A 55,864-nucleotide genomic window follows, 5' to 3' on the forward strand; every position below is an offset into this window, starting at 1 on the left:
CGTCTCAACAGCAAAGACACCCTCACACCGCTCCTATAGCCACGACTTTGCCGAAGCCCTGGTCACCCGCCTGTCCGGCGCGCACAGGTACGAGACGTCCGCGGCCGTGGCGGCGCAGTACTTCGGCGAGGGCGTGCCGGTCGCCTATGTCGCGGCGGGCGGCAACTTTCCGGACGCACTGTCCGGAGCTCCGGTCGCCGGCGCCCAGGACGCACCCATCCTGCTGACCCGGACGGACAGTGTTCCGGATGCCGTGGGAGAGGTCATGCGCGATCTGAAGCCGCAGCGGATTGTGGTCCTCGGTGGTGAGGGCGCCGTCTCCGACGCGGTCGTGTCCGAACTTCAGGGCATGACCGAAGGCACCGTCACGCGTTTGGCGGGCAGCAATCGGTACGAGACGTCGGTCGCGATCTCGCAGAGCGCGTTCCCGGATGGATCCGACAAGGTCTACCTGGCCAACGGCGGCAACTTCCCCGATGCGCTCTCCGGGGGGCCGGTCGCCACGATGCACGATGCTCCCGTCCTCCTGACGCGTACGGGCAAGTTGCCCCCTGCGGTCCAGGACGAACTGAAGAGGCTCGAACCGTCCCAGATCGTCATCCTCGGTGGGACGGGTGTCATCTCTGCGGGGCTCAAGGCTGAGCTGGAGAACTACGTCGTCGGCGAGTGAGCAGCTTGCCTCGGCATGCCCGTCTACGTGGCCGAGGAACCCGTCCTCAAGGCGATCACCGGGTGCCACCTGCACCGCGGCACCATGCCCACCACCGAGCCCGGCGACGTGGAAGGAGACCTGGTCGCCGCGATGCGGCAGTACCCAAGCATGCTCGCCGTGATGGAGGCCGTGATGGCAGACCCCGAGTACGACTTCCTCGCCGAGTTCGACGCCGGGCTCGACCTGGTCCTCGACGGCATCGACCGCTGGCGTCAGAGGCCGTCGGCGTCGGCCGGCTGAGCACCTCACGCCGGAGCCACCGTCACGGCACGCGCAGCTCCGCGCGCCGGTCACGGCACCAGGGACGACGACGCACGTAGACGAGGGCCTCGACAGGGCGGCGGCGTTCTGGGCGACGCGGATCTGACGGGGTACCTCTGGCGGCAGGGCTGCTCGTCGCCGGGCCACTCGTCGCAGGTCGGTCGAACTCTCAGCACGGACCGCCTGGCTCGGAAGTCGGACCCTGGCGTGCCTGATGTTCGGGCGACGGGCTCAGGTGGTCCAGGCGAACGCCGTCGGTCGTGGGGATCGAGACCACACTGGACGTGTCCCGCGACCAGGTGCGCGGGATGAGCACGTACTGACCGCCCGACGCGACCATGAGAACCAGGCCGTCGTACCGGTAACGGAACCCGGACTCGTCCGTCGAGCACACCGCCGTCGTGACGCCCGGCTCGACGATCTGCAGATCCGTGCTGCTGCGCACCACCACGGATGAGTACGTCGGCAGGTCGTGCACGAACTGGTGGGCTCGCGCCTGGCCCACGGCCGCGGAATAGTCCGCCGCCGCCCAGAACAGCGACACTGCCACCAGCACGAACGCCGCACCCCATTCGGCGAGACGTGCCGTCTCCGACGGCGGAACCCACGACGCGTCGTCGCGTTGCCGCCGCACCTGCCATCGGCGTACGGCGAGGTCGAGCAGCAGGACGCCGCCCGCCAGGCACAGAGGCGCGATCCACGTCGGTACCCAGCCGGCCAGGCCGATGCCCGGCCAGAGAGCCTGGATCAGCCCGAACAGCGTCAGGAGTCCCCCGAGGCTGGCGGCCACCCGCATGACCCAGGTCTCGATGTCCGGGCGGGTCCCGAAGACACGAGCCCCATCGCGGACCCACAGTGTGACGAGGACGCCCATCGCCACAACTGCGAGCGGGATCAGGAGCCCGTCCTGTGCCAGGAGCAGATAGTCGGTAGTGGTCAGGCCAAGTGACGAGATCTCGACGCCGAAGTAGTCGTAGAAGAACGTCATCTGCTTGCGCCCGAAGAAGTACAGCAGCGCGGTGACCAGCGTGACCGGCGCGACGATCTCGGTCGCGATGCGCATGATCCGGCCGACGTCGACCGGGACACTCTCGCCGGCCGGGGTCTTCTCACGTTCGGTCACCCCTCACCTCCCTCTGCTGGTTCCGGGGATGGGCCCTCGGGCGGTGCCGGGGATGGAGCGGTGGGCGGTGAGGGCTGGGTGGGCGACGGGGACGAAGGGGCGGACGGTTCGTCCGTGCCCTCAGTGCCCACCTTGATGTACTGGCCTTCGTTGTCGGGGTCAGGCACCAGGTGGACTCTGCAGTCACCGAACAGGGTCAGCGTGGCGCCGATGTCGATCAGCTCCCCCGCGGCCGGCTCGGCGCGTATATACATGCAGGTGCGGTCATCCGGTTGGATGTCGATCTCGACGCACAGCTCGCCTCCCGGGCACTCGTCGGTCGCCATCTGGTCCGCTGCCTGGTCCGCGACCACGCCCACGGGCACCGGGTTCTCGGGACTAATCTGCTCCGTGGCACGGGCCACGCGAACGGGCGAGGGCTTCGCGCCGCCGTCGGTATCTTCGTCCCCGCCGCCCGTGTCCCCATCCTCGACGTCATGCGTCTGGGCGGCGTCACCGCCCGACGCGTCGTCACCACCCCAGGAACAGGCCGTACCGACTGCGAGCACGAGCGTCACGAGCAGAATCACCGGCACCTGCCGCCGGCGCGCTGAAGACCCCGCGGTACGGACTCGCATCTGGAACCCCCGTCTTCGACTATCAGGATAGATCCCTTGGGACAAGTCGTGATAGGCACACGCGTGGTGGTGGCCCGCTGACCGCGGCGCCGGCCTGACCGTCCTCGGCGCACCCGGACACTGAGCCCCGCCAGGCGGAACGGTCGGAATCAGGCCTCGGCGACCGCGAGCAGCGTGCATTGCCCGTGAGGCCGGCCGTTCTCGGGCGGTTCCACGTGCCGGTGTATTTCGCGTAGTCCGGCGTCGGACATCCATCGTGTGACCTGGTCGGGTGTAAACGGGTAGCGCAGGAGTTCGACGTCGTGTCCGCGGCGGCGGTAGGCGGGGGCGACGTCGTGGACACCCTCGCCGGTCTGGAAGCCGACGAGCACCGGGCCGCCGTCGCGCACGACGCGCCGGACCTCGGCGAAGATCTTGGGCTGGGCGGGGGCGGGGGTGTGGATGATCGAGTACCAGAGCAGGACGCCGGCGAACATGCCGTCGTCGTAGGGCAAGTCGGTGAGCGAGCCGACGTCGAACGAGGCATCCGGTTGTGCCTGGCGCGCCTGAGCGATCATGCCGGGGGAGAGGTCGACGCCGCGGACGGTCACCCCGCGGGCTGCGAGGTAGCGGCTCATCCGTCCGGTGCCGCACCCGGCGTCGAGGACGACGCAGGGGCGTGGGCTTTCGGACACCGCGTCGGCGAACGTGTCGATCAGGGCGAGGTCGTCCGCGGTCTCGTTGCGGGTGTCGTGGAAGAAGGCGGCGTAGTCCTCCGCGACGGTGTCATAGGCGCGACGTACGCTCGCGAACTCCGGTGTCTCACCCACGGGCTGATGGTAGCGGCGACATGCTACGGCGGTCCGGCCGCGTCCTGGGCCGGGTTCGCCCTGTTGAACGCATCTGCGGCTTCCCAGAGTCGTCCTCGTCGTTGGTGCCCGTGACGCGGACCCATGCGTTGCTCACGCAGTAGCTGGTCGACTCGACAATCCCTCGAACCCGATGCGTAGCCCGGAAACGTATCGTGACCGGGCGCTGGCGCCAGACACGTCGCCGGATGAACTGCGTGAGCTGGCCCGCTGCCCGTATCCCTTCGTATGGCATGTCCTCGCCGAAGGCTCTGACGTCACATCAGATGTGCTGGCCCTGATCGTGCACCGGAGCGACTCCGCCTGGAACGACAACGCCCTGTTGGCCCGGATCGCAGTCAGTCCGCGGGCTGACCGTGAGGTGCTACTCGCCGTCCTGGAGCGCGTCATGCATCTCTTGGCCAGCGGCGAGCGGCCGTTCGCCGCTGGCCTGGCCCTGGCGAGCCGTGTCGAGCTGACCGACGATGAAGCAGCCGGCTGCGCCGAGCCCGCCGATGAAGAGGGTCAGAAGCGGTACCAGCCACGCCGTGACCGGTACGCCGTTGCGAGGAGGTCGCTGCTGCGAGAGGTCCGAGCCGGGGCCGGGCCCTGCGGGCCGCGTGTCGATCGGTGCAGGCCGGGCCGACGCTGGCTGAGCCTCCGGTACGGCGGGAGGGGTGCGGGGTTCGGGAGTCATGCCTCAGCCCTGAGAGTGCGGAGGTTCCGCGCATGTCTACCAGAACGAAGCCGCCGGAGCGCATCTGAGATTAGCGGACGACGGGGTGTCCTGACTGGCACTGCGTTCGGTGGCAGGATCTGCCTGTGTCCTCGAACCTGTCGCGGTCGTTTCGGTGCTCCGCTGTCGCTCTCGCTGTCGTGATCGCCTTGGCCGGATGCGGCCTTGTCGGGAAGGTCGGCAGGGGCGATCTGTCTGATGAGTTGTCGTTCAGATTTGACCGTACGACCGGGCCCGGGTACATGGATCAGACCCTGGCGATCGTGAGCGAGACACGGCAGAGACTGGTGATCAAGGCGGCCGTCGTGGCGTTCGATGAGTCGGGCGAGGTGCTCCCTGACGTGCGGGTCCAGTCCGTCTACGGCTCGATGGTGGCGAACATGGTCATCGGCCCTGGCGAGAACATCGATGTGCTCATTTTCGACGGTCCTGGAGCTGCCGCGGTCGATGATGTCCGTGTCTTGGAGGTTGAGGCCATCCCGGTCGAGGCGTCCGCGTGGCAGGCACCTCTGGAGGCAGTACCGCTCGATGACGACGGGGTGCCGTTGGACTACCCGGCCGGCTTCAGCAAGGTCGCGTTGGAGAACCCGAATGGCGCGAGCGCTGACGTTCGTGTCGTGGCCATCATCTGGGACAACCCCGAGACAGGTCAGACGCAGCAAGCGCAGGAGGTGATCGAACTGTCGCAGTTGATCACCGTTCCGCACGGGGACAAGATCGTGATCGACATCGAGCGGTCCACACAGGAAGATATCAGTGAGTATGCCTACACCAATGCCGTGAGCCTCAAGGCGTACTACTCCCTGTGACTGGTGCCGATGCTCTCTGACCACGTACGAAGTAGTTCGTCGTGCCGTCGGTATCGGGAAGGACGCACATGTCGGCGTTGAGCTCGTCGGCGGACCGCCTGGCACCGCGGCTCGAAGTCGCCGGCTTTGCTGCGACGGCCGGTGTGGCGGGAGGATCGTGCGGTGCCTGAGACTCTGCTGCCCAACGTGCTGACCGCGCTGATCGTGTTCGTCGGGGGTGCGGGGCCCGCCTGGTTGATCGCACTGTTCTTCGGCAAGGTCGTCAAGTGGCCGAGCGAGAAGACCATCCGGCGCTGGGACCGGCGCCTCGAAGGTAACCAGGGATACGCCGACCCCACGTTCTGGAGCTGGATGGTGGGGCTGTTCGTACCGTTCTTCATCGGCATCGGACTCACCCTCTACCTGGACCCTCCCACAACGTCGTCTCCCAACTACGAGGGCAGGGTCGTCGCGGTCCAGGGGTGCGCTCGCGGGCCGGCGACCTTGTGGTGGCTGGAGCGCTGCGAGGTGGCGGTGCGGTTCGACCCCGAGCCGGTGAAGCGGGAGCGGGACCTGCCGCCGGCGCCGACGCAGCCGGTCATGCTGGGCCTGGATGCTCAGCGGCCGCTCGAGGTCGGCGACCCGGTGGTGTGGAAGATCTCGACGTCGACTCGCGATGGCACGACCACTCATACCTATGCGCTGCCCTTCGAGCGGGACCGTCCGAGCCCGTGGCAAGGAGCCCTGGCGGGTTGGATCCTGGCCGTCGTCGGCTCGTCGTGGGCCGGGCGCTGGTGGAGTCGTTCGCGCCCGCAGCACCCCATCGACCAGAAGTCCATCTTCACGATGTGGCGCGAGGTCCGTGCCCTGGAACGTGAGGTCCGTGCCCAGGAAGATGAGGAACGCGAACTGGAGCGCCAACGGGCACGCAAGCTCCGTGAACTGGAACGTGAACTGGAACGCGAACTGGAACGCGACCGGGACGACCGACCCTGAGGCGTAGCCCGGTAGGGAGCCCTGGCCCCGCCTCAGCGCCCGAGCTGGGCCGCCAGCGGGCAGGAGAAGGGGTCGCGGGCCCGGTGTTCCACGTCGTTCAGGTAGCGGACGACGATCCGGTAGGAGGTGAAGAACCCGACCTCGGTGTAGGTCACGCCGAGGGTGGAGCAGTACTCGCGCACCAACGGCTGGACGTGCTTGAGGTTGGGCCGCGGCATGCTCGGGAACAGGTGGTGCTCGATCTGCCGGTTGAGCCCGCCCATGAAGAAGTCGACGACGGCGTTCCCGCGGATGTTGCGAGACATGAGCACCTGCCGGCGCAGGAAGTCGACGTCGGCATCGGCCGGCACGATCGGCATCCCCTTGTGGTTCGGGGCGAATGCGCCACCGAGGAGCACGCCGAACACCCCGAGCTGCACGGCGAGGAACGCGCCGGCCATCGCGGGTGGCAGCAGGATCATGAGCACGGCGATGTTCAGGGCGAGGCGCACCAGGAGGACCGGGATCTCCAGCCAGCGGTGCACCACGGCCCTTCTCCCGAACACGGTGCGCACGCTCGCCACGTGCAGATTCAGGCCCTCGAGCGTGAGCAGCGGGAAGAAGAACCAGCCCTGCCGCCGGGCGAACCATCGGCGCCATCCGTGGCGGCTCGCCACGACCGCGGGCGTGAAGGCGATCACGCCGGGGGAGATGTCCGGGTCGCGCGTCTCCTGGTTCGGCGCGGTGTGGTGGGCGTTGTGCTTCGTCGTCCACCACATGTGGCTCAGTCCGACGAACACGTTCGCCAGGATGCGGGCGGTCCAGTCGTTCCACGCCCGTGAGCGGAAGATCTGGCGGTGCGCGCTGTCGTGCCCGAGGAATGCCAGCTGGGTCAGCACCACCGCCAGGGCCGCGGCCAGCAGCAGCTGCCACCACGAGTCGCCGAGGAGCACGATCCCGGCCCAGACCGCCCCGAACGCGGCGACCGCGATGAGGAGCCGCGTCCAGTAGTACGCATAGCGCCGCCGGTGCAGGCCAGACTCACGCACGGTCTTGGCGAGGACCGAGTAGTCGCGCGTCACCCGGCGAGCGGGCGCCCGGCGCGCCGTCGTCCTCGCGGGCTGTCGGTCACTCGAAACGGACACGGTCTGCCTCGGCCTTCACGCGGGCGGCTCGCGCCGCTTCCGCCTCGCTCCACCGGAGAACCTCCTCGGCGCGCCGCTCACGCGCGGCGACGACCTGCTGTTCGACGTCGCGCAGCACCGCCGCGATCTCGGTGGCGAGACCGCCGGCAAGCATCTCCAGGTTCGTCTGCGTGATCTCGAGCCGGCGGTCCGCCACCCTCAGGGTCACTCCTGGGTAGCCTCGCCCGGCGAGCGCCGCCAGGGTGCTCGGCCCCTCGATGAGAACTCGTTCCTCGGCGGACACCCGGCGGGAGAAGACCGCGGCGACGGTGTACCGCTCAGGCTCGTCGTCCGTGCCGAGCTCGTGGGGGAGCGCCGAGTCCAGCACTCCCCGCAGGAAGAGCCCGCCCTTCGCGCCATGGGCGGGTGCGACGGCGTCCGCGGGAGCGAGGGCGTCGTCCGTGGCGTCCGGCTCGAACCCGCCGTCGTCGTTCCATCGTGCGTTCGACGCGTCGTCGCCGGGAGCGGAGGATGTTCCCCCGGCCGGAGAATCAGCTCGATCGACCTCCTGGGGGTCGATCCGTCGATCACCCATATTTCGAGGCTACACCTGACGAGTGTCGCCGGGCAGGTGGGCAGGGGTCTCCTGGTGCGGCGAGTCAGACGTACGGAGGTTCCGTGCCGGGCAGTGATCATCGCATCCTCGCCCTCTGACGGGTCGGCAGAGGCTCGCCGGTCAGCGGCCGGGTGCTGAGGACGAGGGAGTCGAAGAAGGCCGCGGCGCCGTGCTGGTCCAGGAGGGCGACGTCGTTCAGTCCGTCGCCGATCGCGGCGGTGTCCTGGTGAGGGATGCCCCATGCCATGCGCAGCGCCTCGGCCGCGGGGGCCTTTGTGACCTGGGGGCCGACGATGTTTTCACGCTCCGGTCGGTCGAGTTCGAGAACCTGGCGACGGCGGGGAATTTCTGCCGTCACGATCTACCGTGACGAGAATCAATCCATCAGGAGGCCACACTCTTGTGGCGCCACACTCTGTGGCGGTTGTCGTACCCAGAGAGGTCGACTGCCACACTTTGTGGCAGTTGCGCCGCCCGCAGGTATCGGTGGTCGACGTACCGTGGACAGCAGTCGGGCTGCCGGAGGCGGTTCCTGTCGGACGGCCCGGGCCGTAGTGTGAGACCGCCCTGCCCATCGCCTGCACAGTGAGGTTTGGCATGAACGACGACTCGATCGGCCAGCGCATCGCAAGGCAACGCAAGGCCCGAGGCCACACGCAGACCGCCTTGGCACAGCGCGCGAACATCAGCTACTCGCTGCTTCGGAAGATTGAGTCAGGGGAACGAGAGGTGTCCCAGCCGGTCGCCGCCGGCCTGGCCCGTGCACTTCATGTCGATGTCGGAGCGCTCACCGGCCAGCCCTACCATCGCGAAGGGCCGCGACCCGATGAGATCCACGACCTGATTCCGAACCTCCGCCGAGCGTTGGCGTACTGGGACCTGGACACGGAGTTGGAAACGACGCCCCGTGGTCCTGCCGTCCTTGCGCAGGACGCGGGGAAGATCGCGCAGCTCTACCAGCTCGACCAGAGCATCCAGGTCACGAGGGAGTTGCCGGCCGTGCTCATGGAAGCGTTCGCGACGCTCCGAACAACCAGCGATGAACGACATCGCGAGGTCGTCTTCGACGCCCTGCTGAACATGTTCTACATTGCGCACGCTGTCGCGTATAGGACTGGCTACGAGGACCTGTCCATCATCGCGGAAGATCGGATTCAATGGATCTCCGGTCAGACGAAAGCCCCGACGGCCAAGGCCTTCGCGGACTGGAATCGCTGCACGTCGCTGATGCGCATGGGGGAGTACGGCGCAGGCCTGGCCCTGCTCGACCAGGCGATGACGGCGATCGATCCGGGGTCACAGGAAGACGAGTCCCGGCTGCGAATGCTTGGGTCGCTTCACCTCCGTTCGTCGATCCTCGCTGCTCGCGCGGGCAAGGGCGCCGATGCGACAGGACATGTTGCTGAGGCGCGTCGGATATCGGACCGCCTCGACCGGGACACCGACAACGACTGGCGCAACCTCTGCTTCGGCCCGTCGAACGTTGCCATCCATGCGGTCGCGGCGTCGGTCGAGGCGGAGAATGCCTCGACCGCGCTCGCTCACGCCGACGAGACTCACCTTCCGGACGACCTGCGAAACCGGCTGCCGATCCGGCTCGGGCAGTACCACATGGATCTCGCCAAGGCGTATTTCTGGCAAGGCTCCCACGGTCAGTCGCTCGCGAGTCTGGAGCGGGCAAGGGCCGTAGCGCCGCAACAGACGCGGCACCACCCGACGACTCGCCAGGTGACCGGACTTCTGGTGCGCGCCCACCGGCGCGCAAACGAACCACTCGCCCGATTCGCCGCGTGGCTCGGCCCCGGCGAGGAGTGGTGAGCGGTCCGCGCCTTCGCCCAGATCACCGACGGTGCGGCCGGACGCCTCACCCGCGAGCAGAAGGGCCGGTTCGTCGCCTTGTGCTGGATCGGGCAGATCTACAAGCGCTTCCCCGACCCCAAGCCCTCCTACGTCGCCGACTGGGACGACATGCCCGCCTGGCAACAGGAGACCGACGCCGAGATCTTCGAGACGATCGAACGTCTCCGATAGGAAGCGAAGCCGTCACAGTTCGGTCGTGGGTTCGGCGTCCGGCACGTCGAACGTTCGCAGCAGGCCCAGGTAGGGGGTGAACGCCTCGGTGATCCGTTCCGGGGTCAGCCCGTAGTCGGTCAGGTCGTAGCGGTGCGGGCGGCTGCCCGCGGGCCGCGCGAGCACGTCGTCGAGCCGCGCCTGGTCGCTCGCCGTCCACGACGCCCCGATGCCCGCGTAGACCCGCGGCACCTCCGCGTGCGGATCGGCGTTCAGCCGGTGGTAGGGCACGTCCACGATCGAGGACGGTGGCAGGCTGAGCCGCGACTCCAGGCCGTTGGTCACCAGGGTGAGCAGCATGTCCAGCACGAACCGTCCGATCTCCTGCCGGTCGGGATCGTTCTGGTAGAGCGACCAGGCGGTCTCTATGAGGCTGCACGTCGAGCCGACGACGGCGGCCGGGTCGCGATGCGTCCACACGAACGTCGCGTCCGGGAACACCTTCTTGATCGTGGACATGTCGTTCAGGTGCTGCGGGAACTTCAGGATCCAGCGCCGGCGCTCACGACCGTGCTGGAGTACCTGCAGCCCCTGCTTCAGGTGCTCGAAGTCGCCGGCCGACCCGGCCGCACTGCGCCCCGCGAGCCAGGCGGCGTAGGACGGCATCACGCCGAACTGCGCCTGCCAGAAGCCGTGCGGGAGCAGCCACATCGACTCCTCCGGCTGCTCGGCGGCGGTCGGGTGCTGATCCTTCAGCCCGGGCGCGAACAGCGCGGTCGTCACGCGGCTGCCCAGGTTGTGCCGCTTGATCTGCCGGGCGGCGACGGAGGGATCCTCGAGGCCGGTGTACCCCATCTCCCACAGGAGCGGGCCTCGGTGGGCGGGTGAGGCGGCCAGCAACCGGTGCGTCAGGGTGGTCGCCGTGCGTGGCAGCCCCAGCACGAACACCGGGCGCTCGATCGGCTCGTCGGTGATCTCGGGGCGGTCGGCCAGGAGGGTGTTGATCCGCAGCCGGTTGGCGTATCTGTCCTGGAGCGTGGCCAGGGCGAGGGTCCAGCCCAGGGGCGACAGCCGGGGGATCTCGGCGACGCCGGCGACAATCGCATCGAGACCGGCGGCGAACTCCGGGTCCGCGGTACCGGCAGCCTGTTCGGCACGGGCGACGGCCTTGGCCCACGCCGCCGGTGGATCCTCCCGGCTCCGCAGCGCAGGACCGAAAACGGTGTTGACGAACTTGGCGGCACGCGTGGTACGGCTCACGATGTCCCTTCGCTCCCGGCAGGCGGGCCGCTCGTCACCAGCGAGAACGGCTCCGACGTGGATGAACCTTGCCGCAAACGGGCACATCTGTCGAACACCTGCCGCCTCCACCGGGCGCCTGGCGCCGAAGGAGCGCCGAACTGCCCATCCGCAACAACATCCCGATCACGACCGCGCCGACCTCGACCGTTCCCGCTGCCGCTCCGCCCAGGCGTCGAACTCCGCCTGGACCTCCATCTCCGAGGCGCTCGGCCACGCGGCCGCCATGATCAGCAGTGCCGCCGTGCTGGCCACGATCCCGATCATCAGGGGGACCAGGAACTGCGTCGCCGGCAGGCCGATGGCGGGGGTCTCGATCGGCGAGCCCAGGAGGCGGTAGGAGGTGATGCGCATCGCGGCCATGCCCGTGTAGTGCATGCCGGACACGGCGAGCCCCATCACCACGGTCGCCACCGCGCCGGCGCCGATGCCGCGCACGCGGGCGGAGAGCCAGAGCGCCCCGGTGGCGGCCGCCATCGCGATGACGACGGACGTCACGACGAGCAGCGGGTCGTAGGCGATCTCGACGCCGACGTGCATCGCCGCCATGCCCATGTAGTGCATGACGGCGACGCCGAGGCCCGCGACGATCCCGCCCGTGAGGAGGGCGACCGTGCCGCCCTCCTCACGGTGCACGAGGAAGAGGCCGACGGCGACGACGGCCACCGCGAGGAGCATGGAGGCGACGGTGGTGAACACGTCGTAGTGGATCTGCGCGCCCGTGACGGAGAACCCGAGCATCGCGACGAAGTGCATGACCCAGATGCCGGTGCCGCCGATCGCGATCGCCCCGAGCAGCAGCCAGACCGTGCGCGCGGCGCCGGTGGCGACACGGGCGCGGGCGGTGCAGGACAGCCCCACCCCGCACCCGGCGCAGGACAGGGCGAAGGACAGCAACGGCGTCAGGGCGCCGTAGGTGAAGTGGTCCATCAAAGGTGTCGGTAAACCTCCTGCCCGCTCCGGCTCTCGGCCTCTGGGGAGCCGAGCTGGGGCGTCCGGAACGGACACTCGCGCAGAGACTAGGGGTGATGTGCCTCGCATGCCCGGCGAAACGCGGTCGGTGGGGCAAACCGGTTGCGAGCGGACATCGAAGTGAGGTTAGGCTTACCATCGTGACGACCCAGAGTGCTTCGACTGCCCCGTACCGGATGTTCGACGTCGAGGTGGCCCGCGTCACGCGGCTGTGTCCCTCGTTCGTCCGGGTGACGTTCACCGGCGCGGACCTCGGCCGGTTCGCGGACAACGGGCACGACCAGCGCATCAAGCTGCTGCTCCCGGACCCGTCCGGCGGCTGGGACCACCTGCTGCGGGACGACCCGGACTGGTTCACCGCCTGGCGCGAGCTCCCGTCCGAGCGGCGCAACCCGCTGCGCACCTACACGGTGCGGGCGGTGCGCCAGGACCGTGGTGAGGTCGACGTGGACATGGTGCTGCACGGCGACTCCGGGCCGGCCTCGCGCTGGGCGACGGCCGTCCGCGCGGGCGAGCCCCTGGTGATCCTGGGGCCGGACGCGCACTACGCGGGCCGGCACGGCGGGCGCGAGTTCGCGCCGCCGGCGCGGAGCCACGCCCTGCTGCTCGCCGGTGACGAGACCGCCGTCCCGGCCATCGCCGCGATCTGCGAGGCGCTGCCTGCGGACGCCGTCGGCGAGGTCTTCCTCGAGGTGCCGCACCCCGAGGACGGCTGGGTCGTCGCCGCGCCGGAGGGTGTGCGCGTGACCTGGCTCGCCCGCGACGGCGCCGACCACGGGGACCTCCTGATCCCCGCGGTGCGCGCCGCCGCGGACCGGATGCTCGCGATGGGCGTGCGCCCCTCGTCGGAGCCCGGCACCGGTCCCGCGGCCGTCGACGAGCCGGCCGACATCGACGTGGACTCCGAGATCCTGTGGGAGGTCCCGGTCGACGACGCCGGTGCGCCCCTGGTGCAGGACACCGTGCTGTACGCGTGGCTCGCTGGTGAGGCGGGCGTCATCAAGACGCTGCGGCGCTACCTCGTGGGTGAGCGCGGGGTGGACCGCAAGGCCGTCGCGTTCATGGGCTACTGGCGCAAAGGGCGCGCGGAGATCTAACCCCGCCTGAGGCCTCCCCGCCCTCCGGCGGCGCGGGCCCGGCGCGCCGCCGTGCCCCTGGCCAGCGCGGTTGACAGGGCGTCGACACCACTGTGTACTGACGGAAGAATCGAACGCATGTTCGATCAAGTTCCGTCATGCTCGACCGGCCCGTTCCGGCAGCACCACCGCTGGAGGGCAGATGACCGCTATCCCTCAGGCCGCCCGGGAGCAGCACGCGGCACGGCGTGACCGGGCGCTCGGCGCCCTGCGGGCCGTCGAGACGCGCACCGGCGTCCGCGCGCACGTCCCGGCCGCCCGGGAGGAGTCCGGTCCGGGCGGGAAGGTCCGGCCGGTGGGCCCCGAGGTGGCGCACCTGCTGCCCGACGGCGGCCTCGTGGCCGGGACCACGGTGGTGGTGTCGGGGTCGACGACGCTGCTGCTCGCCCTGCTGGCCGCCCCGTCACGCGCGGGCGCGTGGACCGTGTTCGTGGGCCACCCGGAGGTGGGGCTCGCCGCCGCGGCCGGCGCCGGGTGCGACCTGGATCGCATCGTCTGCGTCCCCGACCCGGGCGCGGACGCCCCCGCCGTGGTGGCGGCCCTCCTGGACGGGATGGACCTGGTGGTCGTCGGCCCCCGCACGGCGCTCCTGGACGCCGACCGCCGCCGCCTCACGGCACGCGCCCGGGAACGGGACGTGGTGCTGCTCGTCGCGCAGACCGCCCCGGCCGGCGCCGCCGCGTGGCCCGGCGCGCACGTCGTCCTGTCCGCGGGCCCCGGCACCTGGGAGGGCGTCGACCACGGCGCGGGCCGGCTGCGCCGCCGCACCCTGACGGTGCGCCGCACGGGTCGCGGCAGCGCCGCCCGCCCGGTCGCCCTGCCCTGCACCCCGGTGGCGGAGGTGAGGGCGGGATGAGGATCCGGACCGCCGCGGTGTGGGTGCCGGACTGGCCCGTCGTGGCCGCGATGGCGGCGTCCGGCACAGGCGCGCACCTGCCCGCGGCGGTGCTCGGCGGGGCGTCGGCGAGCGGGGCCGGACGCTCCACCGGGCAGCGGGTCGTCGCGGCGAGCGTGCCCGCGCGGGCGGCCGGGGTGCGCCGCGGCATGCGGCGTCGTACCGCGCAGCAGCACTGCGCCGGACTGGTCGTCCTCCCCGCCGACGACGCCCGCGACGCCGCCGCGTTCGAACCCGTCGCGGCCTCGGCCGAGACCGTGGTGGCCGGGATCGAGGTGGTCCGGCCGGGACTGCTGCTCCTGGACCCGGGCGGCGCCGCCCGCTACCACGGCTCCGAGCACGACCTGGCGCGCGAGCTCACCGAGGCGGTCGCCCGGGACACGGGCCACGAGTGCCAGGTCGGCGTCGCCGACGGCTTCCTCGCCGCCGTGCTCGCCGCCCGCGACGAGACCGTCGTGCCACCCGGGGCGTCCGCCGCCCACCTCGCCCCGCGCCCGGTCACCGACCTGGCCCGCGCCCGCCCGGACGACTCCGCCCTGGCCGACCTCCTCGACCTGTGGCGGCGCCTCGGCCTGTACACCCTCGGCGACGTGGCCGCCCTGCCGGCCGGGAGCGTGCACGGCCGCTTCGGGCCGCTGGGAACCTGGGCCCGCCGCCTGGCCGCCGCCGAGGACGTGCGCCCGCCGTCCCGCCGCCGTCCCGAGGCCGCCGTCACCGCGACCGCCGAGCTCGACCCGCCCGCGGACCGCGCCGACATCGCCGCGTTCGCCGCCCGCCGCGTCGCCGAGGACCTGCACGCGCAGCTGGCCGCCCGGGGCATGGCGTGCGGCCGCGTGATCGTGACGGCCGACGCCGCCGACCCCGTCACCGGCGAACCGCGCACCTGCGAACGGGTCTGGCGCACCGACGACGCCACGGGGATGTCGGCCGCACGCCTCACCGACCGCGTGCGCTGGCAGCTCACCGGCTGGCTGACCCACGGCACGCCGGAACCCGCGCCGATCACCCGGATCACCCTCACCGCCGACGAGGTCGCCCCCGCCGGCGCCACCCAGCCCGCCCTCTGGGGGCCGTCCGCCGGGGAAGGACTGCGCGCGGTCCGCGCCGTCGAACGCGTCCAGGCCCTGCGCGGCGCCTCCAGCGTGCTCGTCCCGCGCCGGCAGGGCGGCCGCGACCCGCGCTCCCGGATCCTGTTCGTGCCGTTCGGCGAGGACACCACGCCCGAACGCGACCCGGACCGGCCGTGGCCGGGAGCCCTCCCCGACCCGGCCCCCGCCGTCGTGCTCACCGAGCCCTCGCCCGCCCGGGTGCTGGACGCGACCGGGGCCGACGTCGTCGTCGACGCCCGCCTCGCCATGAGCGGCGAACCCGCGCTCGTGCGCAGCGAACGCGGCACCGCACGCGTCACCGGCTGGGCCGGCCCATGGCCCGTCGTCGAACGGTGGTGGCGGCCCGACGGCGGCGCCCGCCGCGTCTACCTGCAGGTCGTGGCCGACGACGGCCGCGGACTCCTGCTTGCCCGGACCGCGGGCGCCTGGCGACTGGAGGCGCTGTATGACTGACTACGCCGAACTGCACGCACACTCCGCCTACAGCTTCCTCGACGGCGCCTCCCCGCCCGAGGCGCTCGCCGCCGAGGGCGCGCGGCTCGGACTGAAGGCGCTCGCCATCACCGACCACGACGGCCTCTACGGAGTGGTGCGGTTCTCCGAGGCCGCCAAGAAGGTGGAGCTCGCGACCGCGTTCGGCGCGGAACTGCACCTGCCCGCCCCCGGGGCCGCCGGCCCGGTGCTCGACCGGCCCACCGGCGTCCCCGACCCGCGGGCCACGCACCTGGTCGCCCTGGCCCGGGGCGCCGACGGGTACCGGCGCCTGTCGTCCGCCATCGGCACCGCACACCTGGACGCAGGCACCAAGGGCGCCGCCCGCTACACCCTCGAAGGCCTCGGGGAAAAGGCACGCGGCGAATGGCTCGTGCTCACCGGATGCCGCAAGGGCGCGGTCCGCCGCGCCCTGGCCGGGCCCGGCGCCCGCACCGCCCGCCTCGAAGCCGCCCGCCGCGAGCTCGACGCACTGACCGGCGTGTTCGGCCGTGAGAACGTCGTCGTCGAGATCACCGCCACCGGCGACCCCCGCGACACCGACCTGCACGACTCGCTCGCCCTGCTCGCCGCCGACGCCCGGCTACCCCTGGTCGCGACCACCGCCGCGCACTACGCCCGCCCGTCGGACGCCGACCTCGCCGGGGCGCTCGCGGCCGTGCGGGCCCGCTCGTCGCTCGACGACCTGGACGGCTACCTGCCCGGCGGGGCGAGCGCCCACCTGCGCTCCGGCGCCGAGATGGCGCGGCTGCACGCCCGCCATCCCGAGGCCGTGGCGAACGCCGCCCGGCTGGGCGTCGAGTGCGCCTTCGACCTGGACCTCATCGCCCCGGACCTGCCGCCCCACCCAGTCCCCGACGGCCACGACGAGGCGAGCTGGCTGCGCGAGCTCACCTACCGCGGGGCCGAGGAACGCTACGGAAGGCGGCCGGGGACGACGTCGGACGGCCTGGTGGCGCGCGCCTGGGAGAAGATCGACCACGAACTGCGGATCATCACCGAGATGCACTTCCCCGGGTACTTCCTGGTGGTCCACGACCTGGTGGACTTCTGCCGCCGCCGCGGCATCCTGTGTCAGGGACGGGGCAGCGCCGCGAACTCCGCGGTCTGCTACGCGCTGGGCATCACCGCCGTCGACGCCGTCCGGCACGGCCTGCTGTTCGAACGCTTCCTCGCGCCGGAACGGGACGGCCCCCCGGACATCGACCTGGACATCGAGTCCGTGCGCCGCGAGGAGGTCATCCAGTACGTCTACGACCGCTTCGGCCGCACGCACGCCGCGCAGGTCGCGAACGTCATCACCTACCGGCCCCGGTCCGCCGTCCGGGACGCGTCCCGCGCACTCGGGTACGACGTCGGACAGGCGGACGCCTGGTCCCGGAGCATCGAACGGTGGGGCAGCCTGAAACCGAAGGACGGCCCCCCGCCGCCCCCGGGCCGGTTCGTCGACGTCCTCGCCGCCGAACCGCGCGAGCCGGGCCGGCCCCGCTCCGACGACACCCACGACGTCGTACCACGGCACTCCCCGCCCACGGCGGCCGAGGAGGGCCAGATCCCCGCCGACGTGATCGACCTCGCCGACCGCATGCTCCGCCTGCCCCGCCACCTCGGCATCCACTCCGGCGGCATGGTCATGTGCGACCGGCCCGTCATCGACGTGTGCCCCGTCGAGTGGGCGCGGATGGAAGGGCGCACCGTGCTGCAGTGGGACAAGGAGGACTGCGCCGACGCCGGGCTCGTGAAGTTCGACCTGCTCGGGCTCGGGATGCTCACCGCGATCCGGTACGCGTTCGAGTCCGTCGCCGAGCACACCGGACGGCAGCTCACCCTGCACGGCCTGCCACCCGAGGACGAACGCGTCTACGACCTGCTGTGCGAGGCCGACACCGTCGGCGTGTTCCAGGTCGAGTCCCGCGCCCAGATGGCCACCCTGCCCCGGCTGCGGCCCCGCACGTTCTACGACATCGTCGTCGAGGTCGCGCTCATCCGCCCCGGACCCATCCAGGGCGGATCCGTGCACCCGTACATCGAGCGCGCGCAGGCCCGCGCCCGAGGAGAACTGACGATCAAGTACCCGCACCCCCTGCTGGAGAACTCGCTGCGCCGCACCCTCGGCGTACCCCTCTTCCAGGAACAGCTCATGCAGATGGCGATCGACGTCGCCGGCTTCACCCCCGCCGAGTCGGACCAGCTGCGCCGCGCCATGGGCTCCAAGCGCAGCGCCGAACGCATGGAGGCGCTCCGGGCACGGCTGCACACCGGGATGGCCGACCGGGGCATCCCCGAACCCGTACGGGACGAGATCTACGAGAAGCTCAAGGCGTTCGCCGACTTCGGGTTCCCCGAGTCCCACGCCTACTCCTTCGCCCACCTCGTGTACGCCAGCGCCTGGCTCAAGGTGCACCACCCCGCCGCCTTCTACGCCGCGCTGCTGGCCGCGCAGCCGATGGGGTTCTACTCGCCGCAGTCCCTGGTCGCCGACGCCCGCCGGCACGACGTGCGGGTGCTGCGCCCCGACGTGAACGCGTCGAGGGCGCTCGCGTGCGTGGAACGACGGAAGCCGGCGCTCGCGGTGCGGATGGGGCTGGCCGGGGTGAAGGGGATCAGCGACGAGCTCGCCGAGGAGATCGTCGCCGCGAGGGACGACGGGGGAGCGTCGCCGGGCGGCTTCGCCGACCTGCGGGACCTGGTCCGGCGCGTGAACCTCACGACCGCCCAGCTGGAGGCGCTGGCGACGGCGGGAGCGCTGGAGTCGCTGGGTCTCACGCGCCGCGCGGCGCTGTGGGCGGCGGGCGCCCTGGGGCAGGAGGGGCCGGGAACGCTGCCGGGGGTGAGCGCGGGGACGGAGGCGCCCGCGCTGCCGGGGATGGCCGAGACGGAGGTGGTCCGGGCCGACGCGTGGGCGACGGGCGTGACGCCCGACTCCTACCCGACGCAGTACGTGCGCGAGGGCCTCGTCGCGGCGGGCGTGCGCACGGTGGCGGAGGTGACGGCGACGGAGCCGGGCCGGCGGGTCGCCGTCGGCGGCGTGGTGACGCACCGGCAGCGGCCCGGCACCGCGGGCGGCGTGACGTTCCTGTCGCTCGAGGACGAGACCGGGCTGCTCAACGTGATCTGCACGCCCGGGCTGTGGCGACGGTTCCGCCAGGTGGCGCGGTCGGCGCCGGCGATGGTGGTGCGGGGGCGGGTGGAGTCGGCCGACGGCGCGGTGAACCTCCTGGCCGAGCACCTGGCGCCGCTGAGCCTGACCGCGGTGGGGACGTCGCGCGACTTCCGGTGACCGTCGGCGTCGCCGGCCCGGGCTCGTGCGAGTTTCCTTGACCGTTCCGTGGGGCCCCCATACCTTGGGTATTAATTTGCCCCGGTCTGCGTGACGGAGCAGGTCCGGGCCGGTTTTCTTGACGGCTGGCGCAGGGTGAGAGATGGTATTGTGCCATATGTACCGATCGCCTGATTCTGTGTATGCGTGCTGATATCGGGTGATTGTGTTCGGTGAAGACTCTCCTGACGTGCTCGCCACGAGCCGTCACCGGCAGGAAGGACTATCACCATGGAACTTCCCCTTCTCTTCGACCGGCACGCCGGCAGGCGCCGCACCACCGAGACGCACCTCGACCGCCCGTCCGGCATCGCCCCCGGCAAGAAGCAGCTCGCCCGATCGGATCCGTACACCCTCGCCCTCCACGAGATCCTGCTGGGCATGCCGTACAACAGCGCGGCCGAGTTCCTCACCCGGTACGCGCCCGAACCTCCCGACCCCCGGTTCGGGGCGGCCTGCATCCACCAGACCATCCAGGTCGCCGAGCGCGCCACCGCGCTCGGGGCGCCTCCCGGACGCCTGCTCCAGGACGACCGCCACGTCGGCGCCGTCTTCGAGGACGAACAGGGCGGGATCGTCGTACTCGACCCCTACCTGCTGCATCGTGAGCCGGTCCGCTTCCCGGCCCACGAGGTCGCCCGCGGCCGGTCCGCCGTCGACGTCCCGGCCCTCCCCACGCGTCGCGGCGCCGACGGCGAGGAGAGAGCCGGACGCCTCAGCGCCCGGTACAAGGCCGTCGACGACGGATACCTCGTCCGGCTCTCCTACTCCAGGTACAGCCCCGCCCGGGACCAGTACGTCCTGTCGAGGCACTTCACGCTCAGGTCCAAGAGCACCTTCGACCTGACCGACTTCACCCGCGACCTGCCGGCCCTGCTCACCGACCCCGAGCAGACCAGCCTGTCCGTCCGGGCCGTCCGGCCGGACCTGAGCGGCACCATCGAGGCGATCCTCCCTCTCGAGGAATTCGCCGGCAGGCAGTTCACCGCGGCCGACCTGTGGCTCCGGGCCAGTGACGGCCGCCTCGCGCGGAGCCGTACCGGCGACGCCGAGCCCCTCTGGGACGCGCTCGAGTCCGCGGTGTCCGCGACGCGGGCCGAGATCACCGACCACATCCTCGCCGCCGCGCGCGTCTACCAGGCCCTCGCCGACCCGGGCACCCGGCTCGAGCCCTACCGGCTGGAGGACAATTGATCCGCCCCCGCCGGATCTTCCTCGCGGGGACGATCCAGGGGGCCAACCGTGGCGTCGACGTCGAGGACCAGCAGTACCGGACGGACCTCACGACGATCCTCACCGAGGCGTTTCCCGGCGTCGAGTGCTTCGACCCGAGCGCACCCGTCCGCGACCGCATGGCCGATCCGGCGCTCGCCGAACTCGTCGTCCGGATCGCCTCCGACGCGCCGCCCGTCCTCGCGACCGCCGACCTCCCGGGCAGGGCGGCGGAGCTGCGGACGATCTTCCGCGAGATGGCGCGCGAGGCCGGGCGGTGCGACCTGTGCGTCGCCTACCTCCCGCACCGCATCCCCAGCATGGGTACCGCGATGGAGATGTACGCGGCGCACCTCGCGGGCGTTCCCGTCGTCGCGGTCACCGAGATGGTCGAGAACCTCGCCGTCGTGTCGACCGCCGACTGGATCGTCCGGGACCTCGACCAGCTCCGCGCCTGGCTGGACGACCGGACCGACGAGACGAGCCCGCGATGAGCACGATCGAGGACACCGTCACCGGTGTGCCGCCCCTGGACTCCGACGACGGGTGCCGGACCTTCTCGGAGCGGATGTTCCGCGTCCTGGCCTCCGCGGACGAGCACGTCGAGTTCTGGGCGTCGGCCGACGAGCGTACCCGGCTCCCGTACGCCGAGCTCTCCCGCGACGCGCGCCGCACCGCGGTGGAGCTGCGGGCCGCCGGCTTCACTCCCGGCGACGTGGCGGTGCTCGCGTTCGAGCCGGGGATCGACTTCCTCCGGGGGCTGCTCGGTGCCCTGCACGCCGGGCTGGTGGTCGCGCCCGTCCCGCTGCCGACGAGGGGACAGCCCCACGCGATGCACCGGCTGGAGGCGATCGCGGCCGACGCGGGTTCGCGTCTCGTGCTGTGCGACAGCGCGGGCGCGGCGGTCGCCGCGGCGTCGGCCGGCGAGGAGGTCGACGTCGTCGTGCTTCCCGCCCTCGACGCCGGCCGGCGCGGCGGGGACGGCCCGTCCGCGGCCGCCGCGTGGGAACCGCCGGAGGTGACCCCCGAGGACCTGGTGATCCTCCAGTACACGTCCGGCTCCACGGGCTCGCCCAAGGGCGTGGAGATCAGCCAGGCCAACCTGCTCGCGAACCAGCGGTCGATCGCCGCGGCGCTCGACTCGCGCCCCGGCATGGTGATAGCGGGCTGGCTCCCGCACTACCACGACATGGGGCTGGTGGGGCAGATCCTGCACCCGTTCGCGGTGGCGGGCTCGCTGGCGTTCACCACGCCCAGCCAGTTCCTGCGCCGCCCCGTGACGTGGCCGCGGCTGCTGTCGGAGTCGCGGGCCACCTGCGCGGTGGCGCCGGACTTCGCCTACGCGCTGTGCGCGAAGCTGCTGCGTCCCGGCCAGGTGGCCGGCCTCGACCTGTCGTCCCTGCGCACGGCCGTCACCGGCGCGGAGCCGGTGCGTGAGGACACGCTGGTCGCGTTCACCGAGCTGATGGCCGGCACGGGGTTCGTCCGGCAGATGTTCCGTCCCGCGTACGGCCTGGCCGAGACCACGCTCCTGGTGAGCGGCCGGGAGCCCGAGGGGCGGTACCGGGTGCTGCACGCCGACCCCGACGCGCTGGCCGGGAACCGCCTGGTGACCGTGCCCGAACCGGCCGGCGTCGACGTCGTCTCCTGCGGGACCGTGGCCGAGGGGACCGACGTGCGGATCGTCGCGCCCGAGGAGACGCCCCGGGAGGTGACGGACGGCGTCGTCGGAGAGATCTGGGTGCGCGGCGCGACCGTGGCGCGCGGGTACCGTGGGCGGCCCGCCACTGCCGAGGACTTCGCGGCGTGGCTCGGTGACGAGGGGCCGTTCTACCGGACGGGTGACCTGGGCGCGCTCGTGGACGGGCGGCTGTACGTCACGGGCCGCATCAAGGAACTGATCATCGTCCGGGGCCGGAACGTGTACCCGGCCGACGTCGAGCACGTGGCGGCGACGGCCGCCGGGGAGGCCGGCACCGGGGTCGCGGCGGCCTTCGAGGCCGCGGACGGCCGCGTCACCGTCGTCGTCGAGCTGATGCCGTGGGCCGCCGCGCGGACGCCGGACGGGCTGCGTGCCGGGATCCACCGCGCCGTGACCGACGCGCTCGGCACGGGCTCCGTCACGGTCCGTCTCACGCGGCGCGGCGCCGTGCCGCGCACCACCAGCGGCAAGGTGCAGCGACGGAGGGTCCGCGCGATGGTCGAGGACGGCGGGATGCCGCTCGTGGTCCCGCCGGAGGAGCGGGGGGACGCGTCGTGACCGCCGGAGCGCGTGCGGCCGCGCTGGACGCCGCCCTCGGGGACCCGTGCACGGCCGACGCGGCGATCTCGTTCGGCCGGAGCGTGGCCCTGGACGAGGCGGCGGCGTTCCCGCAGGAGGAGTTCGACGCCGTCGTCGCGGCGGGCCTCCAGGCGGACTACGTGCCTGCCGAGCACGGCGGGCAGCTCGTGGACCTGCTCTCCCCGTTGCTGGCGGTGCGGGCGGTGGCCCGCCGGGACCTGACGGCGGCTGTCGCGCACGGAAAGACGTTCCTCGGCGCGGTCTGCCCGTGGACGGCGCCCGGGGATCTGGCGCACGAAGTGGTCGCGCCGATGGTGCTGGCCGGCGAGTCCGTCTCCTGGGGCCTCACCGAACAGGGCCGGGGCAGCGACCTGCTCGCCACTCGCACCACCGCGCGGCCCGACGGGCGCTCGTGGGTGCTCGAGGGGGAGAAGTGGCTGATCAACAACGCGACGCGGGGCCGGGCGATGACGGTGCTGGCACGCACCTCGGACGACCCCGGGCCGCGGTCGCTGTCGTTGTTCTTCGTCGACAAGGCCGAGGTCGGCCGTGACCGGCTGCGTGCCCGGGAGAAGGTGGCCACGCACGGCATCCGCGGTGCGGACATCAGCGGGCTCGGCTTCTCCCGTGCCCTCGTCCCACCGGGCCGGATGGTGGGGGAACCGGGCGAGGGCCTGGAGATCGTGCTGAAGGGCCTCCAGGTGACCCGCACGCTGTGCACGGCGCTGTCCCTGGGGGCGGCGGACACGGTGGTGCAGGCGTCGGTGCGGCTGGCCGACGAGCGCCGGCTGTACGGGCGGACCCTCGCCGACCTGCCCGCCGCGCGCGAGACGCTCGCCGACGCGGTGTGCGACCTGGCCGTGGCCGAGACCGTGGCGCTGGCCGGCGCCCGGCACCTCCAGCTCCTTCCCGAGGAGTCCGCGCTGGTCAGCCCGGTGGTCAAGTATCTGGTGACGCACCTGACCGACCGGATGCTGCGTACCCTCACCCGGTTCGCCGGTGCCCGCGGAGTGCTCGTGGACGGACCGTACGGGCACGTGCAGAAGGCGGTGCGGGACAACCGCGTGGTCGGGATCTTCGACGGGAACTCGCTGGTGAACCTGCACGCGGTGATCAACGAGTTCACGGCGATAGGCCGGCACCGTGACGAGCCGGACCCGCTGCCCGGCGGCCTGTTCTCCCAGGCCAGGTGCGCCACGCCGTGGACGCCCGGCCGCCTGCGCCTGCGGACGAGATCCGGGGCGCGGCTGGTGCGGCACCTGCCGGTGCTGGCCCAGCGGGGCGAGCACCTGCTCGGCCCGGCAGGCCGCGCGGTCGCCGCCACGCTGGTGCGCCGGTCCGCCGACCTCACGGCCGGCGCCGGACGGCTGTCCCCGCAGCGGCACCCGGACCCGGACCGCTACCGCACCGCGCACGAGTACGCCGTCGTGCTGGCCGCCGCCACGCTGCTCGGCGTCGCGGCCGACGACGACGCGCCCGGCGCGTTCTGGTCGGGGGAGGGCCGGCTCGACCGGGGCCTGGTGCGCCTGGCCCGGATGCTGGACCCGACCCGGCTGGACGGTGGCCGGCCCGCCTACGGTCGCGAGGCGGCCCACGCGGTGGACGGCCTGGTCGATGTCGCGCGCACGGCCGCCGCCGGTGGCGCGGTCGGGATGCTCGCCGGGGGAGGAGCACGATGACCGCGCCGCTGGAGCAGGTGCTCGGCGATCCGTTCGCGGAGGGTCCCTTCTCGTACTCGTCGCTCCTGGCCGCCGACGACGCCCGGGAGCTGAGCGCCGGGAGCGAGGACCTGCTGCACGAGTGGGGGGCGAACGCCGAGCTCGTGCCCGCGCGCCTCGGCGGGCGCTGGGTCTCCACGCGCGAGATGGTGGACCGTCTCATGCCCGTGTTCCGCCGCGACCCGGCGCTCGGCCTGGGATTCGGCGTCACCTCGCTCATGGCCTGCGTGAACGTGTGGCTCGCCGGCAGCCCGGCCCAGCAGCGGGACGTGGCCGGCGTACTGCTGGACGGGGGCCGTGTGGCGGTCGCGTTCCACGAGCTCGACCACGGCAACGACCTCACGCGCAACGCGTGCCGCCTCGACGACGGCCCCCACGGCCGGGTGCTGCGCGGCACCAAGGCGGTCATCAACAACATCGACCGCGCCGACCGCGTGGTCCTCATGGCGCGCACGTCCCCGCAGGACGGCCCGCGGTCGCACAGCCTCGTGCTGTGGGATCCCGCGAGCGGTGAGGGCGTGCGCCGGCACTCGCGCTACCGCACCGCCGGCATGCGCGGCGTCCGGCTCGGCGGGACCGACCTCGACGGTGCCCCGGTGCCCGGCGGCTCGCTGATCGGTCCCGAGGGGACGGCCACCGAGACCGCGCTGCGGGCCTTCCAGGTCACCCGGTCCGTGCTGCCCGCCATGGCGATCGGCTCCCTGGACGCGGCCCTGCACGTCGCCGTCGACTACGCCGCCGGCCGGCGGCTGTACGGCACGACGGTGCTGGACCTGCCGTACAGCCGCAGGATCCTGGCCGTGGCGTGGACCGACCTGCTCCTGGCCGACGCGCTGGCGAGCGCGGCCGTGCGCGCGCTGCACGTGGCGCCGGAGATGAGCTTCCTCCTGTCCGCGGCGTGCAAGTACCTGGTGCCCGAGCTGGTCCAGGACGGCCTGGACGAGCTGGCGACCCTGCTCGGCTCGACGTTCTACGGCCGCGTCGCCCCGTACGGGATCCTCGAGAAACTGGTGCGCGACCTGACGGTGCTGCCCATCGGGCACGCCGGCGGCACGAGCTGCCTGATGTCGATGGTGCCGCACCTGCCGCGCTGGGCGCGCGGTGCCCCCGTCCCGTACGAGCCGCGCCTGCTCGACGACGACGCGCTGGCCGGGGAACCGGACCTGGCCCGGCTCACGCTCGGTGTGGCCGGCCGCGACGGACTCACCGGCGCGCTGCACGACGAGGCCGCGCGCGGGGCACTGGAGGCGGCCTCTCCCGGGGCCGCCGCCCTCGTCGGACGGCATGCCGACCGGCTGGACGCGTTGGCAGCGACCGTCGCGGCGAGTCCGAGGGTCCGCTTCACCGGGCTGTGCGACCAGGAGACCTTCGACCTCGCGCGGGACCTGAGCGTGCTGCTCGCCGCGTCCGCCGTCGTCGGCACCTGGTACGCGCACCGGGCCGAGGGGACGCACCGGTCCGACCCGCGCTGGCTCGCCGCCACGCTGCGCCGCAGCGCGGCCCTGCTCGGGCTGGCCGGGCCGGACCTGGACGGCGACGCGCACGACCTGGCCGCCACCACCCTCGTCGCACGCCGGTCCGGGCTCCGGTCCACGCGGCTGACCGCGGAACCCGTCTTCACACCGTCCCCCTGACGGCGCAGCATCCCCAGAGACAGCGAGGAGCACGTCATGACCGGAAGCGACCCCACACCCGCCCCCACGACCCAGGATCTCGAGGCATGGCTCACCGAGCAGGTCGTCGGGTTCGGCACCGCTGCCGTGGACCAGGTGACCCCGACCACGCCCCTGGCCGAGCTCGGCCTCGACTCGGTCTATGCGCTCGCGCTGTGCGGCGAGATCGAGGACGCCTACGGCATCGAGGTGGACGCCACCATCGCCTGGGACCACCCGACGATCCAGGCGCTGGCCGTCGCTCTCGCCGAGAAGATGGCGGAGTGAGACCGCACGGCGCCCCGCATCCCGTCGTCGCCCTCGAACGGCCGGGCACCGCCGTCGTCGCCCTGTCCGAGGACGCGCACGTGACCGCGGCGACCCGGGTGCGCGTCCTGCGGGACGACCCCGATCGCTACGCGTCGTTCCACACCACCGCGGCACGGCTCCGCTTCGAACGGTCGCGCGCCGCCGCGTACCACGCCCTGGCCCGTGCGGGCCGCCCGGAGGCCCGTCTCGCGCCGTCCTGCCCCGGCCGGCCCCCCGCCGTCCGCCGCCCGGCGGGGACCTGGCTCAGCATCGCCCATACCGCCGGCCTCGTGGTGGCGCTGGCGGGGGTACGGGGCCCTGCCGGGGTCGACGTCGAACGCCGGGACCGGGACCTCGGCGCCCACGGGCTGCCGGCCCGGTTCTGCTCCCCGTCGGAGCGCGCCGCGCTCGGCCGGCTGCCGCCGTCGGCGCGCGCCGCCTGCCTGCTCGACCTCTGGCTCGCCAAGGAGGCTCTCACCAAGGCGGCCGGTACCGGGCTCGCGCACGGGTTCGACCGGATCAGCCTCGACGTGTGCCAGGACGGGTCGGTGCGGCACCCCGCGCTCGGCTGGGCCGACGTCGGTCTCCACCGGGTGTGCGCGACGCGGCCCCCCGCGCCCCTGCCATGAGCGAGAGCCCGCAGCGGCGCGTGAGGTGAGGGTGATTCAGCGCTCTATATCACGACCCACCGGGCGCGGAGTCTCCGGGCGTGCTTATCGTGCCAGACATGGAGGAGCAAGGGGAACAAAGGGAAATCTGGACCTCCGCACCACAGGGGGACAAGGACGCGCACTGGCGGCGGCCGGTGATCGCGACCAGCGTGAGCGCGCTCGTGGCGGCCGTCGTCTGCGGCGGTGGTCTGGCGCTGGCGAACCGGGGCGACGACTCCGGACCGACGGCGGCCGCGGCCGCCGTCAGCCCGCTGCCCATCCCGATGATCATGTCGGTGGACGACCTGGAGGGAGTGGACCCGCAGGACCTGCCCGGCAGCCTGAAGCGGGCGACCGCCCGGCTCGCCGAGGCGGTCCGGGCCGGTGAGGACGTGTACGCGGCGGCCCGGCCGACGGCGTCGTCGGGCGCCCTCGAGCAGTTGCGCGCGGCGCTCGACGAGGCGTCCGAGGCGCTGGACGACCCGCTCGACCGCGACGCGACCGAGAAGCAGCAGACGCGCCGGCTGGCGACGCTGGACGGTCTGCGCACGAAGATCCTCGACGCCGCGGCGCGGATCACCGCCGTCCGGACCGTCCCCGGCTCCGAGCTCCCGCCGGGAACCACGACGGCGGCCGTCGCGCCCGACGACACGGTCGGTCCGGCCGACGACGACACCACCGGGCCGGCGGGGGAGTCGCCCGGCGGGGACACCGTGGCGGACGGGCCGGACAGCCCGGACCCGGGCGGCTCCGGGTCTGGCGGCTCGGGCGGTTCGGGCTCGGGCGGCTCTGGCGGCTCGGGAGGAACGGGGGACGGCGGGACCGGGGGCGGCGACCCGGACGACGGGGACGGGGACGGCAGCGACGGGGACGACGACCCGGGCACCACGCCGGCTCCCACGCCGTCGCCCGCTCCCGAGCCGTCGCCCGAGCCGTCGAGCCCGACGCCGTCGCCGACGCCTACGGCCACGGCCTGATCGGACACCTCCGCGGCTCACGGCAGATCAGGCCGGCGTGACCGGCCCGCCCGGCCACGAGGCGAAGACCAGGTCCGTCTGGACCCGGCCGACCTCGTGGCGGGCGGTCAGGCCGAGCACGAGGTGCTGGAGGTCGTCGGTGTCGGTGCAGGCGACGTGGACCAGGAAGTCGTCGGGCCCGGTGACGTGGTGCACGGCCCGGGTCTGCGGGAGCTGCCGCGCCCACTCGACGAACGGTCCCAGGAGCGGCCGGGAGTGCGACGCGAGCCGGATGGCGAGCACGGCCTGCAGCCCGCGTCCGACGGCGGCCGGATCGATCTCGGCCCGGTAGCCGCGGATCACGCCGGTGTCCTGCAGCCGCTGGGTCCTGGCGAGGCAGGTCGACGGCGCGACGCCGACCCGCTGCGCGAGCGTCTTGTTCGCCAGGCGCCCGTCGTTCTGCAGTTCTCGCAGGATCGCCAGGTCGACCGAATCGAGGTGCACTTCTCGGGTCATGGGTCGAATTATTACCAGAGTCCGGCCGGAAATCCCGCATTGTGTGCGAACAGTACGCCATGGATTCGCACACCCGATCTCTCGCCACCCGTGCCGTGCACGCCGGCAAGGAGGATCTGACCGACCTCGGCCTGCACGCCCCGCCCCTCGACCTGTCCACCACGTACCCCTCCCGGGACGCGGCCGGGGAGGCGGCGCGGCTGGACGCCTTCACGGAGGGGAAGGACGACGGCGGCCCGCCCGTCTACGCCCGCGCGGCGAACACCACGGTGCGCCGGTTCGAGCAGGCGCTGGCCGAGCTGGAGGGCGCCGAGGCGTCCGTCGCGTTCGCCAGCGGGATGGCGGCACTGTCGGCGGTCCTGCTGGCGCGGGTGTCGGCGGGCCTGCCGCACGTCGTCGCGGTGCGTCCGCTGTACGGGACGAGCGATCATCTGCTGGACTCCGGGCTGCTGGGCAACACCACCACGTTCGCGTCGGCCAAGGAGGCGCCGTCGGCCATCACGGACGGCACGGGGCTGGTGGTCGTGGAGACGCCGGCCAATCCCACGCTGTCGGAGGCGGGCATCCAGGAGCTGGCCGACGCCTGCGCCCCCGTGCCGGTGTGCGTGGACAACACGTTCGCGACGCCCGTGCTGCAGCGGCCCCTCGCGCACGGAGCGGCGATGACGCTGCACAGCGCCACGAAGTACCTGGGCGGCCACGGCGACGTGATGGGCGGCGTGGTCGCCTGCTCCGAGGAGTTCGCCCGCGTGCTGCGCCAGGTCCGGTTCGTCACGGGCGGCGTGCTGCACCCGCTCGCCGGGTACCAGCTGCACCGGGGGCTGTCGACGCTGCCGGTGCGCATGCGGGCCCAGTCCGCGGGCGCGGCCGAGCTCGCCCGGCGCCTGCAGGGGCACCCCGCCGTGTCGCGCGTCCGCTATCCCGGCCTCGGCGGTGCGCCCCGCCCGGCGGACCAGATGAGCGGCGGCGGCGCGATGGTCGCGTTCGAGGTGGCGGGCGATGCCCAGGCCCTGATCGGCGAGGTGCGGCTGATCACCCCGGCCGTCAGCCTCGGCAGCGTCGACAGCCTGATCCAGCACCCCGCCTCGATCAGCCACCACATCATGGACCCGGAGTCCCGCGCCGACGCGGGGATCCCGGAGAACCTGATCCGCCTCTCGGTGGGCCTGGAGGACGTCGAGGATCTGTGGGCCGACCTGGACCAGGCGCTGGACGCGGTGTCCTGAGGCGGACAGAAAAAGTGTGCCAAGCGCGGAGCGCCCGTCAGCCCGGCGGCGCTCGCGCTTTCCGCGGGCGAGCCACTCCCGGGCGACGGCGGTGCCGTCGTCGTCCACCGCGTAGAGACGGCGCGTGCCCTCGGCGCGGACCCGGACCAGGCCAGGACGCGACGTCGGCCGCGGGGACTGCATTGTCGCTAGAGTGGCGCCCGATGGGCAAGGCACAGAAGGCCGGCGAGTGGTTCTACGGGCGGCGGTCCGCTTTCATGGTGGGGACCGGTGCACTCGTGGTGACGATGCTGTGCGTCGGCGGGGCGGTGGCCCTGATGATCGAGGACCAGCCGCGGTACGGGGCCGGGTCCACGAGCGAGACCGTGCTGATCCCGGCGATCGTGACCGCGGACGTCGTCGTCGGCGGGGGCGATGTCCCGCCGGGTGCCGTCGACCGGCTGGTCGACGAGTCCCGCGACCGGTCCGTCCAGACGATCGCGGCGGGCGAGGTCGTCTACACGGCCGCCGCGCGGGCGGCCGTGTCGGCCCCCGTCACGCTGCAGCGGCTGCGCGGCGCGCTCGACGAGGCGTCGCGCGTCGTGCAGCAGGAACTGCCCGACGACGCCGGCCAGGAGCGGCGCGAGCGGCACCTCGAGGAACTGGAGGCGGGGCGCACCTCCGTCCTCGACGCCGCGTCGGTGATCACGCAGGTGCGCCACGTCCCGGCCGGGGAACTTCCCGAGGGGACGACTACGGTCACCGATCCGGTGGTCGAGTCGCCTGAGCCGCCCGAGCCCTCCGAACCGCCCGAGCCGTCCGAACCGGAGGGCGGGCTCTCCCGCGAGCCGTCGGAGGAACCGAGCGACGCACCGCTCGACGTGCCGACCGACGCGCCCTCCGGCGCGCCCTCCGGCGAACCCGGCGACGAACCGTCCGGCGATCCGACGACCGGCCCGCCGCCGGAAACGGCGGACGAAGGGCTGACCGAAGGCCTCCAGGGCCTGTTCGACAAGGAAACGGTGGCCGACGACGACCCGACGCCGTCGCCGAGCGGTTCGCCGGCCGGCTGACGCCCCGGGCTCAGCGGTTCACCAGGCCTGCGCCAGCAGGTCCGCGAAGAGGGCCTCCGGATCCCGGTCGAGGCCGCGCGTGGCGAACCAGGCGCACATGTGGCGGCAGTCGCGCAGCAGGATCTCCGACGCGAACGGGTTCGACGCGAGGTCGACCACCTGCGGCAGGTCGATGATCACGAGCCGCTCGCCGTGCGCCAGCACGTTGTACGGGGAGAGGTCGCCGTGCGCGTACCCCAGTCGCGCCAGTACCGACATGCCACCGACGAGCTGCTCCCAGTAGGACTCCAGCAGCTCCGCGCCGGGACGCTCCCGGGCGAGCCGGGGCGCGGCCACGATCTCGCCGGATTCCGGGTCCGTGTCGCCGACGAACTCCATGAGGAGCTCGGTCCCGTCGATCTGTACCGGGTAGGGGACCGGCGCGCCGGCCTCCCAGGCGGCCGCCATGGCGACGAACTCGGCGTCGGCCCACTGGGTGGCGGCCACAGCCCGGCCCCAGCGGGACTTGCGGTCGTCGACGGCGCGCTGGTCGCGGGTGCGCCGGGAGCGGCGGCCCTCGGTGTAGTCGCCGTCGCGGTGGAACGTGGTGTGCTCGCGACCGCGGTAACGCTTGGCGACGAGCAGGCAGGCGCCCGGTGGCCGGGCGTCGTCGTGCGAGGGGATGGCGCGCTCGATCAGGAACGCGTCCGCCTCCTTGCCGGTCTTGAGGACGCCGAGCTCGGTGTCGAGCGCCGCGTCGGAGGTGACGAGCCAGTCGGGGCGCGGCGCCGGGCCGCGCTGGCCCTTCGCGACCGATCGCCACGTGGACCAGCGCTGGCCGGGTCCCGGCTCGACGACGGCGGGCGCGGGCTCCTCCGCCCGCACGGCACGTCTGCGGCGCTCGGTCAGGTACGGGGAATCAGGTACTGCGGGGAAACGGGACAACGGGGTGCTCCTCGGAAGCTGGAGCACTGCGGGCGACCGTGCGGATCAGCCGGCCGGCGCGTGCTCCGGAAGTGGGGTGGCGTCTGCCGCAGCCGTGCCCGCGGGATGCGAGGGGTGTGCGGCGGGCGTCAGGTCCTCGTCCATGACGCCACCTCCTTTCCGGGAAGCCGCCGGCCGTGCCGACGGAACGCTGGCCGGTCCCCGTCCAGGGACCGTGGGGCTCACCCTGGCACCGGACCCTGGACGTGCGCCAGGGATTTTCCCCGGCCTTCCTGTGCGTCCCGGTCCGCCGCGATCGGGACGGCTCACGTGGCGAGGAAGATCGCGCCGCCCGTCACGAGCAGCGCCCCGAGGACGTAGAACCACACGTGCATCCGGTGCCCGGCCGATCGCAGCATGATGGCGACGAACAGCGCGACCACCGCGATCAACGGCCCCTCCGCGGGCCGGACGACGCCGACCGGCAGGCTCGTGACGTAGGCGAGCCACGGCACCAGCGCCGTCGACCCGACCGCGCCGAGGGTCAGGGCCACCGCTGCGAGCAGCAGCAGGCGAGGGACCCAGCGGAGCAGGGCACCCAGGAAGCCGGCGGCCTTCCGCGGGCGTGGTGCGGCACCGGCTGCCGGGGCCGGGGAGCCCGACCGCTTCGCGACGGGCGCGGGAGCGGGGCGCCGGGCGGGAGCGGGACGCTGGACGGGCGCGGGCTGCGGCGCCGGGGCCTGCGCCGGTGGTTGCCGCACGGCGGGCATCGGACGCGTGGCGCCGACGTTCGGCCGGGCGGAACCGGCGGAGCCCCCAGCGGTCGAGCGTGGCTGGACCGACGGCGGCCTCGACCGCGGCAGCGCGGAGGTGGCTTGCGTGGGCGGGGCCTGCGTGGGCGGGGCCGGCGTGCGCGGAGCCTGGGCCGGCGGGGCCGGCGCGGGCCCGAGGTGCTTCACCGAGCTCGTGTGCGGCGCGGGCCCGAGGTGCTTCACGGGGCTCTTGCGAGGCGCGTACGACGGCGGGGCGGGCTCCTGCGGACGCACGGGTTCCTGCACCTGGGTGGCCGCCGGCTCCGGCTTCCGGAACCTGCGCCAGCCGCGCAGCGTGTCCGCGTGGCCGTCCGGGGGTGCCGCCGCACGCCACCGCATCGCCTGCCAGATCCAGTCCTTGATCTCCGCCGGGGTGTGCCCTTCGGCCGCGTCGGCCCCGAGCTGCGCGACATGGTCGGCGATGACCTGGGACGCCGCGCCGTCGAACCCGTCGGCGTGCACCTCGGACAGGACGTTCATGAGCTCGCGGTCGTACACCAGGGCGTGCCACGGCTCCCCGGCACGGCCCGGTGGGACGGCGTCGGCGCTGTCGCCGGCGGCGGGGCCGCGCTCGAACACCTTCGTCGGCCGCTCGGGGGACATGGGCAGCACGGCCGTCGCCGGGAGGATCGCGCGTTCGGCGGCGGTGACCCCGTCGGCGACGAGCTGCTCGGCGATCAGGAGGGTCGGGTCGGCGTCCGCACCCCGGAGCCGGGCGCGCACGACGCCCGCGATGTTCGCCAGCGGCGGCCGGTGGGCGGGCTGGTACCGCGTCATGGCCAGGATCAGCGGGAGCAGGTGCCGGTCGATCTCGGGCGGTGCGGTGCCGGGGCCGGCGCCCGGCGCGACCTCCACCAGATCCTCGGCGGCCAGGTCCCGCCCGAGGAAGTTCAGGTCCGGGGGAAGCGCGCCCGTGGTCGCGAACACGAGCAGCAGACCCAGGCTGTAGACGTCGGAGCGGGGGTGCACGCGCCGCCCGAACAGCTCCGGTGCCATGTACGACACCGTCCCGGCCGGCTGCGTCGACGTGGCGGCGTCGAACACCTTGGCGATGCCGAGGTCGATGAGGACGGCGCGGTCGCCTTCGACCATGATGTTCGCGGGCTTGAGGTCGCGGTGCAGGCAGCGTGCGTCCTGCAGCACGAGCAGCGCGTCGACCACCTGCTCGGCGAGGCGCAGCGCGTCGCGGCCGGACAGCGGTCCCTCCGCCCGCACCCGTTCCAGCAGCGTGCTGCCGGGGACGAGCTCCATCGCGAACCACGGCTGCGAAGCGTCCATGTCCGACTCGACGAAGCGCGGGAAGCCGCGCCCGCCGATCTGCTCGAGGAGCTCGGCCTCCTGCTCGAAGCGGTCCCGGGCGTCGTCGGGCAGGCCGGTCAGGATCTTGACGGCGACCTCGCCGCCGTCACGGGCCTCGGCCCGGTACACGTGGGCGAACCCGCCGTGACCGAGCGACTCGCCGAGCGTGTAGTCGCCCACCCGCTCCCCGCTCGCGGGTATGCGCCGCACGGGGCGCACGGGGAGGGGAGGGGGCGGAGCCTTGACCTCGGGTCGAGGCTCGGGTTCGGGCTCCGGTTCGTGCTGCGGCTCTGGTCCGGGCTCCGGCTCCGCGGAAGTCTCAACCTTGACTCGAGGGTTGGTCTCGTCCTCGGGCTCTACCTGAGCTTCAGGGTTCACCGGAGGGGCGGCCAAACCCTCAATCTCAGGTTCAACCTTGGCGGCGGGTACGGCCTCGCCGTCGACGTCGAGGGCTTCTGTCGCCCCGGGTCCGTGTTCGGGCTCCGACGCGGGCTCGGGCGCGGCCGCGTCCGCCTCTCGCTCTCCGGGTTCCGGAGGCGGGGGAGGCGGGGGAACCGGAGCGGAGTCGACGGACACGGGCGCGGCGTCGTCGAGGTCCGGTGCTGGGGGAATCTGCTCGGCCCGGGGCATGTGCGCAAGGTACCAAGCCGGCGTACAGGTTCCGGGACAAACCGCTGCTCCGGGGGTGATATGTGACCGTCAGAACGGCCAGATCGAATCGAAGAAGTCCTCGCCCGTCTCCGTCGCCTGCTCCTCGATCTGGTCCTGCTGCTCCTGCACCGTTTCGTCGAACTGCTCCTGGAGGTCTTCCTGCTGCTCCTCGATCCCCTGCTCGATGCTGTTGCCGATGTCCTCCCGGGCGTTCTCCACGCCCTCGGTCACGGCGGCCACGATGCCCTGCACCGCGAGCACGACGATCCAGACGCCGATCGTCAGGAAGTACGGCCACAGGCGCCGCCGCCGGGCCTCGGACCTGCCCGCTACCCGCGTCACCATGTTCAGGACGCCCGCCAGCACGAGGCCGAGCAGCGGGATCGTGAGGTTCGCCATGGTGTCGGACCACTCCAGCGGCAGGTTCAGCGTCAGCAGCAGCCAGTCGCCCAGCGCGCGGAACAGCGGCGCCTGCGACATGTCGGGCATCGAGTCGAAGCCCGGGACGAGCCGGAGGACCTGATAGACGGCGATACCCAGCAGGACCGCCGGGATCAGCCCCAGCAGCATGCTGACGAACCGCCACCCGGCGTCGTTGTCCCGCTCGGGATCCCGTCCGCGCTCCCGCTCGTCGCGTCGCGACGGCAGCGGTTCCGGGTACGACGACGGCTGCGGGCGCCCGGCGTCCGACGGCGGACCACCCGTGCCGGGACCACCGGGCTGCGGCTGCGCGGGATAACCCTGCCCGCCGGGCCGGGCCGGCGGCTGGGGATACGTCGGATATCCGTACCCCTGCTGGACCGGCTGCTGCTGGACCGGCTGCTGCGGAACCGGCTGCTGGATCACCGGCTGCTGCTGGGTCGCCGGCTGCTGCGGCATGGGCTGCTGCGGCCGGATCGACGCGGGCGGCGGACCCGCGGCCGCGGAGGCCTGCCGCGCCGGGCTGAACACCTCGGTCCGCGTGCCCGCCGGTCCCATCGCCTGCGTGGGCGGTCCGGCCGGCTGGGCGGCAACCGCGGCGGCCGCGGCCCCGGCGGCGAGACTGCCGGCGGTCACCACGTCGGTGACCACGCCGCGCTCGGTGTGCGTGGTCTCGGTGGCGTGCAGCAGGCCGGGCTCCGGGGCCTGCTGCGAGGCGAGCGACATCACCGCGCGGGCGATGTTGTGCAGGGGCGGCCGTCCGGCCGGGTCCTGCCGGGTCATGGCCAGCACCAGCGGCAGGATCGCCGGGTCCACCGGTCCGACGTCCTCGGGCGTCAGGTCCCGGCCGGCGAAGTTCAGGTCCGCCGGGAGCGAGCCGGTGGCGCAGAAGATGAGCAGCAGCCCGAGGCTGTACACGTCCGAGCGGGGGTGGGGTTTGCGCACGAAGAGTTCGGGTGCCATGTAGGCGAGGGTGCCGGCCGCGTGCGTGGAGGTCTGCGAGCCGTGCCCCTTGGCGATGCCGAGGTCGATGAGGACGCAGCGGCCGTCGGACACGATGATGTTGGCCGGCTTCACGTCCCGGTGCAGGTAGTGCTCCTCCTGCAGGACGGCCAGCGCGCCGGCGACGTCGTCGGCCACGCGGAGCAGGTCCTGGCGGGGGAGCGGGCCGTGCTCGTGCACGAGCTGTGCGAGCGTGCTGCCCGGCACGAGGTCCATGGCGAACCACGGGGTCGGGGCCTCGAGGTCGGCGCGCACGAACGCCGGGAAGCCGCGCCCGCCGAGCTGCTCCAGGAGCGTGGCCTCGGTGACGAAACGCTCGCGGGACCCCGCCTGGGAGTTGGTCAGGACCTTGAGGGCGACCACGCCCTCGGCCGGGGACTCGGCCCGGTAGACGTGGGCGAACCCGCCGTGCCCGAGCGACTCGCGCAGCACGAAACCGCCCAGCACCTCGCCCGTCGCGGGGACGTGGCCGGGCGCCTGCGCGGTCGGCGGTTGCACCCGGGTGGCGAACGGGTCCTCGGTCGGAGCGGCCGGCCGCTGCACGTGCGTCGCGTAGGGATCGTCGGCGGGCCGCGCCGAGCGTTGCACTCGCGTCGCGTTCGGGTCCGGCGGGACCGCTCCGTGCGTGGGGCGATACGTCTCGTCGGACATGAAAACTCCTCAGTACAGGACAAAAACGCAGGTCAGCCCGCAGGGCAACCTACCAGTGCCGAAAGGCTCCCAGAATCACGATCGGCAGACAACTTGATGGTTCCGGCCGGGGGCTCATCCGTCGTCGCCCTGGACCTGTTCCTCCAGGGCGTCCCTCGCGGCGGCGCTCGCGTCGTCGGTCAGCTGTTCCACCTGATCGTCGACGGCGTCCTCGACCTGGTCCTGAATACCCTGCTGGACGTCCTCGGACGCGTCGGAGGCGAACGACCACACGCCGGACACCGCGAAGACCGCGATCCACGCCCCGATCACCAGCACGTACGGCCAGGTGTGCAGCTTCCGGCCGCGGCGCAGCGGCGTGACGTAGTTCAGCAGCGCGGCCAGCACGACGCCGAGCACCGGGATCGTCAGGTCAGCGGCCTGATCGCTCCATTCCGGGTTCAGGTTGAGCGCCTCCAGGACGCCGTCGCCGATCGTGCGGAACGGCTCCCACCGCGAGACGTCGGGCATGCGGTCGAACTCGGGGACCAGGCGGATCAGCTGGTAGACCGACACGAGGAGCAGCGCCCGCGGGACCCACCCCAGGATCTCGCCGACCACCCGCGCGCCCGCGCCGCCCTCCGGCGCCTGATCGCCCGGGTCCTCGGGGGCGCCGGAGCCGGAGGGCTGCGCCGACGGCATCGCTCCAGGCTGCTGGAACGGTCCGGGCTGCGGGAACTGTCCCGTCGGCTGCTGGAACTGCCCTGGTGACTGCGGCTGCCCCTGCCCCGGCGGCTGCGGCCGGATGCTTCCCGGCGGGTCGATGATCTCGGTGTTCGCCCGCACCGAGCGGCGCAGCGAGTGCAGGTCGCCGTCGGGCGCGGCGGGTACTCCGGCGTCGCCCCACTGCATCTGCTGCCAGATGTATTCCTTGATCTCGTGCGGCGTGCGCCCGCCCGCGCGGTGCTGCCCGACCTTCGCGAGGTGTTCCGTGATGACCTGCTCGGCGCGGATGCTGAAGCCGCCCCGCTGCAGCGCCTGGAGTCTGCCGACCAGTTCCTGGTCGAAGACCAGCGTCGTCATCGGCTCGCCGGATCGAATCGGCCGGGGGTTCATGCCCGGGGTGAACCGGACGGTCGGGTCGGACACTCTGACTCCTCACGCCTGGCGCCCGGCTGGTCACGGGGCGACTTCAGCAAGTTACCAGCCGCCCGCACCGGTCGAAAGCGGTGTTTCCTGTCGCTTTCGGGGGCGAGATGGCGGAGGCTTGGCCTCGGCGAGACGAACAGCAGAGTCGAGGAGCACGCCGATGAGCACGGAGACGGTGCGCAGCTGGCCTCAGATCGAGGCCGTGGTCAGGACGGACGGTTCGGGCGAGGTCCGGATCGACGGGAGCGTCTACCCGGTGATGACGGGCAGCCTCGAGGAGGCGCGGATCGAGGTGTTGCGCCGCGTCACCGAGAACGCGGTCCAGGTCGGTCGCCCCGTGCGCGCGAGCGCGGAGGGCCCGGAGGGCGTGTGGAGGCTCGTCGTGCACCCCGACGGCACGGTGGTGCCGGAGGAGGACGGCCCGACGCCGTCGGGTGCGACGCCGGTCGTCGAGACCATGCCCGATCCCGCGCTCGATTCCCTGCCCGACACGGACATGACGGTGCCGCGCATCCCCGCCTCCCCGCCCGCGATCCCGGTGCCCGGGCACGCAGGCGGCACGACGCCGATGAGCCCGCCATCGCCGGACGCCGCGCCGATCGACGGGACACCGAACAGGGCCGTGCCGGACGGGGCCGCCTCGAACGCCCCCGCCCCGATCGACGCGCTCCCTGCTCCGGCCGGGCGGAGCGCGCCCGTGCCGCCGCCCTCCCACGACGACGGCTTCCCGCATCACGGCACCCCGCCCGACGTCGGACGTCACAGCGCTCCGCACGCTACCGGCCCCACGCCGTCGGCCCCGGACGGGGTCGCGGACTGGGTTCGCGAGGAGGAAGCGGCGCGGGGTCGTCCGGCGTCGCCGGTCGCGTTCGAGCCGGACGGCGACGCCGCGGCCGGGCCCTCCGCTCCCGCGCGCCGGGACGAGCGCACGTCGTTCCTCACCCAGGTATCGGTGGAGGAACCCGCCGAACAGGGCTTCCGCGGCTGGCTGACCCGCATGGGCCTGCCGGTGGGGCCGAGCGAGGCGGAGCGGGGCGAGCGGGCGGACGAGCGGGACGTGAGCCAGCACTGGCCGGGCCCGCGGACCATCTCGATCGTGAACGGCAAGGGCGGGGCGGGCAAGACGCCGTCGTCGGTGCTGCTGTCGGCCGTGTTCGCGCAGTACGGCGGGGCGGGCGTGGTGGCCTGGGACAACAACCAGACGCGCGGCACGCTCGGCTGGCGCACGGAGAAGGGGCCGCACGACGCGACGCTGCTGGACCTGCTGCCCAAGGCCGACCATCTGCTGGGGCCGTCGGCGCAGGCCGCCGACCTGGCCCGCTACGTGCACCACCAGACGCGTGACCGTTACGACGTGCTGCGCTCCAAGCCGATGGCGATGGCGAACGAGCAGCGCATCGGTCAGGCGGACGTGGACGCGATCCATGCCGTGCTCAGCAAGTACTACCGGCTGATCATCATCGACTCGGGCAACGACGAGTCCGACCCGATGTGGCAGCGGATGATCGACCACACCGACCAGCTCGTGATCGCCACGACCACCCGCGACGACCACGCCGAGGCCGGCGCGCTGCTCCTGGAGGGGCTGGCCGAGCGCGACGGACGCTCCGCCTATCTGGCGCAGCAGGCGGTCGCCGTGGTGAGCCAGGCGGATCAGAAGGCTCCCGCCGAGGAGGTGCGGAAGGTGGCCACCGGGTACGAGAGCATCGCGCGCGAGGTCGTGACGGTGCCGTTCGACCCGGGCATGGTCGACGGCCACCTGCGCTACGGGGCGCTGCGTCCCGCGACGCGGCGCGCCTGGCTCGCCGCGGGCGCGGCGGTGGCGCGCGGTCTGTGAGCCGCGCTCACACCCAGGACGTGAGCTGCTCCCACAGCGGCATCGTGTCGTAGCCCATCTGGTTCAGCAGCGCCCACACGATGCCGGTCACCGCGTACAGCGAGATCGGGACCAGGAGGATCCACTCGCGCACGGACCCGGCGTTTCCGAGGATCGGCAGGGCGATGTTGCCGCTGCGCCGCCAGAAGCTGTCGAGCTCGATGCCCCGGCCGTCACGCATCCAGTAGGGGGACTTGAACTTCAGCGGCCAGAACACCGGGACCCCGTTCGTGGTGATGAGGTCCCCGAGGATGTGCACGACGCACCCGAGGGCCACGCAGAACGGCATCCAGAACCATTCCTCGGGCGCGAAGACCGCGATGAGCGCGGCCAGGGTCACCGACGTCGTCCACGGCAGGATCTTGGTGTCGCGCGTGATCTTGAGTGCCTTCAGCGCGAACGCGACCAGCAGGACGCACATGATGCCCGGGCCGATGAGCACGGTTCCGATGCCGTCGATCCCGGTGTCCACCGACAGCAGGCTGAGGAACCAGGCGATAGCGGTGAAGGCGACCACTCCCAGGATCGAGTGCGTGCCCTTGCGGTGTCCGCCGGAGAGCTTCTCGACGACCTTGACCACCGCGTCCGAGACGGGCGACAGCGAGTTGGCGATGGTGCCGTTGTGATGGTCGGCGTCGGGCAGGAGCGCCGCGCCCGCGCAGACCAGAGCGCCGGCGACGACGCCGGTATGGGAGACCCCCTCGTACCAGCCGAAGGCGAACGGTGCGGTCGAGGTCACGGCGACCCAGGCGGCGGCGCCTGTGGCAGCGTGATGTCCTCCCATCATGGGATGTGGGCTCCTTCCAGCCAGCTGTCCGTTCCGACCGGAAACGCCCGGCCGAGGAGCAACGGTAGCGCGAGTCGCCGACATCGGAGGTGACCAGGCCCGACGTGGCGCCCCCGGCGTGTCGCGGGGGCGGATCTCCGGGATTTGATGAATTCTTGGAGACAGATTCAGAAAAGGCATGGACGCGCCAAGGCTACGTGTGTACCTTTCTTCACGACGAGGTCGCCCGGTCTCGTCACACCGCTGTATCCACTCGCACCATCCACGCTGTATCGACACGAGAGGACGGGAAGCACATGATCCGCTGCGCACGCACCTCGTCCTACCCGACCACCGCGCAGCACCTCCTGGACGGCCGCGAGGCCCTCCGAGGCGCGATACGACGCTGACCCGGCGCTTGCCGGACCAGCACTCGTGTGCCGCCTGGAGGACTTGCGTCCTGGGCGGCTTTTTCTTTGCACTTCCAGCACCGACGAAACGAACTTCTCACCCGAAAGGAGCGGACCGTGGCCGATGTCCTCGTACTCAACGCCGGCTACGAGCCGCTGCATCGCGTGTCGGTCAGGCATGCCATCGGGATGCTCGTGCGGGAGGTAGCGGTCGTGGAGGAGGCGGTCGACGGCCGCACCTTCGGACCGTTCCCCTTACCGCGCGTCCTGCGCCTGGTCCGGTACGTCGCGATGCGGTGGCTCTACAAGCGCAACGGCGCACCCGCCTGCACCAAGCAGGGCGTGAAGCGCCGCGACGGTTCCTGCGCATACTGCGGAGGGCCCGCCGAGACGGTGGACCACGTCGTGCCGCGGTCCCGCGGAGGCCCCTCGACCTGGCTCAACCTCGTGGCCGCCTGCTACGAGTGCAACTCGTTCAAGGCGGACCGCACGCCCGCCGAGGCCGGCATGCTGCTGTACCTCACGCCGTACGTGCCGCGCGCCGAGCACGCGCGGTCACGGCTTCAGCGTGCCGCCCGGATCGCATAGCCGCGCCGCTCGACCCCCGACGTCCGGGCTGTACCCTGTGCCACGATTGTGGGTGAAATAATCACCCGCAGCCGGGTCCAGGCTGCGGCCCGGCGTCCGGATCGCACGATGTCGAGGGGGCAGGCGCATGAGTGTCGGTGCGGCGCCGGGCTGGGACCGCGCACACGCGGTGGTGCGTGAGGACGGCACCGGAGAGGTGCGCATCGGCGGCGTTCCGTATCCCGTGTACATGACCACGCTCGGCCAGGCGCGCAGCGAGGTCATGCGGCGCGTCGTCGAGCACGCGGCCGCCGTCGGGCTGCCCGTGGCGGTGTCGGCCTCGGGGCCCGAGGGCACGTCCGAGCTCGTGGTCTACCCCAACGGCGATGTGCAGCATGGCGGGGTGCCGGCGCCCGCGCAGGGCTCGCCCTTCCCGCCCCAGCCCGCCGGCTACGGACACGCGCCGTCGGCCCCGGAACCGGACCGGCGCTCCTTCCTGGTCGAGGAACGCGGCGAGGACCCTGCCCGGCGGGGCATGCGCGGAGTGCTCTCCCGGATCGGCGTGAACATCCCGCCCAGCCCCGAGGAACGCGCCGAGCGCGCCGACGAGGCCGCCGTCGCGCAGCACTGGCCCGGGCCGCGCACGGTCGCCGTCGTGAACGGCAAGGGCGGCGCCGGCAAGACCCCCGGCACCGTGCTGCTCAGCGCCGTCTTCGCGGCGCACGGCGGATCCGGCGTCGTGGCCTGGGACAACAACCAGACGCGCGGCACGCTCGGCTGGCGCACCGAGCAGGGCATGCACGACGCGACCCTGCACGACCTGCTGCCGCAGATCGACCACTTCCTCGGCCCCACAGCGCAGCTCGCCGACCTGGCCTGGTACATCCACCACCAGTCCCAGATGCGGTTCGACGTCCTGCGCTCCAAGCCGATGGTGCTCGCCGACGAGCAGCGGATCTCGTCGTCCGACGTCGACGCGATCCACGCCGTGCTCAGCAAGTACTACCGGCTGATCTTCATCGACTCGGGCAACGACGAGTCCGACCCCATGTGGCTGCGCATGATCGACCACACCGACCAGCTCGTCGTCGCGACCACCACCCGCGACGACCACGCGGAGGCCGGCGCGCTGCTGCTCGAGGCGCTCGCGGCCCGCGACCCGCGCAGTGCCGAACTGGCCCGCGGCGCGGTGGTGCTCGTGAGCCAGGCGGACCCCAAGGCCACACCGGCGGAGCTACGACAGGTCGTGCGGGGGTACCGGAACCTCGCCCGGGAGGTCGTGACCGTGCCGTTCGACCCGGGCATGGTGGACGGCAGACTCAGCCTGCGGTCACTGCGCCCGGCCACGCAACGCGCCTGGCTGGCGGCCGGCGCGGCGGTCGCGCGAGGGTTCTGAACGCCATGGGAAACGCCATGGGAATGGCCTTCACGGGTGTGGACCTGTCATGATCACCCGCGTGCCCATCGAAGTACGTGACGTGACCGATGCCGATCTCGACGCCGTCGCCGGACTGTTCCTGCAGTATCTGGCCTTCTACGAGCACGCCGCCGACGAGCGGCGCGTGCGGGAGTTCCTGAGCGCGCGGTTCGCGTCCGACGACACGGCGCTGCTGATCGCGGAGGAGACGGGAGACGGCCGGCCTGCCGTCGGGATCGCGCAGGCGTACCGGTCCTGGTCGTCGGTGAGCCTCGGCCCCGTCTGGGTCCTCAACGACCTCTTCGTGGAACCCGCCGCCCGCGGGACCGGCGCGGGCCGCGCCCTCGTCCGCGCCATCTGCGAGCGCGCGAAGGAAGCCGGCGCGATCCGCGTCTCGCTCGCCACGGCCTGGGACAACGTCGCCGCCCAGGGACTGTACGAGTCCGAGGGCTTCGCGCGGGACGTCTCCTTCCTCCACTACGCGAAGGTCCTCGGCGGCTGAGGCTCCATCCTCGGCGGCTGACGCCCTACGCGAGACCGAGGTCGACGGTGACCGGCTCGAACCGCGTGCCGGCCGGATAGTTCCCGCCCCAGAGGCTCGCGCCCGCCGCACTCACCTCGACCCGGGGCCACGTGAGCCGGCGCCCGTCGTCGGCCACCTCCGGAGCGCCCACGAGCCGGAACGCGCCCGTCCGCACCCCGGACTCACGGTCCAGGACCGACATCGTCCAGTCGTCCCCGTCCCCGTCACCGTCGGCGCGCACCTCCGGGTCGCCGATCTCACCGACGAACGACCCGAAGTGCCCGAAGAACGCGACCGAGCCGCGGAACGCGAACGCACGCGCGTCCGCCGTCGTCCCACCACCGTCCAGGCCCGCGGAGCGCTCCGCGTCCAGCCCGAACCAGAACGACGCACCCTCACCCCCGACCTCGGGATCCACGACGAGGCGGCCACCCGGCGCCCCGGCGACGTACATGAGCAGGCTCGGCTTGATCTCCCAGTCCAGATGCACGCGACGACCCTACCGCTGCACGGTTCGCCGACGCCGACGTACCGTTGGCGGTTATGACGACCGCTTCTGAGACCCAGAACCCCGGCCCGCGTCCCTCCGCCGCCTACGGCGTGCACTCCGAGGTGGGAAGGCTCCGCAAGGTGCTCGTCTGCGCACCAGGGCAGGCCCACCGCCGGCTCACGCCGTCGAACTCCGACAGCCTGCTGTTCGACGACGTCCTCTGGGTCGAGCGCGCACAGGCCGACCACGCCGCCTTCGTCGGGGAACTGGAGGCGCGCGGCGTCGAGGTCGTCGAGCTGCACGCCGTCCTGGCGCAGACCCTGCGCGTGCCGGGCGCCCGCGACTGGCTCCTGGACCGCAAGATCGTGCCGCAGACCGTGGGCGACGGCCTCGTCGACGCCACCCGCGAATACCTCGAGTCGCTGCCTCCGCACACCCTCGCCGAGTACCTGATCGGCGGGCTCGCCGTGTCGGACGTGCCGGAGCTGCCGCCGGGACACCGGGCGCTCGCGGCGTTCTCGCCGGACGAGCGGGAGTTCCTCATGCCGCCGCTGCCGAACACCCTGTTCACGCGGGACACGACGTGCTGGCTGTACGGCGGCGTCACGCTGAACCCGCTCTACTACCCGGCGCGACGCGACGAGACGCTGCTGATGAAGGCGGTGTACGAGTTCCACCCGGACTTCGTCGGGTCGCGGGTGTGGTGGGGCGACCCGGAGGAGGACCACGGTCAGGCCACGTTCGAGGGCGGGGACATCATGCCCGTGGGCAACGGGACCGTCCTGATGGGTATGGGGGAGCGCACCTCGCGGCAGGCGATCACGCAGGTGGCGGCGCGGTTGTTCGCGGGGGGCGCGGCGGAGCGGGTGGTGGTGGCGGGGATGCCGCGCCTGCGCGCGGCGATGCACCTGGACACGGTGATGACGTTCGTGGACGTGGACACGGTGACGGTGTACCCGCGGATCGTGGACGGCGTGCACCCGTTCGTGCTGCGGCCGGGGGACGACGGGGAGGTGGTGGTGTCGGGCTCCGCCGGCGTGTCCTTCCTCGACGTGGTCGCCGGCGCCATGGGGCTGGACGAGCTCCGCGTGATCGAGACCGGCGGGGACAGCTACGAGTCCGAGCGGCAGCAGTGGGACAGCGGGAACAATGCCGTCGCCGTCGAACCCGGCGTCGTGTTCACCTACGACCGCAACACCACCACGAACGACCTGCTGCGCAAGGCGGGCATCGAGGTGCTGGAGATCGCGGGCGGTGAGCTGGGCCGCGGGCGGGGTGGCGGACACTGCATGACCTGCCCGATCATCCGCGACGCGGTGTGAGGCGGTTCGCCCGGGCTTCGCTAGGGTGGCGCCCGTGATCCTCGAGATTTTTCCCCCGAGCACCAACCTGGTCTTCCGCGCGATGCAGGCCCTGCGCCCGCACCTGACCGACGCGGACTCCTTCGAGAAGCACGTCGACGACGTGCAGCGGCCCGAGGGCTACCGCCTGCTCGGGGCCTTCGACGACGACGCGGGCAACGGGGTCGACGCCGTGGCCGCGCTGGGCTTCCGGTTCGGCACCAACCTGGCCTGGGGCCGGTACTGCTACGTCGACGACCTGTCGACCCTGCCCGAGGAACGCGGCAAGGGGCACGCCTCCGCGCTCCTGGAGCGGGTGCACGAGATCGCCGAGGAGGAAGGCGCGCGCGAGGTGCACCTCGACTCGGGCGTGCAGCCCGAGCGCGCCGCCGCGCACGGGCTGTACTTCGCGCAGCGGTACCGGATCGCGTCGTACCACTTCGCGCGGGGGGTGTAGCGGGGGGCTGCGGCGGTGGCCGGCCCTGCCCGGCGGGGCGATCAGAAGTCGAACAGCTCGCCGAGGAAGGACTCCTTGCGCTTGCGCTTGCTGTAGCGGGGGTCGTAGTGGTCGCGGCGCCGGTCGTCGTAGCGGTCGCCGTCGTAGCCGCGATCGTCGCGGTACTGCGGCTGCGGGACGGCGGGCCGGGCCTGCGGGACGGCGGCCGGGACCGGGGGTTGCGGGAGGCCCGGCACTGCCTGGGGGCGCGCGTTCTCCGCGGCGATCTCGGCGTCGATGGAGCGGTCGATGATCTTGTCGAGCTCGCCCCGGTCGAGCCAGACGCCGCGGCACTGCGGGCAGTAGTCGATCTCGACCCCCTTGCGTTCCGACATCACGAGGTTCGCCTGATCGATAGGACACTGCATGGTCGGGCTCCTTCTGTTGCGTGGTTCCTGATCCGGCTCAACGAACTCGTTACGGTGGCGGTTCCGGTGGCTGTGGCCGGCAGCGCCGGAGGTGAGGCGGCCGGGAGGCAGCGTGCCCTGCGAAGCTGACGTCTGGCTGGGCGTCACCTGACACGCCACCGTGAGAGCGGCGGAAGCGGTGGTGCGCCGTCGATGTCGGTGCCGCGGCCTACTGTATGGACGTGGACAGCATGGGCGCGGACAGCATGGGCGCGGACAGCATGGGCGCGGACAGCGAAGCGGGACCCGAGGTGGAGCAGCCCCTTGCGTTCGTCGTGTTCCCGACAGGGGTCGGGGACTGCGCGATCGTCTGGCGGGTCGGCGGCGCCGTCGTCGGCTCCACCCTGCCCCAGGGAGGGGCGGACCAGGTGCGCTGCGCCGTGCGGCGCTGGTACCCGGGCGCCGTCGAGTCGGAGCCGACGGCGGACGTGGCGGAGGCCGTCGAGCGCGTCACGAGGCTGCTGGACCACGGCGGCGAGGGCGACGCGACGCCGACGGCGGACATCGAGCTGGACATGGGAGCCGTCCCGGAGTTCGACCGCCGCGTCTACGAGGTCGTGCGGAGGATCCCACCCGGGGAGACACTCACCTACGGCGAGGTCGCCGCCCTGCTGGGCGCGCCCGGCTCCGCGCAGGCCGTGGGGCAGGCGCTCGGGCGCAACCCTTTCCCGCCGATCGTGCCGTGCCATCGCGTCCTGGCCGCGGGCGGCAAGATCGGGGGGTTCTCGGCACGGGGTGGCGCCCGGACCAAGCTCCGCATGCTGGTGCGGGAGGGCGCCCTCATGGAACAGCCGACGCTGTTCGAGCTGTGACGCCACCTCCCGCCGGAGGTCACCGCCAGCCGAGGGCAGGGGCCACGTGCTTGACGACGTTCTCGATCACGTGTGCGTTGTAGTCGACACCGAGCTGGTTGGGCACGGTGAGCAGGAGGGTGTCGGCGGCGGCGATCGCGGTGTCGGTGGCGAGGTCCTCGACGATCTCGTCGATCTCGCCGGCGTACGTCTTGCCGAACCGGGCCCGGACCGCCCCGTGCAGGTTCCCGACCTGGTCGGTGCTGAACCGCTCCATGCCGAAGTAGGCCCGGTCGCGCTCGTCGGTGATGGGGAAGACCGACCGCGACACGGACACGCGCGGCTCCCGGGTGTGGCCCGCCGCGTCCCAGGCCTCACGGAACCGCTGGATCTGCTCGGCCTGCAGCTCGTGGAACGGAACGCCGGTGTCCTCCGCCAGGAGGGTCGAGGACATCAGGTTCATGCCCTGCTGAGCCGTCCACTCGGCGGTGGCGCGGGTGCCGGCGCCCCACCAGATGCGCTCACGTAGCCCCTCGGACCAGGGCTCGATGCGCAGCAGCCCGGGCGGGTTGGGGAACATCGGCCGAGGGTTCGGCTCGGCGAATCCCTCACCCTTCAGCAGCTCCAGGAAGCGGGCGGCGTGCCGGCGGGCCATGTCGGCGTCGGACTCGCCGTCGCGAGGCTCGTGGCCGAAGTACCGCCAGCCGTCGATCACCTGTTCCGGTGACCCGCGCGAGATCCCGAGCTGCAGGCGGCCGCCGGCGATGACGTCCGCGGCGCCGGCGTCCTCGGCCATGTAGGCGGGATTCTCGTAGCGCATGTCGATGATGCCCGTGCCGATCTCGATCCTCGAGGTCCGTGCACCGACTGCCGCCAGCAGCGGGAACGGCGACGCGAGCTGCCGGGCGAAGTGGTGCACGCGGAAGTAGGCGCCGTCGGCCCCGAGCTCCTCGGCGGCAACGGCCAGGTCGATGGACTGCAGGAGCGCGTCCGCGGCGGACCGGGTCTGCGACGAGGCGTGCGGCGTCCAGTGCCCGAAGGAGAGAAATCCGATGTGCTTCACGAGGTCAGCCTGCCTTTCTTCGGGGGCGGTGTCACGTGGGCGCGGGAGCGTGGCGGTGGCCGGGCGTCAGAAGGGCGGCGGGGTGTCGGCTTCGGGTCGGTGGGGCTCCTGGGTGTGGCCTGGTGGTGGGGTGCTGGTCGGTGGGGTGCGTGGTGGGCGTGGTGGGCGTGCGAGGGTGAGCCCGCTGGGTGGGGTCCATGGCGCGTCGTCGGTGTTGATATCGGCTGTGCGGGCGTAGCGGGCTGATGGGTCGATGGGCTCGGGTCGGTAGACCTCGGTGTGGCCGGTGGGGCTGGTCCAGGTCTCGGTGCCGGTGGCGGGGTCGCGTTCAAGGGTCCATCCGGCCAAGGACTTCAGGTTGTGGTGGCGCCGGCACAGGGCGTGCAGGTTGGTGGCTCGGGTCTGGCCGGGTTCACCCGGTGTGTATCGGTGGTCGGGGTCGAAGGGTTGGATGTGGTCCAGGTCGCAGCGCGCGGCGGGCTTTCCGCAGCCGCTGCTCATGCAGGTGCGGTCGCGGGCCTGGACTGCTCGGCGCAGGCGTTCGGGGGGTTGGTAGGTGGTGGTGGAGTAGTCGGTGAGGATGCCGGTGATCGGGTCGGTCACCAGGCGGTGCCAGATGCCCTCGGCGGCGATGTCGCGGGCGGTCTCGGCGGGGATGGGGCCGAGCAGGTCCAGGACGCCGGGTGTGTCCTGGGTAGGGTCGGCCAGCACGCTCACCGGGACGGTGACGTTGATGGTGGCGGGTACCTCGATGGCGCGCACCACCACGCCCGCCTCGGCAGGGGCAGCGGGTGCGGGTGCGGTGGACAGTACGTCGTCGTCCTCGTCGGGGACGGCGACCAGGTCGGTGTCGCGTACGGGTGGCACGAGCGTGCCCGGCGCGATGGTGGGGACCGTCAGGCGTGTCGGGCCGGCGGGCACGCCACCGGTGGTGGCCGTGGGTGGGTTGTCCCCGGCTTCTGGCGTCTCGGGGTCCTGGGTCTCGTCGATGGGGTGGGGGACCATCCGCCCGGTGACCAGGGAGGTGAGTGCGGCGGCGCGGGCCTGCCCGCGCCGGCGGGTCTGGCCCGGCTGTCGCATGAGCTGGTCGGCTCCGGCTTGTACGGCGTTGAACACGCGGGCGGCGTCCTTGGCGGGCATGAGTGCGGTCAGCAGTCCCATCCCGGGCGCGGACGTCTCCAGCCACACGTTCGATCCTGCCGCGGCTTCCTGTAGTTCCTCGCCGCTGCCGTACAGCCGGTTGGCCAGCGCGTTGAGCTGATCCGACAGCCACTTCCAGGTGCGGGTGGGTGCTTCGGGCAGGAGGGCCTGGATCGCGGCGTCGCGTTCGTCGTCGGACAGCTCGGCGCCCGCACCCAGCAGGGTGTCGGCCTTGCGTACGTCGATGCGGCCCGCGTCCAGGGCGTCCAGGACGTCCGGGAAGCGGGCGCACCGGTCGGCGCGGTTGACGATGATCGAGCCTTCGCCGGCGGTGACGTGCAGGCGGTCCTTGACCACGGTCGCAGCCTGGTCCATCCCCAGGATCCCGCCCTGGACGGTGACCAGTGCCGCGGCCGCTCGTGCCTGGAGCGCCTGCGCCCACCCGGCCAGGCGCTGCGCCGCGGCAACGACTCCAGCCAGCTCGACCGCATCCAACCGGCCCAGCACACCCGGCTCGCCGCCCGGCTCGGTGCAGGGCGCGGCCAGGGCCTCCAGCACGCCCGCGAGCCACGGCCCCGGTTCACTCGAGCGCGCCTGCGTCACCAGCACATCCACCGCGCCGTCATCCACCGCCCCGCGTCCGCCCGACCCCGGACCGTCGAGTACTCCCGGACCGGCCCACGGCGCCTGGGGCAGCACGACGTCCAGACGCACCGCACCGCCGTCGTGCAACGTCAACGCCTCCATCGCGCTCACCCCTTTCACATGTCCGGATTCGAGTCCTTCCGCTTCGTGTTCGATCCTATAATCGCCACTGGCTGCCAGCTACCCGAAGATAGAATCTGTGGATAACCGGTGCCGGATGCTGCACCCAGGTGGTGCCGAACAGCGTGGCAGGCAGCCCACCGTGGCAGCGCCGCCCTGCCGCCCCGTCACGCCGAACCCCAACGCCCTTCCGGCGAGATCGGAACCGTGCCTCCGTCTGCCTGAGGTTCCTGACCATCGATCGAGGCGTGGCCGTTGCGCGAGCGGGCCGGCCTCCTCAGCGCCTCCGCGGCCGCTGCACCCACCAGGTGCCGAGCGCCACGGCACCGATCCCTGCCCATTGCGGCGGGCTCGGCGTCTCACCGAGGAACAACCAGGCCAGCAGGGCGATCTGGATGAGCATCGTGTTGTTGACGGCGCTCGACTCGGTCGCGCTGAGATGCCGGAGCGTGTGGTTCCAGAGGGTGAACGCGAACGCGGTGTTGATCGCGGCGAGCCAGCCGAGGATCACCCATGAGCCGGCGTCGAGGCGTGGTGCGGGCTCCGTCAGGAGCCCGGTGACGACGAGCAGGAGACCGCCGATCGCCATCGACGGCGCCGTCACCACCAGCGCGGGCAGGTCATGGCCACGATTGGCGGCCCGGCCCAGCATCGAGGCCCCGGCGTTCGCGGCCAGGCCGACCACTCCCACGGCGAGCCCGACGAGACTCGTGACACCAAGCCCTGGCAACAGGTAGAGCATCGCCCCGCCGAGGGCGAGCAGGACACCGATCCGCTGCCCCGGTCGTCCCGGCTCGTTCAGGAGGAGCCGCGACCCACCGAGCACGAGCAACGGCGTGAACGACAGCAGCAGGCTGAGCGTCGCGGCCGGAAGCAACGACAACCCGACGAACTGCGCGCCCTGGGTGACCGCGTACATCACCACGCCGAGGGCGGCCAGTCGTCCCCAGGTGCGGGCCGGCAGCGTCGCGGCCTGCCGGCGCCCGCCCGGGTCGGCGAGCAGCGCCGCCAGCAGGATCGCCGAGGCGACGGTGTATCTCAGTCCGGCGAAGGTGAGTGGCGGAAGGTCGTCGAGCCCCAGTTTGATCAGCACCCAGGAACTGGACCAGAGCACGGTGACGAGGAGCGCCGCGGCGACGGGAAAACGGTCGGCAAGGGGGAACCAGCGGGTCATGGGAACCTCTCGGGGCGCGGGCACGGTGAACCGTGCCGACGTCTCCACTCGAGGCTTCTGTCCCATGAGGTGCGAGCCGGATGGCCTCCGGCCTTCCGTGGCGCTCGAACCAGACCCGCGGAACGCGGCGGAACCCTAGCCACCCTTCGGTCGACGGCAGGAAGTTACCACGCCCGCGTGCCCGCATGCCCGCTCCTGGCCCTCCAGGGCACCGACGGCCAGTGGGCGGGCGGCGCCTTCTTCCCCGGCGGGTTCGACCTGGATCCAGCGGGGCCGCCACCCCGGACGCGCACTCAGCCCCGCGGGCCCCCAGCCACATACAGCACCTGGCCCGAGACGAAGCCCGCGTCCTCCGACGCGAAGAACGCGACGGCGGCCGCGACGTCCTCCGGGAGGCCGACGCGCCCGACCGGGATCCGCTCCGCAGCACCCTCGAGGAGTTCGTCGAAGGTGATGCCCATGCGCTCCGCCGTCGCCTCGGTCATCGCGGTCCGGATCGTCCCCGGCGCCACCGCGTTGGCGGTGACGCCGAACCTGCCCAGCTCGATCGCGAGCGTCTTGGTGAAGCCCTGCATCCCGGCCTTGGCCGCGGCGTAGTTCACCTGCCCGCGGTTGCCCAGGGCCGACGTCGACGACAGGTTCACGATCCGCCCGTACCTCGCCGCGACCATGTGCGTCTGCACGGCCCGCGTCATGAGGAACGCGCCCCGCAGGTGCACCCCCATGACCGCGTCCCAGTCGTCTGCCGACATCTTGAAGATCAGGTTGTCCCGCAGGATGCCGGCGTTGTTCACGAGGATCGCCGGGGGCCCGAGCTCGCTCGCGACGCGGTCGACGGCGGACGCGACGGAGTCCTCGTCGGACACGTCGGCGCCGACGGCGATCGCACGGCCGCCGTCGGCCACGATCTCCTCGGCGGTCGCCCTGGCCTGGTCCTCCATCAGGTCGAGCACGGCGACCGCGTGGCCCTCCTGAGCGAGGCGCTTCGCGGTCGCGGCTCCGATGCCACGGGCGGCGCCGGTCACGATGGCGGTACGAGAGGTCATCATCGTCCCTTCTACTCGGTGTGTGCCCAGTCTGGCGTACGGGACGACGACGGCGGGACGGTCACGAGCGCGCGACGCCCAGGTCCTCGATGACCTCGACGCCCGGCGCCGCGCACAGCAACGGGCCCGCCATCAGCAGCTTGGACCGGCGCACGCCCGACCCCATGAGGGCGAGCGTGCCGGGCTCGGCGAACCGGGAGTCCACGAGCACGCGCCAGCCGCCGGGGAGCCCGACGGGCGTGATCCCGCCGTACTCCATGCCGGTCTCGGACACCGCGCGGTCCTGCGCCATGAACGACGCCTTGCGCACGTCGAGCAGCTTGCGCACGCGCTTGTTCACGTCCGCGAACGTGGACGCCGGGACGACGACGCCGGCGATCCGCTCGTCCTCGCCCCGCCTGCCCGCCACGACCACGCAGTTGGCGGACGCCTCCGGCGGCAGCCCGTGGAGCTCGTTGAGCGTCTCGGTGTCGGCGTGGCCCGGGTCGATCTCGGTGACGGCCACGGCCGTCGCGACGTCCGGTTCCGCGTCGGCCCACGCGCGGAGCGCGGCCAGGACAGGCTCCGCGAGCAGGTCGGGGTGGTCGAGCGCGGGGGACCAGGTCAGGTCGCCGAGCGTGGGGAGATCGGTCGGCCGGTTCGTGGACTGTGCGTTCATGCGCCTTACTCTGCCACCGGGAGGGCGCACACCCCGTCGACGCACGCGGCGCCGTCGTCGGCCAGCATGCTGAAGACCGGTGCGCCGGCCGGCGGCGCGGCCGTCTCGGCGGGACCGCCCGCGACACTCGACTCGATGGTTGCCGGTTCGACGGCGGTGCCGTTGCGGTCGGCCTCAGACATCGGCGGGCTCCTTCGCCTGGTTCCGGGTCGCCTCGTCGATCGCCTGGACGAACACCGCCGGGTCCTGCGCGCCCGAGACGCCGTACCGGCCGTCGAGCACGAAGAACGGGACGCCGTTGATGCCGTAGGCGCGGGCCTGGGCGATGTCGGCGGCGACGTCGTCGGCGAACCGGCCGCTCTCGAGGGCCTCGACCGCCTCGTCCCGGTCCAGGCCGGCCTCTGCGGCCAGGTCGGCCAGCTCGGAGATGTGACCGACGTGCCGGCCGTCGGTGAAGTAGGCCCGCAGCAGCCGTTCCTTCATCTCGTACTGCTTGCCGTGCCGCTTGGCCAGGTGCAGCAGCTCGTGGGCCCGGAGCGTCTTGGTGTGCCGCACCTCGTCCGTGCGGAACTCCACGCCCTCGGCGGCCGCGAGCTGGGCCACGTGCTCCTGCATCTGCCGGGCCTGGTCCAGGGGGATGCCCTTGTGCCCGGCCAGGAACTCGGTCACGGTGCCCTCGAAGTCGACGGGCGTGTCCGGCGACAGCTCGAAGGAGTGGTATTCGATGGTCACGTCCGGTCGGGCGCCGTCGCGCTCCGTGATGCGGTCGAGGGCGGACTCGAGCCGCCGCTTGCCGATGTAGCACCAGGGGCAGGCGACGTCGGACCAGATGTCGATCTTGAGGGTTTCGCTCACGCCCGGCGACAACGCGGGGCGGCGCCGGGGAATTCCGGCCGGGCCCTGCCGCGGCATGCTCGGCTTACTCGACGTCCCGCAGCGCCGACATCACCGCGACCGTGTCCGCGCCGAACTTCTCGTCGGCGTAGCGCTGGACGCTGCCGTCGTCGTAGGCGACGGTCACCCAGACGTAGCCGTTCTCGGTCGAGCCGCTGAGTCCGCCGAGGTGCTCGTAGATCTCGATCTGAAGCTCGTCGGCCTCGGACAGCGGCATGTCGGGGTCGAGCGCTCCGGCATTGCCCGGATCGCGCCGGGGGTCCTCGGGGAGCTCGGGCCATTCGTCCGGGGTGGCCCCGGCCTGCGTGAGGTGGAACGTCTCGCCGTCCCAGGTGCCCTCCACCGCGTATTCGCCCCAGGTGGTGTCCTGCGCGGACTCGGACTCGACGGCATCCCAGTCCCAGCCGGCGATCTCCGGGCCGCCGCACTGAGGTGGGTACGACGAGGCGACGCCGCCCAGGCAGAGCTCGGGCGGGCCGTCACCCTCCTGGAGAACCATGGTGACGACGGTCACCGGGCCGGGCGCCGCCGGCGTGGGCGGCGCGGTCGTGTCCGGTTCGTTGCCGTCGGCCGCCGGACCGGCGGGCCCGGCGCAGGCGCCCAGGAGCAGGACACCGGCCAGCCCGGTGCCGAGGAGTCCGGTGCCGAGGAGCCGACGTGGGACTCGACGCAGATCCGTGGCTCTCGGCGGATTCGTCTTCGCTCGTCGTGAGTTCGCTCGTCGTGGGTTCATGCCCGGTATGTGTCGCCGGCGCCGCGGTGCTTGCCGACCCGCTCCGTCGTCGTACCCGATCGGCCTCTCCCGCTGCCCCCGATCAGCCCACCGAGCGGCGATGCGCCTCCGCCAGCCGCTGGTACTCCAGCGCGTTCTCGCGGACGCGCTCGCGGCCGGCGTCGTCCAGCTCGCCGCGCACCTTCGCCGGCAGTCCGGCGGCCAGGTGCCCGGCCGGGATCTCCTGCCCCTCGCGCACGAGCGCCCCGGCGGCGACGAACGCGCCGGCGCGGATCACGCTGTTGTTCAGGAGCTTGGCACCCATGCCGATGAGGCAGCCGTCCTCGACCGTGGCGCCGTGGATGATCGCCGTGTGCCCGACGCCGACCCAGGCCCCGATGTGCGTCGGGACGCCCGTGTCCGTGTGCACCACGCAGTTGTCCTGGATGTTGCTGCCCTCGCCGAGCGTGATCTCGTCCATGTCGCCGCGCAGCACCGCGCCGTAGAAGACGCTCGCGCGCGGGCCGATCGTCACGCGCCCGATGAGGGTCGCCGTCGGCGCGATCCACGCCGTCGGGTCGATCTGCGGCTCATGGCCGTCGAAAGGGAGAACTGTCGCCATGGACCGCACCTTACGTCCCGGGCGCGTCGGGAGGACGGCCGGCCGTCGCAACCGGGAGACTGTACGGCATGGAAAGTCAGTACAAGCCCGACGACTCCCGGTTCATGACGCTGACCGACGTCTGCAAGACGCTCGACGTCTCCAGCGCGATCGTCTACGGACTGCTGCGCAGCGGGGAGCTGCCCGGCATCCAGGTGGGGCCGAAGAAGGTCTGGCGGATCGAGCGCTCCCGCTTCGAGGAGTACATCACCACCCAGTACGCGCTGGTCAGGGAGCGGATCACGCGCGGCGAGGTCGAGTAGGCCAGCCGGCGAGCAGTTCACCCGGCGCGGCCCGCGGCGACCTCCACCACGATCTTGCCGCGGTTCGCGCTGCTCGCGAGGCGCTCGTACGCCACGAGCGCCTCGTCGAGCGGATAGACGTGGTCGATGACGGGGACGACGGCGGTGGTGGTGAGCAGCTGTGTGACGGTGACCAGGTCGTCGCGGCTCTGCGGGACCGCGAGGACGCGTACCCGCTTGCCGGTGAGCCAGCGGATCGCGGGGCCGGCGGCGACCGTGGCGAGGAGGGTCCGGGTGCGGCCGCCGACCACGAAGTAGGTGCCGCCGGGCCGGAGCGCCCGGTGGACGCGGTAGGGGGAGCGGCGGGCGACGAGGTCGACGATCAGGTCGTAGCGTTCGGGGTGGTCGGCCCAGTCCTCGGTCTCGTGGTCGATCGTGTGGTCGGCGCCGAGGCGGCGCAGGTGGTCGGCCTTGTCCGCGCGGTCGACGGCGGTCACTTCCGCGCCGGCGTGCTTGGCGAGCTCGACGACGAACGCGCCACCGGCTCCGCCCGCGCCGTTGACGAGGACCTTGTCCCCGGGCCGGACCTTGCCTGTCTTGTGGATGGCGCGCCAGGCGATGCAGCCTGCCTGGGGCAGGGCGGCCGCGTCGGTGAAGGAGAGTTCCGCCGGCTTGCGGGCGAGGAGTGCCGGCGGGGTGGTGACGTATTCGGCGAGGGCTCCGCGGTATCCGGTGAGTTCGCCGTAGACCTCGTCGCCCGGTGCGAGGTCGGTGACGTCGGGGCCGACGGCGGTCACGACGCCCGCGACGTCGGAGCCGGGGACGGGGTTGCGGGGTCGCAGCAGGCCGCCGACGCGCGCGTAGAAGGGGCTGCCGGCGAGATTCTCGCGGTCGGAGCCGTTGAGGGAGGCGGCGTGGACGCGGACGAGGACTTCGCCGGGGGCGGGTGCGGGGCGGGGGATATCGCCCAGCCGGAC

Annotated in this window: 55 protein-coding genes (1 of these 55 cut by a window edge); 28 read left to right on the forward strand and 27 right to left on the reverse strand. The window is 72.5% G+C overall.

The window, feature by feature from the left end; translation table 11 throughout:
- Both ACYVK5_RS24935 and ACYVK5_RS24940 read left to right on the forward strand, forming a co-directional pair.
- A partial coding sequence (locus ACYVK5_RS24935) for a cell wall-binding repeat-containing protein (protein ID WP_460708801.1) occupies positions 1–670 on the forward strand: 670 nt, incomplete at its 5' end.
- A 15-nt stretch (positions 671–685) separates the two neighbouring features.
- Positions 686–952 carry a hypothetical protein gene (locus tag ACYVK5_RS24940; RefSeq protein ID WP_460708803.1) on the forward strand — a complete coding sequence of 89 codons (267 nt, stop codon included), beginning with the start codon at positions 686–688 and terminating at the stop codon, positions 950–952.
- 190 nt (positions 953–1,142) lie between these two features.
- Here the strand turns inward: ACYVK5_RS24940 and ACYVK5_RS24945 are convergent, their stop codons facing one another.
- From ACYVK5_RS24945 to ACYVK5_RS24960, 4 genes are all read right to left on the reverse strand, one after another.
- A complete protein-coding gene (locus ACYVK5_RS24945; RefSeq protein ID WP_460708805.1) occupies positions 1,143–2,096 on the reverse strand; it encodes a hypothetical protein in 954 nt (317 codons plus the stop codon).
- Positions 2,093–2,665, reverse strand: coding sequence for a hypothetical protein (locus tag ACYVK5_RS24950; protein ID WP_460708807.1), 573 nt, complete (start codon positions 2,663–2,665; stop codon positions 2,093–2,095). Before ACYVK5_RS24950 ends, ACYVK5_RS24945 begins: the two co-directional genes overlap by 4 nt.
- 197 nt (positions 2,666–2,862) lie before the next feature.
- Positions 2,863–3,522 carry a class I SAM-dependent methyltransferase gene (locus tag ACYVK5_RS24955; protein WP_460708809.1) on the reverse strand — a complete coding sequence of 220 codons (660 nt, stop codon included), beginning with the start codon at positions 3,520–3,522 and terminating at the stop codon, positions 2,863–2,865.
- Between the two features lie 403 nt (positions 3,523–3,925).
- A complete protein-coding gene (locus ACYVK5_RS24960; RefSeq protein WP_460708811.1) occupies positions 3,926–4,237 on the reverse strand; it encodes a hypothetical protein in 312 nt (103 codons plus the stop codon).
- Positions 4,238–4,539: 302 nt separating this feature from the next.
- Here ACYVK5_RS24960 and ACYVK5_RS24965 point away from each other — a divergent pair, with 302 nt between their 5' ends.
- Positions 4,540–5,085: a hypothetical protein gene (locus tag ACYVK5_RS24965; RefSeq protein WP_460708813.1), complete on the forward strand. Its 546-nt coding sequence runs from the start codon at positions 4,540–4,542 to the stop codon at positions 5,083–5,085.
- A 162-nt stretch (positions 5,086–5,247) separates the two neighbouring features.
- On the forward strand, positions 5,248–6,060 hold the full coding sequence (locus tag ACYVK5_RS24970; RefSeq protein WP_460708815.1) for a hypothetical protein: 813 nt from the start codon (positions 5,248–5,250) through the stop codon (positions 6,058–6,060).
- 32 nt (positions 6,061–6,092) lie between these two features.
- On the opposite strand, the gene ACYVK5_RS24975 is transcribed toward ACYVK5_RS24970, so the two are convergent.
- The 3 genes from ACYVK5_RS24975 to ACYVK5_RS24985 all read right to left on the reverse strand — a co-directional run bounded on the left by ACYVK5_RS24975 (position 6,093) and on the right by ACYVK5_RS24985 (position 8,137).
- The gene (locus tag ACYVK5_RS24975) at positions 6,093–7,121 is read right to left on the reverse strand and encodes a fatty acid desaturase family protein (protein ID WP_460708817.1); all 1,029 of its coding nucleotides are present in this window, start codon (positions 7,119–7,121) and stop codon (positions 6,093–6,095) included.
- 46 nt (positions 7,122–7,167) lie between these two features.
- Positions 7,168–7,758 (reverse strand): hypothetical protein, encoded by a 591-nt coding sequence (locus tag ACYVK5_RS24980; RefSeq protein WP_460708819.1) that lies wholly within the window; start codon positions 7,756–7,758, stop codon positions 7,168–7,170.
- A 97-nt stretch (positions 7,759–7,855) separates the two neighbouring features.
- Complete coding sequence (locus ACYVK5_RS24985; RefSeq protein WP_460708821.1) at positions 7,856–8,137, reverse strand: HAD hydrolase family protein; 282 nt, start codon at positions 8,135–8,137, stop codon at positions 7,856–7,858.
- Positions 8,138–8,376: 239 nt separating this feature from the next.
- Here ACYVK5_RS24985 and ACYVK5_RS24990 point away from each other — a divergent pair, with 239 nt between their 5' ends.
- Both ACYVK5_RS24990 and ACYVK5_RS24995 read left to right on the forward strand, forming a co-directional pair.
- Positions 8,377–9,597: a helix-turn-helix domain-containing protein gene (locus ACYVK5_RS24990; RefSeq protein ID WP_460708823.1), complete on the forward strand. Its 1,221-nt coding sequence runs from the start codon at positions 8,377–8,379 to the stop codon at positions 9,595–9,597.
- 78 nt (positions 9,598–9,675) lie between these two features.
- Complete coding sequence (locus ACYVK5_RS24995; protein ID WP_460708825.1) at positions 9,676–9,810, forward strand: hypothetical protein; 135 nt, start codon at positions 9,676–9,678, stop codon at positions 9,808–9,810.
- Positions 9,811–9,822: 12 nt separating this feature from the next.
- Here the strand turns inward: ACYVK5_RS24995 and ACYVK5_RS25000 are convergent, their stop codons facing one another.
- A complete protein-coding gene (locus tag ACYVK5_RS25000) occupies positions 9,823–11,049 on the reverse strand; it encodes a sulfotransferase family protein (RefSeq protein WP_460708827.1) in 1,227 nt (408 codons plus the stop codon).
- Between the two features lie 165 nt (positions 11,050–11,214).
- Positions 11,215–12,018, reverse strand: coding sequence for an MHYT domain-containing protein (locus ACYVK5_RS25005; protein ID WP_460708829.1), 804 nt, complete (start codon positions 12,016–12,018; stop codon positions 11,215–11,217).
- 218 nt (positions 12,019–12,236) lie between these two features.
- On the opposite strand from ACYVK5_RS25005, the gene ACYVK5_RS25010 reads away from it, so the two are divergent.
- The 12 genes from ACYVK5_RS25010 (at position 12,237) to ACYVK5_RS25065 (ending at position 27,810) form a co-directional block, all read left to right on the forward strand.
- Positions 12,237–13,157: a siderophore-interacting protein gene (locus tag ACYVK5_RS25010; protein WP_460708914.1), complete on the forward strand. Its 921-nt coding sequence runs from the start codon at positions 12,237–12,239 to the stop codon at positions 13,155–13,157.
- Positions 13,158–13,338: 181 nt separating this feature from the next.
- Positions 13,339–14,052 carry a hypothetical protein gene (locus ACYVK5_RS25015; protein WP_460708831.1) on the forward strand — a complete coding sequence of 238 codons (714 nt, stop codon included), beginning with the start codon at positions 13,339–13,341 and terminating at the stop codon, positions 14,050–14,052.
- Entirely contained in the window at positions 14,049–15,653 is a 1,605-nt protein-coding gene (locus ACYVK5_RS25020; protein WP_460708833.1) for a DNA polymerase Y family protein, read from the forward strand. Before ACYVK5_RS25015 ends, ACYVK5_RS25020 begins: the two co-directional genes overlap by 4 nt.
- Complete coding sequence (gene dnaE, locus ACYVK5_RS25025; RefSeq protein ID WP_460708835.1) at positions 15,646–18,972, forward strand: DNA polymerase III subunit alpha; 3,327 nt, start codon at positions 15,646–15,648, stop codon at positions 18,970–18,972. The genes ACYVK5_RS25020 and dnaE overlap by 8 nt, the downstream gene beginning before the upstream one ends.
- Positions 18,973–19,242: 270 nt before the next feature.
- Positions 19,243–20,205, forward strand: a complete 963-nt coding sequence (locus tag ACYVK5_RS25030; RefSeq protein WP_460708837.1) for a hypothetical protein — start codon at positions 19,243–19,245, stop codon at positions 20,203–20,205.
- Positions 20,202–20,717 carry a hypothetical protein gene (locus tag ACYVK5_RS25035; protein ID WP_460708839.1) on the forward strand — a complete coding sequence of 172 codons (516 nt, stop codon included), beginning with the start codon at positions 20,202–20,204 and terminating at the stop codon, positions 20,715–20,717. Before ACYVK5_RS25030 ends, ACYVK5_RS25035 begins: the two co-directional genes overlap by 4 nt.
- Complete coding sequence (locus ACYVK5_RS25040) at positions 20,714–22,483, forward strand: fatty acyl-AMP ligase (RefSeq protein WP_460708841.1); 1,770 nt, start codon at positions 20,714–20,716, stop codon at positions 22,481–22,483. Before ACYVK5_RS25035 ends, ACYVK5_RS25040 begins: the two co-directional genes overlap by 4 nt.
- A complete protein-coding gene (locus tag ACYVK5_RS25045) occupies positions 22,480–24,183 on the forward strand; it encodes an acyl-CoA dehydrogenase family protein (protein WP_460708843.1) in 1,704 nt (567 codons plus the stop codon). The genes ACYVK5_RS25040 and ACYVK5_RS25045 overlap by 4 nt, the downstream gene beginning before the upstream one ends.
- Complete coding sequence (locus tag ACYVK5_RS25050) at positions 24,180–25,856, forward strand: acyl-CoA dehydrogenase (protein WP_460708845.1); 1,677 nt, start codon at positions 24,180–24,182, stop codon at positions 25,854–25,856. Before ACYVK5_RS25045 ends, ACYVK5_RS25050 begins: the two co-directional genes overlap by 4 nt.
- 36 nt (positions 25,857–25,892) lie before the next feature.
- Entirely contained in the window at positions 25,893–26,162 is a 270-nt protein-coding gene (locus tag ACYVK5_RS25055; RefSeq protein ID WP_460708848.1) for an acyl carrier protein, read from the forward strand.
- Positions 26,159–26,812: a 4'-phosphopantetheinyl transferase family protein gene (locus tag ACYVK5_RS25060; RefSeq protein ID WP_460708850.1), complete on the forward strand. Its 654-nt coding sequence runs from the start codon at positions 26,159–26,161 to the stop codon at positions 26,810–26,812. The genes ACYVK5_RS25055 and ACYVK5_RS25060 overlap by 4 nt, the downstream gene beginning before the upstream one ends.
- 98 nt (positions 26,813–26,910) lie before the next feature.
- Entirely contained in the window at positions 26,911–27,810 is a 900-nt protein-coding gene (locus ACYVK5_RS25065) for a hypothetical protein (protein WP_460708852.1), read from the forward strand.
- A 27-nt stretch (positions 27,811–27,837) separates the two neighbouring features.
- On the opposite strand, the gene ACYVK5_RS25070 is transcribed toward ACYVK5_RS25065, so the two are convergent.
- Positions 27,838–28,305 (reverse strand): Lrp/AsnC family transcriptional regulator, encoded by a 468-nt coding sequence (locus tag ACYVK5_RS25070; RefSeq protein WP_460708854.1) that lies wholly within the window; start codon positions 28,303–28,305, stop codon positions 27,838–27,840.
- A gap of 59 nt (positions 28,306–28,364) precedes the next feature.
- Between ACYVK5_RS25070 and ACYVK5_RS25075 the strand changes: the two genes are divergently transcribed.
- A complete protein-coding gene (locus tag ACYVK5_RS25075) occupies positions 28,365–29,531 on the forward strand; it encodes a trans-sulfuration enzyme family protein (RefSeq protein ID WP_460708856.1) in 1,167 nt (388 codons plus the stop codon).
- Positions 29,532–29,734: 203 nt separating this feature from the next.
- Complete coding sequence (locus ACYVK5_RS25080; protein ID WP_460708858.1) at positions 29,735–30,583, forward strand: hypothetical protein; 849 nt, start codon at positions 29,735–29,737, stop codon at positions 30,581–30,583.
- Between the two features lie 18 nt (positions 30,584–30,601).
- Here the strand turns inward: ACYVK5_RS25080 and ACYVK5_RS25085 are convergent, their stop codons facing one another.
- The 4 genes from ACYVK5_RS25085 to ACYVK5_RS25100 form a co-directional block, all read right to left on the reverse strand.
- Positions 30,602–31,507, reverse strand: a complete 906-nt coding sequence (locus tag ACYVK5_RS25085; RefSeq protein ID WP_460708860.1) for a serine protein kinase RIO — start codon at positions 31,505–31,507, stop codon at positions 30,602–30,604.
- A 305-nt stretch (positions 31,508–31,812) separates the two neighbouring features.
- A complete protein-coding gene (locus ACYVK5_RS25090) occupies positions 31,813–34,227 on the reverse strand; it encodes a protein kinase domain-containing protein (protein ID WP_460708862.1) in 2,415 nt (804 codons plus the stop codon).
- Positions 34,228–34,296: 69 nt separating this feature from the next.
- Positions 34,297–36,321, reverse strand: a complete 2,025-nt coding sequence (locus ACYVK5_RS25095; protein ID WP_460708864.1) for a serine/threonine-protein kinase — start codon at positions 36,319–36,321, stop codon at positions 34,297–34,299.
- A 114-nt stretch (positions 36,322–36,435) separates the two neighbouring features.
- A complete protein-coding gene (locus ACYVK5_RS25100; RefSeq protein WP_460708866.1) occupies positions 36,436–37,449 on the reverse strand; it encodes a hypothetical protein in 1,014 nt (337 codons plus the stop codon).
- Between the two features lie 160 nt (positions 37,450–37,609).
- Between ACYVK5_RS25100 and ACYVK5_RS25105 the strand changes: the two genes are divergently transcribed.
- Positions 37,610–39,286, forward strand: a complete 1,677-nt coding sequence (locus ACYVK5_RS25105; RefSeq protein ID WP_460708868.1) for a MinD/ParA family ATP-binding protein — start codon at positions 37,610–37,612, stop codon at positions 39,284–39,286.
- Positions 39,287–39,293: 7 nt separating this feature from the next.
- Here the strand turns inward: ACYVK5_RS25105 and ACYVK5_RS25110 are convergent, their stop codons facing one another.
- The gene (locus ACYVK5_RS25110; RefSeq protein ID WP_460708871.1) at positions 39,294–40,112 is read right to left on the reverse strand and encodes a metal-dependent hydrolase; all 819 of its coding nucleotides are present in this window, start codon (positions 40,110–40,112) and stop codon (positions 39,294–39,296) included.
- A gap of 506 nt (positions 40,113–40,618) precedes the next feature.
- On the opposite strand from ACYVK5_RS25110, the gene ACYVK5_RS25115 reads away from it, so the two are divergent.
- From ACYVK5_RS25115 to ACYVK5_RS25125, 3 genes are all read left to right on the forward strand, one after another.
- A complete protein-coding gene (locus ACYVK5_RS25115) occupies positions 40,619–41,089 on the forward strand; it encodes an HNH endonuclease (protein ID WP_460708873.1) in 471 nt (156 codons plus the stop codon).
- Positions 41,090–41,216: 127 nt separating this feature from the next.
- A complete protein-coding gene (locus tag ACYVK5_RS25120; protein WP_460708876.1) occupies positions 41,217–42,464 on the forward strand; it encodes a MinD/ParA family ATP-binding protein in 1,248 nt (415 codons plus the stop codon).
- Between the two features lie 61 nt (positions 42,465–42,525).
- Positions 42,526–42,987, forward strand: a complete 462-nt coding sequence (locus tag ACYVK5_RS25125; RefSeq protein WP_460708879.1) for a GNAT family N-acetyltransferase — start codon at positions 42,526–42,528, stop codon at positions 42,985–42,987.
- A 25-nt stretch (positions 42,988–43,012) separates the two neighbouring features.
- On the opposite strand, the gene ACYVK5_RS25130 is transcribed toward ACYVK5_RS25125, so the two are convergent.
- On the reverse strand, positions 43,013–43,498 hold the full coding sequence (locus tag ACYVK5_RS25130; RefSeq protein WP_460708881.1) for an HtaA domain-containing protein: 486 nt from the start codon (positions 43,496–43,498) through the stop codon (positions 43,013–43,015).
- Between the two features lie 53 nt (positions 43,499–43,551).
- Here ACYVK5_RS25130 and ACYVK5_RS25135 point away from each other — a divergent pair, with 53 nt between their 5' ends.
- Together ACYVK5_RS25135 and ACYVK5_RS25140 are read left to right on the forward strand one after the other, a co-directional pair.
- Positions 43,552–44,820, forward strand: a complete 1,269-nt coding sequence (locus ACYVK5_RS25135; RefSeq protein ID WP_460708883.1) for an arginine deiminase — start codon at positions 43,552–43,554, stop codon at positions 44,818–44,820.
- A 34-nt stretch (positions 44,821–44,854) separates the two neighbouring features.
- Positions 44,855–45,295 (forward strand): GNAT family N-acetyltransferase, encoded by a 441-nt coding sequence (locus ACYVK5_RS25140; protein ID WP_460708885.1) that lies wholly within the window; start codon positions 44,855–44,857, stop codon positions 45,293–45,295.
- 41 nt (positions 45,296–45,336) lie between these two features.
- On the opposite strand, the gene ACYVK5_RS25145 is transcribed toward ACYVK5_RS25140, so the two are convergent.
- On the reverse strand, positions 45,337–45,702 hold the full coding sequence (locus ACYVK5_RS25145) for a TFIIB-type zinc ribbon-containing protein (protein ID WP_460708887.1): 366 nt from the start codon (positions 45,700–45,702) through the stop codon (positions 45,337–45,339).
- 230 nt (positions 45,703–45,932) lie between these two features.
- On the opposite strand from ACYVK5_RS25145, the gene ACYVK5_RS25150 reads away from it, so the two are divergent.
- On the forward strand, positions 45,933–46,553 hold the full coding sequence (locus ACYVK5_RS25150) for a methylated-DNA--[protein]-cysteine S-methyltransferase (RefSeq protein ID WP_460708916.1): 621 nt from the start codon (positions 45,933–45,935) through the stop codon (positions 46,551–46,553).
- Between the two features lie 19 nt (positions 46,554–46,572).
- Here ACYVK5_RS25150 and ACYVK5_RS25155 read toward each other — a convergent pair whose 3' ends face one another.
- From ACYVK5_RS25155 to ACYVK5_RS25195, 9 genes are all read right to left on the reverse strand, one after another.
- Positions 46,573–47,595, reverse strand: coding sequence for an LLM class flavin-dependent oxidoreductase (locus ACYVK5_RS25155; RefSeq protein ID WP_460708889.1), 1,023 nt, complete (start codon positions 47,593–47,595; stop codon positions 46,573–46,575).
- A 66-nt stretch (positions 47,596–47,661) separates the two neighbouring features.
- Positions 47,662–49,482 carry an HNH endonuclease signature motif containing protein gene (locus ACYVK5_RS25160; RefSeq protein ID WP_460708891.1) on the reverse strand — a complete coding sequence of 607 codons (1,821 nt, stop codon included), beginning with the start codon at positions 49,480–49,482 and terminating at the stop codon, positions 47,662–47,664.
- Between the two features lie 295 nt (positions 49,483–49,777).
- A complete protein-coding gene (locus ACYVK5_RS25165) occupies positions 49,778–50,674 on the reverse strand; it encodes a DMT family transporter (RefSeq protein ID WP_460708894.1) in 897 nt (298 codons plus the stop codon).
- A gap of 293 nt (positions 50,675–50,967) precedes the next feature.
- Complete coding sequence (fabG, locus tag ACYVK5_RS25170; RefSeq protein ID WP_460708896.1) at positions 50,968–51,723, reverse strand: 3-oxoacyl-ACP reductase FabG; 756 nt, start codon at positions 51,721–51,723, stop codon at positions 50,968–50,970.
- A 58-nt stretch (positions 51,724–51,781) separates the two neighbouring features.
- Entirely contained in the window at positions 51,782–52,378 is a 597-nt protein-coding gene (locus ACYVK5_RS25175) for a YbaK/EbsC family protein (protein ID WP_460708898.1), read from the reverse strand.
- Positions 52,379–52,383: 5 nt separating this feature from the next.
- Positions 52,384–52,560: a hypothetical protein gene (locus ACYVK5_RS25180; RefSeq protein WP_460708900.1), complete on the reverse strand. Its 177-nt coding sequence runs from the start codon at positions 52,558–52,560 to the stop codon at positions 52,384–52,386.
- Complete coding sequence (locus tag ACYVK5_RS25185; RefSeq protein WP_460708902.1) at positions 52,553–53,233, reverse strand: DsbA family oxidoreductase; 681 nt, start codon at positions 53,231–53,233, stop codon at positions 52,553–52,555. The genes ACYVK5_RS25180 and ACYVK5_RS25185 overlap by 8 nt, the downstream gene beginning before the upstream one ends.
- 64 nt (positions 53,234–53,297) lie before the next feature.
- The gene (locus ACYVK5_RS25190; protein WP_460708904.1) at positions 53,298–54,005 is read right to left on the reverse strand and encodes a hypothetical protein; all 708 of its coding nucleotides are present in this window, start codon (positions 54,003–54,005) and stop codon (positions 53,298–53,300) included.
- An 82-nt stretch (positions 54,006–54,087) separates the two neighbouring features.
- On the reverse strand, positions 54,088–54,606 hold the full coding sequence (locus ACYVK5_RS25195) for a gamma carbonic anhydrase family protein (RefSeq protein WP_460708906.1): 519 nt from the start codon (positions 54,604–54,606) through the stop codon (positions 54,088–54,090).
- Positions 54,607–54,674: 68 nt separating this feature from the next.
- On the opposite strand from ACYVK5_RS25195, the gene ACYVK5_RS25200 reads away from it, so the two are divergent.
- A complete protein-coding gene (locus tag ACYVK5_RS25200) occupies positions 54,675–54,908 on the forward strand; it encodes a helix-turn-helix domain-containing protein (RefSeq protein WP_460708908.1) in 234 nt (77 codons plus the stop codon).
- Positions 54,909–54,925: 17 nt separating this feature from the next.
- Here the strand turns inward: ACYVK5_RS25200 and ACYVK5_RS25205 are convergent, their stop codons facing one another.
- Positions 54,926–55,864, reverse strand: partial view of an NAD(P)-dependent alcohol dehydrogenase gene (locus ACYVK5_RS25205; RefSeq protein WP_460708910.1) — the 3' portion only. 42 nt of this gene lie beyond the right edge of the window; 939 of the gene's 981 nt are visible here — the last part of the coding sequence; its start codon lies off the right edge, out of view; it ends in the stop codon at positions 54,926–54,928.

The sequence above is a fragment of the Myceligenerans halotolerans genome, from assembly GCF_054782975.1.

Excerpts from the sequence above, each read along its gene's own strand:
- ACYVK5_RS24940 (WP_460708803.1), top strand. The coding sequence starts at position 686 with ATGCCCGTCTACGTGGCCGAGGAACCCGTCCTCAAGGCGATCACCGGG.
- ACYVK5_RS24960 (WP_460708811.1), bottom strand. The coding sequence starts at position 4,237 with ATGACTCCCGAACCCCGCACCCCTCCCGCCGTACCGGAGGCTCAGCCA.
- ACYVK5_RS24980 (WP_460708819.1), bottom strand. The coding sequence starts at position 7,758 with ATGGGTGATCGACGGATCGACCCCCAGGAGGTCGATCGAGCTGATTCT.
- ACYVK5_RS24990 (WP_460708823.1), top strand. The coding sequence starts at position 8,377 with ATGAACGACGACTCGATCGGCCAGCGCATCGCAAGGCAACGCAAGGCC.
- ACYVK5_RS25005 (WP_460708829.1), bottom strand. The coding sequence starts at position 12,018 with ATGGACCACTTCACCTACGGCGCCCTGACGCCGTTGCTGTCCTTCGCC.
- ACYVK5_RS25010 (WP_460708914.1), top strand. The coding sequence starts at position 12,237 with ATGTTCGACGTCGAGGTGGCCCGCGTCACGCGGCTGTGTCCCTCGTTC.
- ACYVK5_RS25015 (WP_460708831.1), top strand. The coding sequence starts at position 13,339 with ATGACCGCTATCCCTCAGGCCGCCCGGGAGCAGCACGCGGCACGGCGT.
- ACYVK5_RS25020 (WP_460708833.1), top strand. The coding sequence starts at position 14,049 with ATGAGGATCCGGACCGCCGCGGTGTGGGTGCCGGACTGGCCCGTCGTG.
- dnaE (WP_460708835.1), top strand. The coding sequence starts at position 15,646 with ATGACTGACTACGCCGAACTGCACGCACACTCCGCCTACAGCTTCCTC.
- ACYVK5_RS25030 (WP_460708837.1), top strand. The coding sequence starts at position 19,243 with ATGGAACTTCCCCTTCTCTTCGACCGGCACGCCGGCAGGCGCCGCACC.
- ACYVK5_RS25040 (WP_460708841.1), top strand. The coding sequence starts at position 20,714 with ATGAGCACGATCGAGGACACCGTCACCGGTGTGCCGCCCCTGGACTCC.
- ACYVK5_RS25050 (WP_460708845.1), top strand. The coding sequence starts at position 24,180 with ATGACCGCGCCGCTGGAGCAGGTGCTCGGCGATCCGTTCGCGGAGGGT.
- ACYVK5_RS25055 (WP_460708848.1), top strand. The coding sequence starts at position 25,893 with ATGACCGGAAGCGACCCCACACCCGCCCCCACGACCCAGGATCTCGAG.
- ACYVK5_RS25065 (WP_460708852.1), top strand. The coding sequence starts at position 26,911 with ATGGAGGAGCAAGGGGAACAAAGGGAAATCTGGACCTCCGCACCACAG.
- ACYVK5_RS25070 (WP_460708854.1), bottom strand. The coding sequence starts at position 28,305 with ATGACCCGAGAAGTGCACCTCGATTCGGTCGACCTGGCGATCCTGCGA.
- ACYVK5_RS25075 (WP_460708856.1), top strand. The coding sequence starts at position 28,365 with ATGGATTCGCACACCCGATCTCTCGCCACCCGTGCCGTGCACGCCGGC.
- ACYVK5_RS25080 (WP_460708858.1), top strand. The coding sequence starts at position 29,735 with ATGGGCAAGGCACAGAAGGCCGGCGAGTGGTTCTACGGGCGGCGGTCC.
- ACYVK5_RS25090 (WP_460708862.1), bottom strand. The coding sequence starts at position 34,227 with ATGCCCCGGGCCGAGCAGATTCCCCCAGCACCGGACCTCGACGACGCC.
- ACYVK5_RS25095 (WP_460708864.1), bottom strand. The coding sequence starts at position 36,321 with ATGTCCGACGAGACGTATCGCCCCACGCACGGAGCGGTCCCGCCGGAC.
- ACYVK5_RS25105 (WP_460708868.1), top strand. The coding sequence starts at position 37,610 with ATGAGCACGGAGACGGTGCGCAGCTGGCCTCAGATCGAGGCCGTGGTC.
- ACYVK5_RS25110 (WP_460708871.1), bottom strand. The coding sequence starts at position 40,112 with ATGATGGGAGGACATCACGCTGCCACAGGCGCCGCCGCCTGGGTCGCC.
- ACYVK5_RS25120 (WP_460708876.1), top strand. The coding sequence starts at position 41,217 with ATGAGTGTCGGTGCGGCGCCGGGCTGGGACCGCGCACACGCGGTGGTG.
- ACYVK5_RS25135 (WP_460708883.1), top strand. The coding sequence starts at position 43,552 with ATGACGACCGCTTCTGAGACCCAGAACCCCGGCCCGCGTCCCTCCGCC.
- ACYVK5_RS25145 (WP_460708887.1), bottom strand. The coding sequence starts at position 45,702 with ATGCAGTGTCCTATCGATCAGGCGAACCTCGTGATGTCGGAACGCAAG.
- ACYVK5_RS25150 (WP_460708916.1), top strand. The coding sequence starts at position 45,933 with ATGGGCGCGGACAGCATGGGCGCGGACAGCATGGGCGCGGACAGCGAA.
- ACYVK5_RS25160 (WP_460708891.1), bottom strand. The coding sequence starts at position 49,482 with ATGGAGGCGTTGACGTTGCACGACGGCGGTGCGGTGCGTCTGGACGTC.
- ACYVK5_RS25165 (WP_460708894.1), bottom strand. The coding sequence starts at position 50,674 with ATGACCCGCTGGTTCCCCCTTGCCGACCGTTTTCCCGTCGCCGCGGCG.
- fabG (WP_460708896.1), bottom strand. The coding sequence starts at position 51,723 with ATGATGACCTCTCGTACCGCCATCGTGACCGGCGCCGCCCGTGGCATC.
- ACYVK5_RS25175 (WP_460708898.1), bottom strand. The coding sequence starts at position 52,378 with ATGAACGCACAGTCCACGAACCGGCCGACCGATCTCCCCACGCTCGGC.
- ACYVK5_RS25180 (WP_460708900.1), bottom strand. The coding sequence starts at position 52,560 with ATGTCTGAGGCCGACCGCAACGGCACCGCCGTCGAACCGGCAACCATC.
- ACYVK5_RS25190 (WP_460708904.1), bottom strand. The coding sequence starts at position 54,005 with ATGAACCCACGACGAGCGAACTCACGACGAGCGAAGACGAATCCGCCG.
- ACYVK5_RS25195 (WP_460708906.1), bottom strand. The coding sequence starts at position 54,606 with ATGGCGACAGTTCTCCCTTTCGACGGCCATGAGCCGCAGATCGACCCG.
- ACYVK5_RS25200 (WP_460708908.1), top strand. The coding sequence starts at position 54,675 with ATGGAAAGTCAGTACAAGCCCGACGACTCCCGGTTCATGACGCTGACC.